The organism is Neisseria oralis (genome assembly GCF_045062685.1).
Taxonomy (GTDB): Bacteria; Pseudomonadota; Gammaproteobacteria; order Burkholderiales; family Neisseriaceae; genus Neisseria; species Neisseria oralis.
Window position 1 is genome coordinate 1 of sequence record NZ_JBJGEB010000011.1, and the last position, 55,562, is coordinate 55,562.

At 51.6% G+C, this 55,562-nt stretch carries 52 protein-coding genes and 4 tRNA genes; 21 read left to right on the plus strand and 35 right to left on the minus strand.

The genetic code is table 11. The features are described 5' to 3' along the window. The 8 genes from ACI43T_RS09885 to ACI43T_RS09920 form a co-directional block, all read right to left on the minus strand. The coding region (locus tag ACI43T_RS09885) for a Rossmann-fold NAD(P)-binding domain-containing protein (RefSeq protein WP_405386810.1) at window positions 1-650 on the minus strand (650 nt) is incomplete at its 3' end. A gap of 98 nt (window positions 651-748) precedes the next feature. Then, complete coding sequence (locus ACI43T_RS09890; protein ID WP_009173687.1) at window positions 749-1,405, minus strand: TetR/AcrR family transcriptional regulator; 657 nt, start codon at window positions 1,403-1,405, stop codon at window positions 749-751. A gap of 55 nt (window positions 1,406-1,460) precedes the next feature. Continuing rightward, window positions 1,461-2,501 (minus strand): UDP-N-acetylmuramate dehydrogenase, encoded by a 1,041-nt coding sequence (murB, locus tag ACI43T_RS09895; RefSeq protein ID WP_405386812.1) that lies wholly within the window; start codon window positions 2,499-2,501, stop codon window positions 1,461-1,463. Window positions 2,502-2,547: 46 nt separating this feature from the next. Continuing rightward, a complete protein-coding gene (locus ACI43T_RS09900; RefSeq protein ID WP_405386814.1) occupies window positions 2,548-3,321 on the minus strand; it encodes an LEM-3-like GIY-YIG domain-containing protein in 774 nt (257 codons plus the stop codon). 66 nt (window positions 3,322-3,387) lie between these two features. Then, window positions 3,388-4,767 (minus strand): multidrug efflux MATE transporter NorM, encoded by a 1,380-nt coding sequence (gene norM / locus ACI43T_RS09905; RefSeq protein ID WP_405386816.1) that lies wholly within the window; start codon window positions 4,765-4,767, stop codon window positions 3,388-3,390. Between the two features lie 132 nt (window positions 4,768-4,899). Next, window positions 4,900-5,343 (minus strand): RpiB/LacA/LacB family sugar-phosphate isomerase, encoded by a 444-nt coding sequence (locus ACI43T_RS09910; protein WP_405386818.1) that lies wholly within the window; start codon window positions 5,341-5,343, stop codon window positions 4,900-4,902. An 81-nt stretch (window positions 5,344-5,424) separates the two neighbouring features. Continuing rightward, window positions 5,425-7,650: an NADP-dependent isocitrate dehydrogenase gene (locus tag ACI43T_RS09915; protein WP_405386820.1), complete on the minus strand. Its 2,226-nt coding sequence runs from the start codon at window positions 7,648-7,650 to the stop codon at window positions 5,425-5,427. Between the two features lie 231 nt (window positions 7,651-7,881). After that, a tRNA-Ser gene (locus tag ACI43T_RS09920) sits at window positions 7,882-7,974 on the minus strand. 130 nt (window positions 7,975-8,104) lie between these two features. Between ACI43T_RS09920 and ACI43T_RS09925 the strand changes: the two genes are divergently transcribed. Then, window positions 8,105-8,665 (plus strand): pseudouridine synthase, encoded by a 561-nt coding sequence (locus ACI43T_RS09925; RefSeq protein ID WP_297958192.1) that lies wholly within the window; start codon window positions 8,105-8,107, stop codon window positions 8,663-8,665. Window positions 8,666-8,751: 86 nt separating this feature from the next. On the opposite strand, the gene ACI43T_RS09930 is transcribed toward ACI43T_RS09925, so the two are convergent. From ACI43T_RS09930 to ACI43T_RS09960, 7 genes are all read right to left on the minus strand, one after another. Then, window positions 8,752-9,558 carry a DUF4198 domain-containing protein gene (locus tag ACI43T_RS09930; RefSeq protein WP_377079768.1) on the minus strand — a complete coding sequence of 269 codons (807 nt, stop codon included), beginning with the start codon at window positions 9,556-9,558 and terminating at the stop codon, window positions 8,752-8,754. A 120-nt stretch (window positions 9,559-9,678) separates the two neighbouring features. After that, the gene (locus ACI43T_RS09935) at window positions 9,679-10,002 is read right to left on the minus strand and encodes a DUF2322 family protein (RefSeq protein ID WP_405386823.1); all 324 of its coding nucleotides are present in this window, start codon (window positions 10,000-10,002) and stop codon (window positions 9,679-9,681) included. Window positions 10,003-10,081: 79 nt separating this feature from the next. Continuing rightward, window positions 10,082-10,708 (minus strand): uracil phosphoribosyltransferase, encoded by a 627-nt coding sequence (gene upp, locus ACI43T_RS09940; RefSeq protein ID WP_405386825.1) that lies wholly within the window; start codon window positions 10,706-10,708, stop codon window positions 10,082-10,084. A 130-nt stretch (window positions 10,709-10,838) separates the two neighbouring features. Beyond that, window positions 10,839-11,150, minus strand: a complete 312-nt coding sequence (gene grxD / locus ACI43T_RS09945; protein WP_009173677.1) for a Grx4 family monothiol glutaredoxin — start codon at window positions 11,148-11,150, stop codon at window positions 10,839-10,841. A gap of 124 nt (window positions 11,151-11,274) precedes the next feature. After that, complete coding sequence (locus tag ACI43T_RS09950; protein ID WP_405386827.1) at window positions 11,275-12,531, minus strand: RsmB/NOP family class I SAM-dependent RNA methyltransferase; 1,257 nt, start codon at window positions 12,529-12,531, stop codon at window positions 11,275-11,277. A gap of 36 nt (window positions 12,532-12,567) precedes the next feature. Continuing rightward, the gene (locus tag ACI43T_RS09955; RefSeq protein WP_405386829.1) at window positions 12,568-13,416 is read right to left on the minus strand and encodes a DUF1853 family protein; all 849 of its coding nucleotides are present in this window, start codon (window positions 13,414-13,416) and stop codon (window positions 12,568-12,570) included. Window positions 13,417-13,479: 63 nt separating this feature from the next. Then, complete coding sequence (locus ACI43T_RS09960; protein ID WP_405386831.1) at window positions 13,480-14,295, minus strand: RNA methyltransferase; 816 nt, start codon at window positions 14,293-14,295, stop codon at window positions 13,480-13,482. A 186-nt stretch (window positions 14,296-14,481) separates the two neighbouring features. Between ACI43T_RS09960 and ACI43T_RS09965 the strand changes: the two genes are divergently transcribed. The 4 genes from ACI43T_RS09965 (at window position 14,482) to ACI43T_RS09980 (ending at window position 20,476) form a co-directional block, all read left to right on the plus strand. Then, window positions 14,482-15,267 carry an inositol monophosphatase family protein gene (locus ACI43T_RS09965; RefSeq protein WP_405386833.1) on the plus strand — a complete coding sequence of 262 codons (786 nt, stop codon included), beginning with the start codon at window positions 14,482-14,484 and terminating at the stop codon, window positions 15,265-15,267. A 382-nt stretch (window positions 15,268-15,649) separates the two neighbouring features. Then, window positions 15,650-16,930: a TolC family protein gene (locus tag ACI43T_RS09970; RefSeq protein WP_405386835.1), complete on the plus strand. Its 1,281-nt coding sequence runs from the start codon at window positions 15,650-15,652 to the stop codon at window positions 16,928-16,930. Between the two features lie 36 nt (window positions 16,931-16,966). Further along, window positions 16,967-19,174, plus strand: coding sequence for a type I secretion system permease/ATPase (locus tag ACI43T_RS09975; RefSeq protein ID WP_308022990.1), 2,208 nt, complete (start codon window positions 16,967-16,969; stop codon window positions 19,172-19,174). Between the two features lie 72 nt (window positions 19,175-19,246). Beyond that, complete coding sequence (locus ACI43T_RS09980) at window positions 19,247-20,476, plus strand: HlyD family type I secretion periplasmic adaptor subunit (RefSeq protein ID WP_009173670.1); 1,230 nt, start codon at window positions 19,247-19,249, stop codon at window positions 20,474-20,476. Window positions 20,477-20,566: 90 nt separating this feature from the next. Here the strand turns inward: ACI43T_RS09980 and glnD are convergent, their stop codons facing one another. Together glnD and ACI43T_RS09990 are read right to left on the minus strand one after the other, a co-directional pair. Continuing rightward, window positions 20,567-23,134 (minus strand): [protein-PII] uridylyltransferase, encoded by a 2,568-nt coding sequence (gene glnD, locus ACI43T_RS09985; protein WP_377079777.1) that lies wholly within the window; start codon window positions 23,132-23,134, stop codon window positions 20,567-20,569. Between the two features lie 18 nt (window positions 23,135-23,152). Further along, window positions 23,153-23,440 (minus strand): helix-turn-helix domain-containing protein, encoded by a 288-nt coding sequence (locus ACI43T_RS09990; RefSeq protein WP_293277814.1) that lies wholly within the window; start codon window positions 23,438-23,440, stop codon window positions 23,153-23,155. Window positions 23,441-23,884: 444 nt separating this feature from the next. Here ACI43T_RS09990 and hda point away from each other — a divergent pair, with 444 nt between their 5' ends. The 8 genes from hda to ACI43T_RS10030 all read left to right on the plus strand — a co-directional run bounded on the left by hda (window position 23,885) and on the right by ACI43T_RS10030 (window position 28,276). Continuing rightward, window positions 23,885-24,553: a DnaA regulatory inactivator Hda gene (hda, locus tag ACI43T_RS09995; RefSeq protein ID WP_293277881.1), complete on the plus strand. Its 669-nt coding sequence runs from the start codon at window positions 23,885-23,887 to the stop codon at window positions 24,551-24,553. After that, entirely contained in the window at window positions 24,550-25,218 is a 669-nt protein-coding gene (locus ACI43T_RS10000) for a histidinol-phosphatase (protein WP_377079779.1), read from the plus strand. Before hda ends, ACI43T_RS10000 begins: the two co-directional genes overlap by 4 nt. A gap of 166 nt (window positions 25,219-25,384) precedes the next feature. Further along, window positions 25,385-25,945 (plus strand): hypothetical protein, encoded by a 561-nt coding sequence (locus ACI43T_RS10005; RefSeq protein ID WP_377079781.1) that lies wholly within the window; start codon window positions 25,385-25,387, stop codon window positions 25,943-25,945. A 9-nt stretch (window positions 25,946-25,954) separates the two neighbouring features. Next, a complete protein-coding gene (locus tag ACI43T_RS10010) occupies window positions 25,955-26,236 on the plus strand; it encodes a TonB family protein (RefSeq protein ID WP_377079783.1) in 282 nt (93 codons plus the stop codon). Window positions 26,237-26,246: 10 nt separating this feature from the next. Then, window positions 26,247-26,573, plus strand: a complete 327-nt coding sequence (gene cutA, locus ACI43T_RS10015; protein ID WP_308025351.1) for a divalent-cation tolerance protein CutA — start codon at window positions 26,247-26,249, stop codon at window positions 26,571-26,573. A 157-nt stretch (window positions 26,574-26,730) separates the two neighbouring features. Next, window positions 26,731-27,114 (plus strand): aspartate 1-decarboxylase, encoded by a 384-nt coding sequence (gene panD / locus ACI43T_RS10020; protein ID WP_405386840.1) that lies wholly within the window; start codon window positions 26,731-26,733, stop codon window positions 27,112-27,114. An 89-nt stretch (window positions 27,115-27,203) separates the two neighbouring features. Continuing rightward, on the plus strand, window positions 27,204-28,046 hold the full coding sequence (gene kdsA / locus ACI43T_RS10025; RefSeq protein ID WP_009173663.1) for a 3-deoxy-8-phosphooctulonate synthase: 843 nt from the start codon (window positions 27,204-27,206) through the stop codon (window positions 28,044-28,046). An 89-nt stretch (window positions 28,047-28,135) separates the two neighbouring features. Next, window positions 28,136-28,276, plus strand: coding sequence for a hypothetical protein (locus ACI43T_RS10030; protein ID WP_405386842.1), 141 nt, complete (start codon window positions 28,136-28,138; stop codon window positions 28,274-28,276). 89 nt (window positions 28,277-28,365) lie between these two features. Here ACI43T_RS10030 and ACI43T_RS10035 read toward each other — a convergent pair whose 3' ends face one another. From ACI43T_RS10035 to ACI43T_RS10045, 3 genes are all read right to left on the minus strand, one after another. Further along, on the minus strand, window positions 28,366-29,931 hold the full coding sequence (locus tag ACI43T_RS10035) for a YdgA family protein (protein ID WP_175271539.1): 1,566 nt from the start codon (window positions 29,929-29,931) through the stop codon (window positions 28,366-28,368). Window positions 29,932-30,086: 155 nt separating this feature from the next. Next, window positions 30,087-32,099: a DNA helicase Rep gene (gene rep / locus ACI43T_RS10040; RefSeq protein ID WP_405386845.1), complete on the minus strand. Its 2,013-nt coding sequence runs from the start codon at window positions 32,097-32,099 to the stop codon at window positions 30,087-30,089. Between the two features lie 130 nt (window positions 32,100-32,229). Next, window positions 32,230-33,402, minus strand: coding sequence for an aspartate aminotransferase family protein (locus tag ACI43T_RS10045; RefSeq protein ID WP_405386847.1), 1,173 nt, complete (start codon window positions 33,400-33,402; stop codon window positions 32,230-32,232). 120 nt (window positions 33,403-33,522) lie between these two features. On the opposite strand from ACI43T_RS10045, the gene ACI43T_RS10050 reads away from it, so the two are divergent. Further along, window positions 33,523-33,858 (plus strand): DUF4298 domain-containing protein, encoded by a 336-nt coding sequence (locus tag ACI43T_RS10050; RefSeq protein ID WP_405386849.1) that lies wholly within the window; start codon window positions 33,523-33,525, stop codon window positions 33,856-33,858. Between the two features lie 104 nt (window positions 33,859-33,962). After that, window positions 33,963-35,456, plus strand: a complete 1,494-nt coding sequence (gene cls, locus ACI43T_RS10055; RefSeq protein ID WP_405386850.1) for a cardiolipin synthase — start codon at window positions 33,963-33,965, stop codon at window positions 35,454-35,456. Window positions 35,457-35,534: 78 nt separating this feature from the next. Here the strand turns inward: cls and ACI43T_RS10060 are convergent, their stop codons facing one another. The 3 genes from ACI43T_RS10060 to ACI43T_RS10070 all read right to left on the minus strand — a co-directional run bounded on the left by ACI43T_RS10060 (window position 35,535) and on the right by ACI43T_RS10070 (window position 39,537). Next, complete coding sequence (locus ACI43T_RS10060; RefSeq protein ID WP_377081430.1) at window positions 35,535-36,860, minus strand: hemolysin family protein; 1,326 nt, start codon at window positions 36,858-36,860, stop codon at window positions 35,535-35,537. A 70-nt stretch (window positions 36,861-36,930) separates the two neighbouring features. Continuing rightward, window positions 36,931-38,484: a glycosyltransferase family 2 protein gene (locus ACI43T_RS10065; protein ID WP_405386853.1), complete on the minus strand. Its 1,554-nt coding sequence runs from the start codon at window positions 38,482-38,484 to the stop codon at window positions 36,931-36,933. A gap of 99 nt (window positions 38,485-38,583) precedes the next feature. Beyond that, window positions 38,584-39,537 carry a nucleoside hydrolase gene (locus ACI43T_RS10070; protein WP_405386870.1) on the minus strand — a complete coding sequence of 318 codons (954 nt, stop codon included), beginning with the start codon at window positions 39,535-39,537 and terminating at the stop codon, window positions 38,584-38,586. 93 nt (window positions 39,538-39,630) lie between these two features. Here ACI43T_RS10070 and ACI43T_RS10075 point away from each other — a divergent pair, with 93 nt between their 5' ends. After that, entirely contained in the window at window positions 39,631-40,599 is a 969-nt protein-coding gene (locus ACI43T_RS10075; RefSeq protein ID WP_405386855.1) for a tRNA dihydrouridine synthase, read from the plus strand. Between the two features lie 44 nt (window positions 40,600-40,643). Here ACI43T_RS10075 and dnrN read toward each other — a convergent pair whose 3' ends face one another. The 4 genes from dnrN to ACI43T_RS10095 all read right to left on the minus strand — a co-directional run bounded on the left by dnrN (window position 40,644) and on the right by ACI43T_RS10095 (window position 41,778). Continuing rightward, window positions 40,644-41,117: an iron-sulfur cluster repair protein DnrN gene (gene dnrN, locus ACI43T_RS10080; RefSeq protein WP_405386857.1), complete on the minus strand. Its 474-nt coding sequence runs from the start codon at window positions 41,115-41,117 to the stop codon at window positions 40,644-40,646. Window positions 41,118-41,371: 254 nt separating this feature from the next. Next, window positions 41,372-41,462, minus strand: a tRNA-Ser gene (locus tag ACI43T_RS10085). A gap of 106 nt (window positions 41,463-41,568) precedes the next feature. After that, a tRNA-Leu gene (locus tag ACI43T_RS10090) sits at window positions 41,569-41,655 on the minus strand. 36 nt (window positions 41,656-41,691) lie between these two features. Further along, window positions 41,692-41,778 (minus strand) — tRNA-Leu (locus tag ACI43T_RS10095). An 80-nt stretch (window positions 41,779-41,858) separates the two neighbouring features. Here ACI43T_RS10095 and rnr point away from each other — a divergent pair. Then, on the plus strand, window positions 41,859-44,321 hold the full coding sequence (gene rnr, locus ACI43T_RS10100) for a ribonuclease R (RefSeq protein ID WP_377080505.1): 2,463 nt from the start codon (window positions 41,859-41,861) through the stop codon (window positions 44,319-44,321). A 171-nt stretch (window positions 44,322-44,492) separates the two neighbouring features. Next, complete coding sequence (locus ACI43T_RS10105; RefSeq protein WP_377080507.1) at window positions 44,493-45,929, plus strand: tetratricopeptide repeat protein; 1,437 nt, start codon at window positions 44,493-44,495, stop codon at window positions 45,927-45,929. A 124-nt stretch (window positions 45,930-46,053) separates the two neighbouring features. Here ACI43T_RS10105 and ACI43T_RS10110 read toward each other — a convergent pair whose 3' ends face one another. From ACI43T_RS10110 to ACI43T_RS10145, 8 genes are all read right to left on the minus strand, one after another. Then, window positions 46,054-46,527, minus strand: a complete 474-nt coding sequence (locus ACI43T_RS10110) for a PilX family type IV pilin (protein ID WP_009173649.1) — start codon at window positions 46,525-46,527, stop codon at window positions 46,054-46,056. Window positions 46,528-46,536: 9 nt separating this feature from the next. After that, a complete protein-coding gene (locus tag ACI43T_RS10115; protein ID WP_314106955.1) occupies window positions 46,537-47,100 on the minus strand; it encodes a pilus assembly PilX family protein in 564 nt (187 codons plus the stop codon). Beyond that, on the minus strand, window positions 47,079-47,960 hold the full coding sequence (locus ACI43T_RS10120; protein WP_314106958.1) for a PilW family protein: 882 nt from the start codon (window positions 47,958-47,960) through the stop codon (window positions 47,079-47,081). Before ACI43T_RS10120 ends, ACI43T_RS10115 begins: the two co-directional genes overlap by 22 nt. 2 nt (window positions 47,961-47,962) lie before the next feature. Beyond that, entirely contained in the window at window positions 47,963-48,607 is a 645-nt protein-coding gene (pilV, locus tag ACI43T_RS10125; protein WP_377080510.1) for a type IV pilus modification protein PilV, read from the minus strand. Between the two features lie 24 nt (window positions 48,608-48,631). Next, window positions 48,632-49,300 carry a GspH/FimT family pseudopilin gene (locus tag ACI43T_RS10130; RefSeq protein ID WP_293277832.1) on the minus strand — a complete coding sequence of 223 codons (669 nt, stop codon included), beginning with the start codon at window positions 49,298-49,300 and terminating at the stop codon, window positions 48,632-48,634. Between the two features lie 149 nt (window positions 49,301-49,449). Continuing rightward, on the minus strand, window positions 49,450-50,856 hold the full coding sequence (gene dnaB / locus ACI43T_RS10135) for a replicative DNA helicase (protein ID WP_297958251.1): 1,407 nt from the start codon (window positions 50,854-50,856) through the stop codon (window positions 49,450-49,452). A gap of 145 nt (window positions 50,857-51,001) precedes the next feature. After that, the gene (locus tag ACI43T_RS10140; protein ID WP_405386861.1) at window positions 51,002-51,328 is read right to left on the minus strand and encodes an NF038104 family lipoprotein; all 327 of its coding nucleotides are present in this window, start codon (window positions 51,326-51,328) and stop codon (window positions 51,002-51,004) included. Further along, a complete protein-coding gene (locus tag ACI43T_RS10145) occupies window positions 51,328-51,666 on the minus strand; it encodes a hypothetical protein (RefSeq protein ID WP_405386863.1) in 339 nt (112 codons plus the stop codon). The genes ACI43T_RS10140 and ACI43T_RS10145 overlap by 1 nt, the downstream gene beginning before the upstream one ends. A 162-nt stretch (window positions 51,667-51,828) precedes the next feature. Here ACI43T_RS10145 and uvrB point away from each other — a divergent pair, with 162 nt between their 5' ends. The 3 genes from uvrB to ACI43T_RS10160 all read left to right on the plus strand — a co-directional run bounded on the left by uvrB (window position 51,829) and on the right by ACI43T_RS10160 (window position 55,218). After that, a complete protein-coding gene (gene uvrB, locus ACI43T_RS10150) occupies window positions 51,829-53,856 on the plus strand; it encodes an excinuclease ABC subunit UvrB (RefSeq protein WP_377082283.1) in 2,028 nt (675 codons plus the stop codon). A gap of 28 nt (window positions 53,857-53,884) precedes the next feature. Further along, a complete protein-coding gene (locus ACI43T_RS10155) occupies window positions 53,885-54,670 on the plus strand; it encodes an HNH endonuclease (RefSeq protein ID WP_405386866.1) in 786 nt (261 codons plus the stop codon). 251 nt (window positions 54,671-54,921) lie between these two features. Beyond that, window positions 54,922-55,218 carry a hypothetical protein gene (locus ACI43T_RS10160; RefSeq protein ID WP_405386868.1) on the plus strand — a complete coding sequence of 99 codons (297 nt, stop codon included), beginning with the start codon at window positions 54,922-54,924 and terminating at the stop codon, window positions 55,216-55,218. Window positions 55,219-55,562 lie beyond the last annotated feature (344 nt).

A 55,562-nucleotide genomic window follows, 5' to 3' on the forward strand; every position in this document is an offset into this window, starting at 1 on the left:
GGGTGGGAGGGTTCGACGATATTGCGGATGCGCCTGCCTTGGGGATGCAGGGCCGTCTGAAACAGGGCGGCCACGGCCGAATCTTGGTGGACGACATTGACGGGATGCCTGCCCCCGCGGATATTGTTTTTTAAAAGCAGCCGGTTGAGCGGGTGGCGGGTTGCGGAATACAGGCCACCCAGCCGCAGGATGTCGATATGAGGGATGCGGCCGGCGAGTAAGATTTTTTCTGCGGCGAGGATTTGCACGGCGGTTTCGGTTTGCGGGTCGGGCGGGGTGTTTTCGTCGCAGACGCGGACGGCGTTGCCGTAGACGCTGGTGCTGCTTGTGTAAACGATATGTTGTACGCCCATGTGTTCGGCCAGCGCCAGCCATTGCTTCAACGTATCGGCGTAGTGTGTCAGCGGCGAGGGCGGCAGCAGGCAAAACCAAGTCGGTTTGTCTGCCCAATGTTGCCAAAAGGCCGTCTGAAAAACGTCGGGGCGGTTGAGGTCGGCGGTGTCGAGTCGAATCGGCAGGTTGATGTCGTCGGAGGTGAGGCTGCGTTTGACGGCACAGACGCGGCTGCCGCGCTCGTAAAGTTTCTGTGCCAGCGGCAGGCCGAGATAACCCAGGCCGAGGATGGCGCAGTCGGGGGGAGTGGTGTTCATGTGGAATCCTTTTTCAGACGGCCTGAAGGTTGCGGACGGGTATTGTCGTGTTGTTTCGCCGAATCGGGTCTTGAGGCCGTCTGAAAAATACCTGCGGCTTAAGAATTGCCGATGTCTGCCGCCGCGCTGATTTTACGGTCGAATTCCTCTATGTATTGCGGCAGCAGATAAGGCCGCAGCAGGCTGAGGGTGCGGCGGATACCGCGTGCTTTGGAATCTTTGGTCAGCTTGGCCCTGCCGCGCAGGGAGCTGTCGAAGTCGAACCAGTATTTCGTTATCATCCACATGTTGACGGCCAAATCATTCATGGCAATCTGGTCGGCGCGGATGATGTTGAGGCCGTTGAGCTGGGAGAGCAGGTTGACCAAGAGCGGCGAGACTTTGGCTTGGGTGAAATTGTTGTGTTCGCCCAATAATTCGGAACTGCGCGCAAGCAGGGTGTTGACGTCGCTGAACAGGAAACGGTATTCCCACATGACGTCGTAAATGCCGGCCATGTAGTTGATGGAGTCTTCCACGCTGGAAGGCAGCGCGGTGTCGTTGAGGTATTCCAGCAAGGCTTCGCTGTAGCGTTTGAAGAGTTGGACGATGATTTCGTCTTTGTTGCGGAAGTGATAATAAAGATTGCCCGGGCTGATGCCCAAATGTGCCGCGATATGGTTGGTGCTGACATTGCGCTCGCCTTCTTCGTTGAAAAGGATGAGGCTGTCGTTGATGATTCGGGTGTATGTATTGATTTTAGATTCTCGTGCCACGTCGTAGCTCCTTGCGCGCATCGGCAGAATGAATAAACAGTGTCGCTGCCGCTGTTTACAGGCCGTACGAAGCAGGCAGCCAATTGGGTTCGGCGTGTAATTCTACCTGAAATCGAGTAAATACTGTATTACAGACATGCTGTGCCAGATGCCAGACGTCGTCTGAAGAAGCATTGTTTTTATTCACTAAAACCAAAGCCTGCCTGTCGTGTACCGCCGCGCCGCCGATTTGGAAGCCTTTCAGACGGCATTGGTCGATCAGCCAGCCGGCGGCAAGTTTGACCGAGCCGTCGGGCTGCGGATAGCGCGGCATATCGGGATGCTGCTGCAACAGGGAAGCGGCTTTTTCCGCGCTGACGACGGGATTTTTAAAGAAACTGCCGACATTACCAAGCACGTTAGGATTAGGCAGTTTACTGTTGCGGATTGCACACACTGCATCGGAAACATCTTTCGCCGTCGGCGCCCTGCCCGCGCTCAGTTCGGCAACGGCGGCTGCCAAATCGCCATAACCCAAATTCGGCTCGAAACGCTCTTTCAGGGCGAATACGACCGAAACAATCACATAACGCCCTTTGCCTTCCTGCTTGAACAGGCTTTCGCGGTAGGCGAAGCGGCAGTCGGCATTGGAAAGCTCGACAAAGGTTTCCGTATCCAAATCGAAGCAGCGCACGCTGTGAATCACGTCTTTCGCCTCAACGCCGTATGCGCCGATGTTCTGCACGGGCGACGCGCCGACCGTACCCGGAATCAGGCTCAGGTTTTCCAGACCGCTCAAACCCAGCGCGACAGTGTGCAGGACAAAATCGTGCCAGATTTCGCCTGCCTGCGCTTCGATGTAAACGAGGCCGTCTGAACGCGCAATCTCGCGTATGCCTTTGTTTTCCATATGTACGACCATTCCGGCGTAATCCTGCATCAAAAGGATGTTGCTGCCGCCGCCGAGCCATAAAACGGTATTGCGGTCGAACTCGGGCAGTCGGACGATGTCGCGCAACTCGTCGGCGTGTTCGAGCGCGATAAAGGCTTGGGCTTGGGCGCGAAGACCGAAAGTGTTGTAGGGGGTGAGGTCGGTTTGGTATTGGATGGGTTGCATGATGATTTGTGATTTTGTGGATTCAGGTCGTCTGAAAACTTACTATTTAACAATTACGATAGGTAATGGGGTTTTGAGGCGCTTTATAATTTTCTTGGGAAGAATAGGTCAGCTTATTCACGATTTCTTTATAAATGTCGGAGTCTTCTGGTAACGGCTTGCCTTCAAACATCCAACGGCCTTGAATAATATCGTCGGCAGAAATCCATCTTTCGATTTCATACACTGCCAATGTCCAACCGCGATAGACTGCAACTGCATATTTTGCTTTTTCGCGCCTGCTTCCAATTTTCCAATATTTCCGTGTGCGTTCATAAATTTCCTTATGCCTATCGGCTTCAGGAATATTTCCGGATCTAATGTCTTTTTTCAGTTTCTCGTATTCGTTATTAATCGTAATTAAAACAATGGGTTCACCAGTTTTTAATTCCTGAGCATCATATTGTCGCTTTAATTCCGACAAGCTCATTAATCCTACTTTTGAAGAATGCGTACCCCCTTGAATATTAGTCAGCGGCTGCTGGCTCGGCTTGACTAGGGAGAGTAGGTCTATTGCCATCGCTTCATATTCAAAAGCTTGTTTGTCTGTTTGGATGTTGTGCCGCAGAATGTAATACACGGGCTGGTGTCCGCTTTTATGTATTTCCCTAATCAAAGCAATTTTATCACTTGGCGTTTCTGTTTCTTGTAATGAACCTAGGGCATGATGGAAAACGCGATTGCCCACGCCTTTACCTACATAGAAAATATTGCCGTCTCTAGGATCAATCAAGCAATAAACATAGTAAGCAAGTTTTTCTATAATGGAAGTTGAAAACATTTTTTTTTCCCTTAAAAGTGAATAAGCCGTAAATGAAATATCAATGGAGGTCGTCTGAAAGAAATTTCAGACGGCCTTATGCGATCTGACCATCTCCCTGCTGCACAATTCCAAGCACCACACCAAGGCGATGGCTGCGATGGTGAGCGAGGCGATCAATGCCGTCCAGAAGCCGTAAATGCCCATATCGAAACGGTAGGCGAGCAGGTAGCCCGGCAGCAGGCCGCAGCCCCAGAAGGCGGCGGCGTGGATGAACATCGGCACCTTTGTGACTTTGTAGCCGCGCAGGGCGTAGGACGCGATGCATTGGGTGAAGTCTGCCGGTTGGAACAAGCCGGCGAACAGCAGGACGGTGGCGGCGATGCTTAAAACCGCCGGATCATCGTTGTACATGCTTGCCAGCGTGGAACGGAATAATACTAAGGAAAGCACGGTAATCACGGCGAGCGCCCAGCCCGACACCAGCGATACGCCCGAAATATAACGCGCCCGCGAAAATTCGCGCCGCCCCAGCGAAAAACCGATGCGCACCGTCCCTGCCGAGCCGACGCTTTGCGGAATCATATAGAGAATCCCCGACAAACTGATGCCGACCTGCTGCGCCGCCACATAATCCTCGCCGAAAGGCGCAATCAAAAACACGATAAACGAAAACGCGCTGGCTTCCAAAAAATAAGACAGCCCGATGGGTGCGCCGATTTTCCAAATCTGTTTGAACACCGCCAAATCCGGTTTGCCGAATTTTGCCGTCAGTCCGAACGGGCGGAAGAATTTTTCCTTGGCGATATAAATCCACAACGCCAGCGCGCTGAACCAGAACACCGCCATCGTCGCCAGTCCGCAGCCTGCGCCGCCCAAAGCGGGCATGCCGAATTTGCCATAAACAAAAATATAGTTCAGCGGTACGTTCAACACAAACGCCGCGAAGCTGACCAGCATAATCAGGCGCGGGCGGTTCAGGCTGGAGGCGTAGGCGTGCAGGGCGCGGTGTACCATTGCCGCCGGCATCGCCAGACTGGTGAACAGCATATACTGCGCCATCGTGCCTTCGACATAATCGCTCAAGGTCAGCCAGTTGCGGAACGGCGTAATCGCCGCCCACATCAATACCATGCCGAAAATCCCCAAAAACAGCCCGAACCAAATCCCCTGCTGCCCCGTTTCGCCCACTTCACCGGTTTTACCCGCGCCGTAAAGCTGGGCAATCAGCGGGTTCAGCGCCGCCATAATGCCCATAAACGTAATATAAACCGTGGCAAACGCACTGCTGCCCAAAGCCACCGCCGCCAAGTCCTCCTTACCCGCACCGCCCGCCATCACGGTATCGACGAAACCGATGCCCACCTGCGCGATCTGCGCCAACAGCATGGGCAGGGCAAGGGCGGTCAGCAGGCGGACTTCTTTCAGGAAGACGGAAAAGGAAAAGCGGTTGAGGTCGAGCAGCATAAAATTGGTATGTCGGGAAGAAAAAAGGCCGTCTGAAAAGAAACGGCTTGGTTGAAAACAGGGTTCCGGCCGGTGCAATGGTTGGGAAACAGAGGAGGCGTTTTAAATCGGATGCGGAGGCCGTCTGAAAATTTATGCTCCGCGCTCAAACGCATCAATCTCGCCGACTTTCGGTGCGTAGCCGCTGCTTGTGTCGTGGCGCAGGTCGAGCCAGATGTCCACCAGCGCCCAAGCGGCAGGGGCGGCGATAACGTTTTGCCCCATACACAGCACCTGCGCGTCGTAGTTTTCCACCGAGCCGCGTACCGTAACCAAATCGTGCGCGGTGGCGGCACGGATGCCGCGTACTTTGTTGGCGGCGATGGCCGTGCCTACGCCCGTACCGCAAATCAGAATCGCGCGGTCGGCCCGTCCGGCGACGACTTCTTGGGCGGCGGCAAACGAAAGCTGCGGATAAGTACCGTCGGGAACAGACAAATCAGTCAGCCTGCTGACGCGCGGGTCGGTTTGCAGGCGGGCTTTGAGGGCGTTTTTGAGTTCGGTGCCGTTAGACGGCGCAGCGATAACGATACGCATGTTTTTCCTTTCTACTGTTTCGGGAGAGGCCGTCTGAAAGAAGATATGCCGTTTTCAGACGGCCTCTCAATCCCTTTTGCCTTACAGCGCTGCCAATGCCTGATTGAACGTTGCGCTCGGGCGCATGGCCTGGGTGGCTTTTGCTGCGTCGGGAGCGTAGTAGCCGCCGATGTCGGCTGCTTTGCCTTGTGCGGCGGAGAGTTCGGCGACGATTTTGGCTTCGTTTTCCGCCAACGATTTGGCCAACGGCGCAAACGCTGCTTTCAACTCTGCGTCTTTATCCTGAGCTGCCAACTCTTGCGCCCAGTAGAGGGTGAGGTAGAAATGGCTGCCGCGGTTGTCGAGTTCGCCTGCTTTGCGTTTGGGCGATTTGTCGTTCAACAGCAGTTTTTCGGTGGCGGCATCCAGCGTGTCGGCGAGGACTTGGGCTTTGGTGTTGCCGGTTTTTTGCGCCAGATGTTCAAACGATACGGCAAGCGCGAGGAATTCGCCCAGTGAGTCCCAGCGCAGGTGGTTTTCTTCGAGGAACTGTTGGACGTGTTTCGGTGCGGAGCCGCCTGCGCCGGTTTCAAACATACCGCCGCCGTTCATGAGGGGAACGATGGACAGCATTTTCGCGCTGGTGCCGAGTTCCAAAATCGGGAACAGGTCGGTCAAATAATCGCGCAGGACGTTGCCGGTAACGGAAATGGTGTCTTCGCCGTTTTTTAGACGACCCAAGCTGAACTTGGCGGCTTCTTCAGGGGCGAGGACGCGGATGTCGAGGCCGTCGGTATCCAGTTCGGCAAGGTAGGCTTTGACTTTGGCAAGCAGGCTCTTGTCGTGCGGACGGTTTTCGTCGAGCCAGAACACGGCGGGCGTGTTGCTTAGGCGGGCGCGGTTGACGGCGAGTTGTACCCAGTCTTTGACGGGCGCGTCTTTGGTTTGGCACATACGCCAGATGTCGCCAGCTTCAACGTCGTGCTGTATCAGGACTTTGCCCGCTGCATCAATGACTTGAACTTGTCCATCGGCTTCGATTTCGAAAGTTTTATTGTGCGAACCGTATTCTTCGGCTGCCTGCGCCATCAGACCGACGTTGGGCACGGTACCCATGGTTGTCGGATCGAACGCGCCGTGTTCGCGGCAAAAGTCGATGGTTGCTTGGTAAACGCCTGCGTAGCTGCTGTCTGGAATCACGGCTTTGGTGTCTTGCGCTTTGCCGTCTTTGTCCCACATACGGCCGGAGTTACGGATCATCGCGGGCATGGAAGCATCGACGATGACATCGCTGGGGACGTGCAGGTTGGTGATGCCTTTGTCAGAATCGACCATCGCCAAATCGGGGTTGGCGGCGTAAACGGCGGCGATTTCGGCTTCGACGGCAGCGCGGGTGTCCGCATCCAGTTTGTCCAGATTGGCAAGCAGGTTGCCGAAGCCGTTGTTGACGTTGACGCCGGCGGCAGCCAGTTTGTCGCCGAATTTTTCAAAAACAGGCGCGAAGAACACTTTGACGGCGTGTCCGAAGATAATCGGGTCGGACACTTTCATCATGGTGGCTTTCATGTGCAGCGAGAACAATACACCTTTTGCTTTCGCGTCTTTTACTTGCTCGGCAAGGAAGGCGAGCAGGGCTTTTTTGCTCATTACGGTCGCGTCGATGATTTCGCCGGCTTTCAGGGCGACGGGCTCGCGCAACTCTTTTTTGTTGCCTTGTTTATCGGTGAACACGATGGATACGGAAGTTGCATCGGGTACGGTAACGGATTGTTCGTTATGGAAAAAGTCGCCGCTTTGCATGGTGGCAACGTGGGTTTTGGAGTCTTTCGTCCATGCGCCCATGCTGTGCGGATGTTTTTTCGCAAAGTTTTTTACTGCTTTAGGCGCACGACGGTCGGAGTTGCCTTCACGCAGGACAGGGTTTACCGCGCTGCCTTTGATGCGGTCGTAGCGTTCGCGTACGGCTTTTTCTTCATCGGTTTGCGGGTCGGCGGGGTAATCTGGGACGGCAAAGCCTTTTGCCTGCAATTCTTTAATCGCGGCGGTCAGTTGCGGTACGGACGCGCTGATGTTCGGCAGTTTGATCACGTTGGCGTCGGGCTGTTTCACCAGTTCGCCCAACTCGGCAAGCGCGTCGGGTACGCGCTGCGCTTCGGTCAGATATTCGGGAAACGCCGCCAGAATGCGGCCGGACAGGGAAATATCGCTGGTTTTGACTTCGATACCGGCATGGCGGGTAAATGCCTGCACAATCGGCAGCAGGGATTGGGTCGCCAGCGCGGGGGCTTCGTCGGTATGGGTGTAGATAATGGTGGATTTTTGAGTCATGGGATTATTCTCTATGTAGGTTAAGTTTTTCTTTTCGGACACGCGGCACGGTGCGGCGTGTTCGGGCTATTATGGCATATTTCGTTAAGGAGTGCGCACGCAAAGATTGTTTGGGCGGAATGTATGTAAGGCCGTCTGAAAAAACGTTTTCAGTTTTCAGACGGCCTCCGGGTTTCAGGTAGCGGAAATATAAAAAACCCATTGCGCAAACAATGGGTTTTTTATTAAAGCTGGCGGAGTAAGAGGGATTCGAACCCTCGATGCAGGTTGACCCCACATGCTTCCTTAGCAGGGAAGTGCCTTCAGCCTCTCAGCCATTACTCCATTAAGGAATGCGCACTATAACTGCCGGTAGGTTTTGTGTCAAGCGTGATTGTTTGGGCGGCTGATTAAGGGTTTGAATTGTATTTGAATTATGTCGGCAGTAAAATGAGCGGTTTTTTGAGGGGGCGATATGGACGATTTGATTGCATTCAACAAACCCTGCGGCGTGATTTGTCAGTTTTCCGAACATGAAAAGCATCCCTGCTTGAAAGACTATGTGGATAGGCCGGGTTTTTATCCGGCCGGCCGGTTGGATACCGACAGCGAGGGTTTGCTGCTGCTGACGGATAACGGCGTGCTTCAGGCGCAGATTGCCGACCCGAAGTTCAAGCGGGAAAAGACTTATTGGGCGCAGGTGGAAGGTTCTCCTGATGAGGAAAAATTGGATTTGTTGCGCAACGGGATGGATTTGGGCGGTTTCGTTACCCGTCCGGCCAAAGTAAGATTGTTGGAAGCGGGGGAGGCGGATATTTTATGGCCGCGCAACCCGCCAGTTCGTATGCGCAAGACCGTACCGGATTTCTGGCTGGAAATCCGAATCACTGAAGGTAAAAACCGCCAAGTGCGGCGCATGACGGCTAAGGCGGGTTATCCGTGCCTGCGGCTGGTACGCGTGGCGGTAGGCCGTCTGAATGTGTTTGATTTGGGCTTGGGTTTGGGCGAATGGCGGTTTGCGCCGTTTAGGCCGTAGCGGATTTGTTCCGACAGTTTTTTGATGCGAGAGGGGCCGTCTGAAAACGGGTTTGCTGTTTTCAGACGGCCTCTGTCTTATGTGGCTTAATGATGGGAATGGCCGATTTGGAAAGTCAGGGTCGTGTAGTTTGCTTGTTTTTGGCAGATTTTTTGGTCGGGATAATCGGTTTTGTGTTCGACGCTGGCTTTCCAGAAACCTTGCCGCAGCGGGATGATGTTGACGGTGCCGTCGGCGGCCGTGGTGTCTGAGAAGGCTTGGGCTTCGGTTTTGTGCGTTTTGCTGCGGTCGCTGGTGTCGAATCCGTCGAAAGTGGCGGTTACGGTGGCGTTCGGCAGCGGTTCGCCGTTGAACAATACTTTCACTTTAAACGGTTCGCCGACATTGACGTTGGCGGGATTGTTCAGCGGTACGATTTCCAGCGCCTGGCCGATTTGGCGGGTAATGACTTTCGTATCGGCGCTTTCGTGGCCGACGTTGACGATGTTTTTGCCGTACATGCGGGTTTGTTCGCAATATGTGGCGTCGGGCATTTTGGTCATGTCGGCCTGTTTCCAGCCGTCTTTGTTTTTGGACCAGAATGTCGGGCGGTATTCGGCAATAACGAGGTAGCTGCCGTCTTTAACCGGTTTGTTGCTTTGGTATTGGTAATTGTAACTGCCTTTGCGGACGAGGTTTTCTTTGCCTTTTTCGGTGATAAGCTGCATCGGTTTGCTGAAAATGTGCAGGCGGTCTTCGGCAATCGGTTCCAATTCGGGAAACTCGCCGTAGCCCAGTTCGGCCTTCAGATATTCGCCGCCGTGCGTATGGGCGGTTTCAACCCAGACGCGGTGGGCGTGGGCGGCGGTGGAGCAAAGGAGGGTGCAGGCAAGCAGCAGGGCTGTTTTGTTCATGGTGTTTTCTCAATGCAGTTGGAAAACTGTTATATTATAACATATTTCATTCAGTGCAAAGCATTTTGAAAACAGGCCGTCTGAAAATGGGTTTTCAGACGGCCTGTTAAATAATGAAGGTCAAGATCGGGCTTCGACAGGGCGCAGTTGCAATACCAGATTTTGCGTTTTGACCTTGAACAGCAGGTCGATGTTCGGATGTTTGCCCGGATTGGCCCGCGCATCGGCGGTATGCTCGGCAAACAGGGACAGGCCGCGTTCGGCGGCGGCGGAGTCGAGGCGGTTGTCGAATTCCTGCGCCAGTACGTTGTAGAGCTTGAGCGAACCCAGTTTGCCTTGTACGGCGGGGATATGGTGCAGCACCTTGCCTTGTGCGTCGAGGATGTCGAGGCCGCTCAGGTGGGAAATATCGGGCATGGCCGAGAGGTTGTCTTGGAAGTTCATGGTTTTCCTTTGCAGGGTCGGGCCGTCTGAAAAAAACGTACCGGTTGGTTTCAAGCCGGTACGGTTCGGGATTGGGGGGTTAGCGTGTGCCGAAGATTTTGTCGCCGGCATCGCCGAGGCCGGGGATGATGTAGCCGTTTTCATTCAGGTGGCTGTCGAGCGCGGCGGTGTAGATGGTAACGTCGGGATGCGCTTCGTTGACGGTTTTCACGCCTTCGGGGGCGGCGACCAGCACCAGCGCTTTGATGTGGCGGCAGCCTTTGGCTTTGAGCAGGTCGATGGTGGCGACCATGGAGCCGCCGGTCGCCAGCATCGGGTCGATAATCAGTGCGGGGCGTTTTTCCATGCTGTCGACGAATTTTTCAAAGTAGGAAACGGGTTTGAGGGTTTCTTCGTTGCGTTGCAGGCCGACCACGCTGATTTTGGCGGTGGGAATCAGGTCGAGCACGCCGTCGAGCATACCTAGGCCCGCACGCAGAATCGGTACGACGGTCAGGGTTTTGCCTTTGATGCGGTCGCCTTCAATCTGCCCGCACCAACCGTCGATGATGTATTTTTCGGTGCCGAAGTCGCGGCTGGCTTCATAGGCCATCAGACGCGCGAGTTCGGTGGTCAGGGTGCGGAATTTGTAGGTGCTGCAATCAGCTTCGCGCATCAGGGTTAGTTTGTGTTTGACCAGCGGATGGTCGATGATGGTTACGTTCATTGCTGTCTCGGTGTGGCGTGGAAAGATGCGGCGATTATACGTTTTTTTGTGTTAAGCGCAAAGGCGCGGAAGATACGCTGAAGGCCGTCTGAAAACGGTTTCGGACGGCCTTCGGTCGGTTAAGCCTGAATCAGGCTTTGAGCAGCTCTTGCAATTCGCCTGCTTCGTACATTTCCATCATGATGTCTGCGCCGCCGACGAATTCGCCGTTGACGTAGAGCTGGGGGATGGTCGGCCAGTCGCTGTATTCCTTGATGCCCTGGCGGACGGCGTCATTTTCCAAGACGTTGACGGTAACGTAGTTTTCGCAGCCGACGGCTTTCAGGATTTGCACGGCGCGGGATGAGAAACCGCATTGGGGAAACTGCTTGGTGCCTTTCATAAACAGTACGATGGGGTGTGTGGTAACGACTTCTTTGATTTGGTCATGAATGGTGGTCATGTTTGTTCCTTAAAAATGAACGGATTGTGCGGTTGCATCAAAATTCCCGCCATTATACGCGCTTTGCCGGAATTTTGAATGGTTCTTTCGGCGGACGGGCATGGAACCGAGGCCGTCTGAAACTTTATCTGCGCCGCATGACGGCGGCGAAGAATCCGTCGGTTTGGTGTTTCGCCGAATCGAGGCGCAGGTATTTGCCGGTGTTTAAATCGATTTTCAAACCGGCGAGCAGGCCGGCGCAGTCGAGCAGTTCGTATTCCGGGTGTTCTTCCAAAAAGCGTTCGACCTGCATTTCGTTTTCTTCGGGCAACACGCTGCAAGTGGCGTAAACCAGCCTGCCTTGCGGTTTGACCAGTTTGGCGGCGGCATCGAGGATGCTGTGTTGCTGTTCCAAAAGTTTGGCGACGGTTTCGGGCGACTGGCGGTATTTGAGGTCGGGATTGCGGCGCAGCGTGCCTAAGCCGGAGCAGGGGGCATCGACCAAAACGCGGTCGGCTTTGCCGCTCAGGCGGGCGATGCGGCTGTCGTGTTCGCTGCTGATGCGTTCGGGGTGAATGTTGGTCAGTCCTGCGCGGGTCATGCGGGGCTTGAGGTTGGCAAGGCGTTTTTCGGCGATGTCGAAGGCGTAGATTCTGCCTTTATTTGCCATTTGCGCGCCGACGGCGAGGGTTTTGCCGCCCGCGCCGGCGCAGAAATCGACGATGATTTCGCCGCGTTTGGCACCCACGAGCAGCGCGAGGAGCTGGCTGCCTTCGTCTTGGACTTCAAGCGTGCCGTCTAAAAACAATTCGTGTTTGTTGAGGGCGATTTTGTTTTTCAAGCGGATGCCCCAAGGGGAATAGGGCGTGGCTTCTGCATCGGGGCTTTCGGCTTGAAGCAGGGGCAGCACTTTGTCGCGTCTGCCTTTGAGCGTGTTGACGCGGATGTCGAGCGGCGCGGCTTGGTTGATGCTGCGGCCGAAGGCGAGGATTTCTTCCTTACTGAAATGTTTTTGCAGTTGCTCCACCAGCCATTGCGGCAATTCGGCGGCGGTATGGAGGTCGTCTGAAAATTCGGTTTTGCGCGCTTTGAGACTGCTGAGGAACTCGGTTTCTTCTTCGTCGAGCAGGTCTTTGATTTGGCTGATGTTGGTGCTTCTGCCGAGGACGAGTGCAGCAAGTGCGGCTTTGCGCGGCTGGGCATGCGGGCGGCGCAGGACGGCACTGATTTTTTGATAATGGCGCAGGGCGGCGAAGGCGGTTTCGGCGATTTCGTGGCGGTCTTGTCTGCCGAGTTTTTTGTGTTCGCGGAAGTAGCCGGACAGAACGGCATCGGCAGGCTGTTTGAAAGTCAGCATTTCAGCCAGAACTTTGGCGGTATGGTCGAGTTGTGCGGCGTTCATAATCAATGGGTTCTCTTGAGTAAATATAGATGGTTTTCAGACGGCCTTCATGATGCGTTCGGCCTCATGCCAAAAGCCGTCGGGGCGCAATTCCAAAACAGCAATCAAACCATTGTCGATGCGGCGGATTTCGGTTTCGTTCAAAGTATCGGTTTCGGCGACCCGCGCCGGAGCGAGGTAGGCCATACGGTCGAGCAGGTGATAACGCGCTTCGGTACGCTCAAACCGATATTCCGCCCAGTTTCGAATATACACGCCGCGCCAGCCATATGGGTTGAGTGGCGGCGCGAAGGCATCGAAGCCGTGTGGAAAAAAGCCGATGCCGCGCATGACGGACACGGAAACGGGACTGTCCGGCAAAGCTTGCGTTGTCAGGGTTTCCCTGCCTTGCGGCGTGCGCAGCAGGTTTAGTTGTTGAACCAGTTTGGCGACTTTGCCTGCCAGCGTATCTTTGGGATTGAGGCCACGCAAGTCCTGCACTTGGCTGCCGCCGTAGTATTTGCACGCCAGCTCAATATGGTAAACCTGTCGGTTGAGGGAAACGACAAAATCCGCCGCCCCCGAGGTTTGGCCGTCTGAAAAAACGGGCAGGTTGCGTGCGTGCAGTTTGGCGTGCGGTGCGTGGGCAAACCAAAATGCCAGCAGCTCTTCGGCGTAAATGCCGAGCCGGTGTCCGAACGGGGCGCGTTGGGTGAGGTGTTCCGTCAGCGGCGCAGGATCGGCATCCAAAGCCAAAAGGTAGCGGAAACCCTGTTCGCCCAGCAATTCGCGCACGCTTAGTTCACAACCGCTATGCCACAAAGGCGGCGCGGTCAGCAGCGAAGCGAGATTGCGGACGGAAGGGGCGGTGAGTTTCCACCATAATGCGTCTAGGGCGTAGTTCATGTTTGCTCGAATGTCGGGTCATGCCGTCTGAAAAGCTTGAAACGTGTTTCAGACGGCCTTTAATCAGTCTTTTTTGTTCAAACGATGGCTGACGGTATTGAAAAAACCGCGCAGGATGTCGATGTCTTCGGTTTGCGTGTTGGCGCGGCCGAACAGGCTTTGCATTCGGCGCATCAGGCGTTCGCTGTTGCGGCGGTTGAAGAAACCGATGTCGTCCATAACGCTTTCCATGTGGGCGACCATGCCTTTGATTTGCTCGTGGGTGGCGGCGTGGTCTTCCTGTTGCAGGTGGGTCATGGGCATATCGGTTTGGCTGAAGATTTCGTAACACACGACCTGCACCGCCTGGGCGAGGTTGAGCGAGAAATAGTCGGGATTGCCGTTGATGGTCATCAGGCGGTTGCAGGCCTGCACTTCTTCGATGCTCAAGCCGAAGGTTTCGTTGCCGAAGACAAGGGCAACCTGTTCGCCGCGCCGAGCCGCCTGCAATAATTCGGGAACCAGTTCGCGCGGGGTTTGCAGCGGGGCGGTGATTTCGCGGCGGCGGCTGGTAAGGGCGCAACTGATGGTGGTGTCGGCTAGTGCGTCGTCCAACGTGGCCGTGATGCGGGCATTGTGCAATACGTCCGCCGCACCGGATGCAAGAGTGAAACTTTCTTCCGGCAGTTTAAAATCCTGAGGGGTCTGCGGGTCGAATACGGGCGGGACGGCCGTCATCGGCGTGGACATCAGGTTCGGTGCGACAAGCACCAAATCGTTCAATCCCATGGTTTTCATGGCGCGGGCGGCGGAACCGATGTTGGCGGGATGGCTGGTACGGGTCAGCACGATGCGGATATTGTTCAGGAAATCGGGCAGGGCGGGTTTTAACTGGTTCATTTTATTTCGGAAGCGACAGGGTATTTGGAGTATAATGCAGCCCGTTCCCATACTGTTTCAGACGGCCTTGAGGCCGTCTGAAAGCTCTTTAACAACATTGGAAACGTCTGTTTCAAAGTCTGTATGCTGCGGCGCAGGTATGGCAGCCTGTGCCGCGCGTTATTGTACCTGATTAGGAAGAAAGCCATGAACCCGATTTTAAATACCGTATTTAAAGCCGCCCGCCGAGCCGGGCAGATGATGATTCGCGCCTCAGGAAATCTGGAGGCGGTAAAAATCGACAGCAAAGCCTTTAACGATTTTGTTTCCAATGTTGACCGCGAGTCCGAAATGATTTTGGTCGACGCGCTCAAAGAAGCCTATCCCCATCACAAAATCACTTGTGAGGAAAGCGGTTCTCACGGCAAGTCCGACGCCGAATACGAATGGATTATCGACCCGCTCGACGGCACGACCAATTTCCTCCACGGCCACCCCCAATATGCCATCTCTATGGCGTTGCTGCACAAAGGCGTGTTGCAGGAAGCACTGGTTTATGCACCTGAACGCAATGATTTATATATGGCGTCGCGCGGACAGGGTGCCTTGTTGAACGACCGCCGCATCCGCGTTTCCAACCGCGTCGAGCTGAACCGCTGTCTGATTGGTACGGGTTTCCCCGTAGTCGACCAAAGCATGATGGACAGATACCTCGCCATCCTGAAAGATTTTCTGTCTAAAACCGCAGGCGGCCGCCGCGAAGGTTCTGCTGCCTTGGATTTGTGTTCGGTAGCGGTGGGCAGGCTGGACGGTTTTTTCGAATTTAACCTGAAACCCTGGGATGTTGCCGCTGGCGCGTTAATCGTGAAAGAAGCCGGCGGTATCGTAACCGACATGCAGGGCAACGATACTTGGCTGCAAACCGGCAATATCGTTGCAGGCAACCCGAAAGTGCTGGCGCAAATGCTCCAGATTATCGGTGTCCACAACTGATGACGGAAATAAAAAGCAGGCCGTCTGAAAATTTTCAGACGGCCTGCTTTTTATTTGTAAGTATGCAACACCGCAAAACCCTTACAGCTTATGTTATAAGCAAACGTAAATGTAATCAGGATAACCATAGAATCAATAAATGTATGTATATCAAAGGTTATGGTGAGAATGTCCGGATAAACAATCATCCGCGTAATATAAATAATGACAGCATACTTTAAGTGCGTGTATTTACCTTTTGTCGCAAAATGATGAGAAATGTTAAATAAAGTGATATGCTTCCCAAATCATCAGCATATCAGACGGTTTTCTTCTGTATTTTAAGACCGTTTTAGAGGCTGGTTATTGTGCACATATATGGATAACACTCGTTGTGAACCTTATGCAAAATTCTGATTTCAATAAAAAAACGCTGCTACATACAGGCAGATGGCTTATCAAAATTTCCGTTTTGCCCATGTTTTGCCTGTTGTCCATGCAAACCGCGGCCGCGATAGAGTTGAGGGACATCCTTAAAGCATCTTTGCTGAACGACCCTTCAGTATTGGAAGCCAAAGCAACGGAAGATTCGGCGAAGAGTACGACCAAGGCGACCCGCGCCCGCCATTATCCGGTGTTGACGCTGACGGGCGTCCAAGTATTGAAGCAGGATAACAAATATTCCAGTAACGACCGCGAAAACGGAATAGGCGTGCGCGGTTCGATGAACCTCTATTCCTGGGGCGGCATCCAAGCCGCCGTGCGCCGCGATAAGAGCAAGGAAGAATATTTCAAATACAAATATTTTGAAACACAGGAACAATTGGGCAGCGAAATAGGCAAGTTATATTTGAATGCACTGCGCGCCAAAGAAATGCTGCTCATCAACCGTAAAAGCTTAGTGCGCCACAATAATCTGCTTAAGGATTTGAATGTTATCGTGAAATACGATGGCGGGCGCCGTTCCGAGCTGATAGAAGCCCGTGCCCGCCAACTTCAGGTCGAAACAGCCATATCCCAACAGCAGCGCACAATGGAGTTGGCCCTCAGCCGGTTGTCGCGCTATACGGGTAGAAAATTGGATCCTTCCGATTTACAGGATCCGTTCAAAAGCGAAACCGCTTCATCTCTGATTAAAAGTTACAAATCATCCGACGGTAAACTGAGTCCCTCCTATCTGGCACAAAGAGCCGAGCAGGAAAGTGTAAAAGGAGAGTTGGCCGTATCCAAATCGGAACGTCTGCCGGCCATCAATCTGGAAGGCGTGGCGGGCAAAGAAAGCAAACAGCTCTATGTCAATATGGCGTGGAACGTGTTGGATATTGCGGCGCGCCACAATGTTCAAAAAAATGCACATGCTTTAGTCGCTGCAGAAGCCAAGTCCGAACAAATATTGCGTGATTCAAGTGAAAAGGCACAGACGGCCGAAATAGACATGATGCAGAGCGAACAGCGTGCCGACATTACTGCACAACATATCGAAGCCCAAAAAGACGTAGTCAAAACTTACGAACTACAATTCAAAATCGCCCGCCGTACATTAACGGACGTCCTTGGCGCCTATAACGAATTGTCGAGTATCGAACAGGAAAACGTTACTGCGCACAACGATTTTAGGGACGCTGCACTGGATTATCTGGTAGCGCAATCCCAAATGGCCGTTTGGGCAGGGATAAAGAAATAAGTCATAAATCCATAATCATTACGCGAAATAATTATCATGAAAGCCATAATTGAACATGTTGCGTTAGTCACCCGTCTGCTGGGTGCGCCTGTGTCCGAAGCGGCACTGTCGGCAGAGGTGGTTCGGGATAAGAAGCTCAATGTCAACTATCACTCTTTGACCGAAGTACTGCGCAGTCACGGTTTTGAGAATACTTTGTCCAAACGTAGTCTGGAAGATATTCCGTCTTTGGCCGTACCGGTGCTGGCAATCCTTCATAATGAAGAGGCTGCGGTCATTACAAAAATCGAAGGTGCGGGTAAGGATAGAAAATACCATATCAGACAGGTAGACGGTTTGGAACAGGAGCTTGATCATGCCCAGTTGTCCGTTCTCTATTTAGGTTATTGCTGGTTTATCAAGCCTAAAATGGTTTCGGACAACCGTTCGGAGCTGCCGGAATATCACCTGCCGAAAGCATGGTTTTGGAAAGTCATTTGGCGTTTCCGCGGTTACTATTATCAAGTCATTCTGGCAACTATCATCATCAACTTTCTCGCATTAGTAAGCTCGCTGTATGTGATGAATGTATATGACCGCGTTATTCCGAACCAAGCTTATGAAACATTGTGGGTTTTGAGTATCGGTGTCGTATTGGCGATTTTATTCGAATTTGCCGCAAAAATGATTCGAGGCCACTTGACGGATATTGCAGGTAAAAAAGCGGATTTGATTATCAGTTCTGCACTGTTCCGTCGAGTCATGGCGTTACGTTTGGCTGACCGTCCCGCATCCTCTGGTTCTTATGCAAACAATTTGCGCGAATTTGAATCGGTACGTGATTTTATGACCAGTGCCAGTTTGCTGACCTTGGTAGATTTGCCGTTTCTGCTTTTATTCATTACCGTCATCGGTATTGTCGGTGGTAAATTGGCTTTAGTTCCTCTTATTATTATTCCTATTGTGGTAATTGTGGGGTTATTGGTACAGCGCCCATTGTCCCGTTATATCAATGAATCAATGAAGGAAAGCTCGCAGCGTTCCGGTTTGGCAGTCGAAGCCATTGAAGGTATTGAGACCCTGAAAACCAACAATGCGACTTCTTGGGCACAACAACGTTGGGACGAATACACGGCAAAAACCTCCGCCTCGTCCATTAAAGTCAAAGATACCAGTAACTTGATGGTTAACTTTGCCGTTGCCATGCAACAGTTGAATACAGTGTTTCTGGTATTGGTTGGCACTTATCTGATTCATGCCGAAAATACGGCGGAGCGCATTACGATGGGTGCATTGATTGCTTCAGTGATTTTGTCTGGACGAGCATTGGCTCCGTTGGCACAAATTGCCGGTCTGGCGACTCGTTTCCAGCAAGCCAAACTGGCTTTGCAGGGAGTGAATGATATCGTATCCCGCCCCATTGAACGTAGTCCGGAACGTAAATATATTACATTGGATAATGTTCAGGGTGCGATTACATTTGAGAATGTTTCGTTCAAGTACCAGCAGGATTCTAGTTCCGCCGTCAGCGATTTGCGGATTACCATCAGGCCGGGTGAAAAAGTCGGTATTTTGGGACGCATTGGCAGCGGTAAAAGTACCATGCTGAAACTAGCAAGCGGCCTGTATGACACTGAAAAAGGTAATGTTACTTTGGATGGTGTCGATATGCGGCAGTTGGATCCGAATTTCCTACGTAATCAAGTCGTTCTGTTGAGTCAGGCTCCCCGTTTGTTTTTAGGCACGTTGCGTGAGAACATGGATTTGGCGCGTACTGACGGCTATTCGACTGATCAGGATTTGCTAGTGGCTTTAAAACGTTTCGGTTTGGACAAAATCATCCGCAACCATCCGCGTGGGTTGGATATGCCGTTGGGTGAGGACGGTTTGGGTTTGTCTGGAGGGCAGAAACAGATTATTGCTTTGGCGCGTATGACTTTGCGTGATCCGCGCGTGGTATTACTGGATGAACCTACGACCAGCCTTGACCAAGCAACCGAACGTATCGCACTGAATGCCATCGCCCAATGGGGCAGAGACCGCACGATGTTGTTGGTTACCCACCGCCCGCAGGTTTTACAGATTGTCAATCGAATTATCGTTATGGACAACGGTAAAGTTGTGATGGATGGCCCGCGTGATTTGGTATTGCAGAATCTGATGCAAAGTGAACAACAAAATAGGGCAAAACAGCAGGCTAACCATCCTGCCGTACAGCAAAATACGCAGGCTCAGCCTGCAAAAGCGGCGTCGGCCAACAGTTAGATTTGCCTATTCATAATAAAAGGCCGTTTCAGACGGCCTCCAATAAAATAACCCATCATAAGGTTTATCATTATGAGCAGTGAAAACAACGTCAAATCTAAGGATTTGCATTTAATTAACGACTTGAATGCCGCTTTGCAGAAGGAAAAGCACAGCGGTCAGTTTTGGGTCATTATCCTGTTTTTCATTTTTTTAGTCGTGTTCGTGATTTGGGCGTACAACAGTCCGATTGAAGAAGTAACGCGTGGACAGGGGAACGTTATTCCGAGCAGTCGGGAACAGGTCGTGCAGAGCCTTGATCCGGGCATTATCACTGAGATACTGGTCAAAGAAGGCGATATTGTCGAAAAAGGTCAAGTATTGTTGAAACTTGATGATACCCGTAGTTCGGCAGTATTGCGTGAGAGTGAAGCCAAAGTCCAAAACCTTGAGGCCATGATTGCCCGTTTGAAAGCAGAGGCTTATGGTAAAGAGTTGAGTTTTCCGAAAAATGTCAGCAACGAGTTGCGTCAGCGTGAACATGCAGCTTATGTTGCACGCCGTCGTGCCGTTACCGATGCGGTCAGCAGTCTGACTGCAAGCAAGGCCGCGCTGGATAAGGAAATTGAAATTACTGCGCCGATGGTGGCTCAAGGGGTAGTATCGGAAGTAGAATTATTGCGTATGCGCCGCCAATCCAGCGAGCTTACTTTGCAGATTACAGAGCGACGGAACCGCTATATGGCTGATGCCAATAATGAATTGGTACAGGCAGAATCTGAATTGGCGCAGGCTAAAGAAAACATGGCTATGCGGGCCGACCCTGTTGATCGTTCCCAAATCCGTGCACCAATGCGCGGCATCGTAAAAGATATTCAGATTAATACGGTAGGTGGCGTAGTGAATGTCGGCCAGGATATTATGCAGATTGTACCTTTGGACGACAAACTGCTGGTTGAGGCATATATCCGGCCCCAAGATGTTGCATTTATCCGCCCGGGTTTGCCTGCCGTGGTAAAAGTCAGTGCGTATGATTATTCGATATATGGTGGTTTGAATGGAAAGGTAACTTTAATCAGTCCCGATACAGTTAGCAATTCAATGCAGAATCGGGCTAATGATTTGAAATTAGATCCGAATCAAGTTTATTACCGTATTTTGGTGCAGACTACGTCTAACAGTTTGAAAGACAAAAACGGTAAGGAAATGCCGATTATTCCGGGTATGGTGGCAACGGTTGATGTGAAGACCGGTGAAAAAACTGTATTCCAATACCTTATCAAGCCGATTACCCGCATGAAACAGGCGTTGAGCGAACGCTGATTTTGATAGATTGAAGATAGAGGCCGTCTGAAAAACACTTTCAGACGGCCTCTAATCTATATTGGCTCCAGTGCAAAAAATTTGAAAGATTTAGACATTGAGTTGTTCCAACAAAGCTTGTTTGAGTGCTGACTGATTTCTTGGATTTTCCAAGTCAGGGCTATAAATGATGAAATTATCTTCAACCCGTTCACCCATTGTGGCAATTTTTGCGTAACGCAGGCTGACGTTTTTTGCGAAGAATACTTCGGCAAGATCGGCTAGTAGAAATGTCCGGTTTACTGCCGTAATTTCAACGGTATACCAGTCAGAATAATCTTCGTCTCGGGTAATAGTAACACTTGGGGTAATCGGCATATACCGGCCACGGCGGCTCAGTCGGTGGTTAGGTGCGGGTGGTTCTGTTGCAACGGTATATCCGTGGATAAAACTGTTTAACTCGGCTTCAAGGGCACTTTGGATATTGGGGTAGTCGCTTGGATGGTGGCAGGACGGTATTTGTACGATGAACGTATCTAATATGTAGTTGTGTTCAGTGATGAAAGCCCGTGCTGCCAGAATATCGAAACCGTGTCGGCTGAAAATACGGCATAGGCGTGCAAACAGCCGCGGGCCGTTTGGCATGAAAATCATGACTTGGAAAGTATCACTCTCAGGCAAAATACGGCTGCGGATAAGCGGTGTTTCTATATCATGAACTAGATTGGCGGTATGCCATAATATTTCGCGCGTTTGATGCCGGACGAAATAAGCGGAACCCAGTACATGCCACAGTTTTTTCTGTTGGGCTTCGGGGGCACCAGTACGGCTGAGTAAATCTGCTGCTTCATGTTGGCGGCGGCTGAACACGGCATTCAAACTGCTTGCCCCACCATTAAGATTGCGGGCGGCAGTATGAAACAGGGTTTCCAGCAAACTGGCTCGCCAGTTGTTCCAAAGTTTGGGATTCGTACCGCGTATATCGGCAATGGTCAGTAGATAAAGGGCGGTCAGACGTTTCTGCGTGCCGATTCGGCTACAGAAATTACTGATTACATCAGGGTCTTGTATGTCTTCTTTTTGGGCAACGGTAGACATTAAAAGATGATTTTCCACCAACCAGGCCAATAAATCGCTTTCTTCTTGGGAAAGGAAATGGTCGGCGGCGAATTTTCTGGCATCGGCTACGCCCTGTAAGGAATGATTGCCGCCGCGACCTTTGGCTATATCATGAAAAATGGCTGCCAAGTAGAGGATGTGTTGTTGCGGAAAAGACTGCATCAACGATGAGGCAAACGGATTTTCGTGACTACGTGCTTCTATGGCAAAACGCCGGATATTATGCAGCACAGTCAGGATATGGTCGTCTACCGGATAGATATGGAACAGGTCATGTTGTAGCAGGCCTGTAATTTTTTCCCATGCAGGCAGATACCGTCCCAATACGCCGTAGAGATTTAAAAAGCGCATGATATGGGTCAGACCCTCTCCGTGTTGGAAGAAACTGATGAACTGCCTGCGGTTGTCCGGGTTGTTATAGAAATCGGGGCGGATATTACGGGTGGCCGACCACCATGCACGCAGAGTTTGCGGTTCGATGGAGGTAATGTCATTACGGCGTTGTAGAATTTGGATGATTTTGAAAATCTGAACCGGTTGGTTGCAAAAGATACGGATATCTTTTGCTGCGACTTGATTGTTGATTTGGTAGTAATCGTCATCGATCGGGTGAGTGACGTGTTTAGGCTTGGGATGAATCCGGTTTTGCAGCATCGGCAGCAGGATGCCGTTGAGTTGTTTAACGGATTTGGTGGCGCGGTAAAAAATCCGCATTAGTTTTTCGCTCCGCTTCTGCGGTGTATCGTCATGCCTGACTATATGTTTGGCTACTTGATCCTGAAGGTCGAATACCAGCTTATCTTCGGCACGCTTGGCGTTGATATGTAGAGTGATACGGATAGCGGCGAGTGTTTTGTAACTGTGCGCCAATGTCGCCGCTTCGGCGCAAGTCAGGACATTCTGTCTGATAAGCGAAGAAATTTTGGTATCCAGCTCCTGCGCTTTAGCAATCCACAACATAGTATGTATGTCGCGCAGCCCGCCCGGGCAGCTTTTGATATTCGGTTCCAACGCAGCTCCCGAGCCTTGGGATTTACTATGGCGCAGCTGCATTTCGACCAGCTTCGCTTCAACAAAGGCGGCAATATCACGTTGTTTGTCGACACGGGTAAATGTTTCTTCTGCCAGTTTGCGATTGCCGCAAAGAAAGCGGGCTTCTAGAAAAGCCGTGTCGCCGCTAATATCTTCCCGAATACTGGCGCATAGTTCGTCGCAACTGCCGCTTTTTACAGACGGCATCAATTTGATGTCCCACAAAGTTTGGATAAATCCGGCGATTTTTTCCTGTTCGTTTTCCGAGATCGTGTCGGGTGCGACAATAGCCAAATCAATATCCGAGTAAGGATAAAGTTCTTTGCGTCCGAATCCGCCGGTTGCCAACAGGCAAAGTCGGTCGGTATCGAAGATTTCCAGCCATAATTCGGTCAGCAAAGTTTCCACCGCATTACCATATTCTTTGAAAAATACGACAGGATTGTTTTTTTCTTGGTAGCGTGCGACTGTTTTTTGCCTTTGGTTGGAGAAATTTTCCAATATGTGCCGGATTCTTGCGGATACCATAAATTATTCTCAAACGGTTCAGACGGCCTGTTCGGACATTTGCCGTAATAATTGCTGCGGAGGCAGCAGCAATTGATACGGGGCAATTTGCAGTGCTATTGCAATTTTTTCGATATTGGAAAGCGCGACATTCCAGCGTTTGCGTTCGACAGCGGAAATATAAGTCCTATCCAGACCGCATTGTCTGGCAAGTTCTTCCTGCGACCAGCCTTTTCCCACGCGGAAAACGCGCATATTATAGGCCAGCACCGCACGCAGGTCGTGTTCGTCAGGCAGAGTGTCTGGCAAGGTCAGTTTGCTGCTCATGATTAATCCTAATGTATTTGCTATTACGGATTTTAATTCACGTTTGAATAAAATAAAAGGGTAAAAAAAAAGGGGTGGCCGAACAGCCACACCCAAACACACACACATCAAGAGGAAAGAGATAAGTAATGAAAGCTACTTCACAATCAATACAACATAAACAATATTGCTGCAACAGACTAATGGCAAAACACCTAGCAGGGCAGCAATGTCTGAAACTCAATGACGGCAATTATAAATGAAAATCGCTCTTGAGCTTTGATACAGGTCAACTTCCCTATTATTTGTAAAATAAATTTATATAATAAAAAAAACAAATAAAGATGGTTTTGTAGAAAATGTGACGAAAGGCCGTCTGAAAATGGAAAAGCCTTGTTTTACTTGAGTCTGCCGCAAAATTCAACGTACAATGGAAACATCGTATTTTTCAGCCTGTTGACCTCCGTGAACCAGCTTATTTTCGATTTCGCTACCCGCGACTATCCGGGTTTTGATAAATTCCTCGGGACATCGAATGCCGAACTGGTTTATGTCCTGCAAAACCGGCACGGGCAATTTATTTATGTGTGGGGCGAACAGGGGGCAGGGAAAAGTCATCTGCTTCAGGCCTGGGTCGCTCAGGCGCTGGGAATGGGGAAGAATGCGGTTTATATAGATGCCGCCACTTCCCCGTTGACGGAATCAGTCCTTGAAGCCGATTACCTCGCCATCGACCAAATCGAAAAACTGGGCAACGAAGAACAAGCCCTCCTGTTTGCCGTATTCAACCGCTTCCGCAACAGCGGCAAAGGCTTTCTGCTGTTAAGTTCCGAACACACGCCCCAACAGCTCGTCATCCGCGAAGACTTGCGCACCCGCATGGCGTACTGTCTCGTTTACGAAGTCAAACCCTTGACCGACCAAGAAAAAATCGACGCGCTCGTCAGCATGGCCGCGGCACGCCAAGTAACCATAGATCCCGAAATCTTCGAATACCTGCTTAACCACTGGCGGCGCGACATGGACAGCCTGATGCAGATGCTCGACACGCTGGACAACTACGCCGTCACCATGGGCAAACGCATCACTCTGCCGCTTCTGCGCCAGCTTCTGAAACAACAGGAAACCCAATGAAAAACCTCGCTATCTTCGACCTCGACAACACCCTCATCAACACCGATTCCGACCACTCTTGGCCGCAATACCTCATCAAAAAAGGGCTGGTTGACGCTGCCGAAACCGAAGCGCAAAACGAAAAATTCTACCGCGACTACCAAAACGGCTGCCTCGACATCGACGCCTTCCTCAAATTCCACCTCGCCCCGCTCGCCCGTTACAGCAAAGAAGAGCTGGCGGAATTTCACCGCGAATTTATGGCGGAGTTCATCACGCCCCACATCTCGCCCATGCAGCGTATGCTGGTGCAGAGCCACCAAATGGCGGGCGACGAAACCCTCGTCATCTCATCGACCAACGAGTTCATCATCACCCCCATCTGCCACCTTTTCGGCATTACCAACATCATCGGCACCCAACTCGAAACCGGTGCCGACGGCCGCTACACCGGCAACTACATCGGCACGCCCAGCCTCAAAGAAGGCAAAATTACCCGCCTGAACCAATGGCTCGCCGAACGCGGCGAAACGCTTGAAAGCTACGGCAAAACCTATTTTTACAGCGACTCCAAAAACGACCTGCCGCTACTGCGCCTCGTCAACGAACCCGTTGCCGTCAATCCTGATGCCGAGCTGGAAAAAGAAGCCAAAGCAAAAAGTTGGCCGATATTGAACTTCAAATAAGTAAAACCTCGCCCGCCGCTCAAACGGGCGCAACCTCGTAGCGTGGGCTTCGCCCACGAAAACAAAAGGTCGTCTGAAAATGGAAAACAACAAAGAGCAAAATAATGCTCTACATAAACTGAATGAAATAAATCAAGACATAGCAAAAACTAAACTTTTATAGGCTTTGGTTGAGGGAACTGCTAAAGCAGCTTATGAACATTTTGAGAGTTTTAATCTATGGTTACTTACCGTATCAGGAATTATTCTTTCGTTTGAAATATTGAATTCAGATAAAATTATCGGGTATCTGCAATTAAGTGGTTTCCTTTGGTGTAATGTTTGCCTCATATTTTCCATTATATGTGGATTATTCTGTAAGTACCTAATAACAAGAATAAAATCATTAATCTATATTATTCAATACATAAAGGAAGCATTAAATCCGATTTTTCAAGATTATTCTGCTAACGAGGAATCGGTACAGCAATACGCAACACAGTCAAATATTAAAATTTATACTGATTTAGATTTTGATGAAATTAATAGAGATTTTATAGAGTTATTCCCCAAATTTGGGCAATGGCTTCTTTTACGAAGTTTAAAAAAGAACAAAAACAACAATGTATTGTTAATGAAACTAGCGCATAATCAAGGGATTTTTGTTTTTCTTCAAACTGTTGCTTTCTTCCTTTCGTTAATTTCAGGGATCGTTTTCATTATTTGTAATGTTTCCCAACAAACATAAGAGAAATTCATGACCATCCGAGCCATCATTCTCGCCTTGCTGCTTGCCCTTACCCTCCCTGCGGCCGCGCAAAACGACAATCCGGTAAAACAAGCCTCCGCCCCCGAAAATTCCGTCAAACTCGCCGTCATCGTTTCTCCCGAAGGCGAAGCCAAGGAGATTAACATCATCGAATCCGGTGGTTACAGCAAATTCGACAAAGTAGCCGTGGCCGCTGCCCAAAAAGGCAACTACAACGCCACAGGACGATGGATGAAATATCTCGCAACCGTTAAATTCAAACCCCAATAGGCCGTCTGAAATGCCCGCGTTCAAACCCGTCATCGTTACCACCACCGCCCCGACCCGCGAAGAAGCCGAAAAAATCGGCGGTTTGCTTCTGGAAAAACACCTCGCCGCCTGCGTGCAATACGAAACCATCACCAGCCAATACCTTTGGAACGGCGAAATCTGCCGCGACGATGAAATCCGCATCACCATCAAAACCTCGCGCCACTGCTACCGCGAAATCCAAAAAAACATCATCGCCAACCACAGCTACGACTGCCCGCAAATCCTGATGCAAAATGTTTCGCGCGGGTTTGCCCCGTATCTGCGCTGGCTGAAGCAATGTTTAGGTTTAAAATAGCCGTGCGGCCCGATGCCGTCTGAAAACCGGCGAAGCATCGTTATGAATTTACAGGGAAGTCCACTATAATAACGGCTTTTGATTTTCAGACGGCCTCACTTTCCCATACGTGGCAGGCCGTTTGTAACCGACCAGCATTTGATTTAAAAGGAAACCCATGTTCCGCACTCTGCTCGGCGGCAAGATACACCGCGCCACCGTTACCGAAGCCGACCTCAACTACGTCGGCAGCATTACCATAGATGAAGACCTGCTTGATGCCGCGGGTATCTGCGTCAACGAAAAAGTCGCCATCGTCAACAATAATAACGGAGAACGTTTTGAGACCTATACCATTGCAGGCAAACGCGGCAGCGGGGTAGTGTGTTTGAACGGCGCGGCGGCGCGGCTGGTGCAGAAAGGCGATATTGTGATTATCATGTCGTATGTGATGTTGTCCGGACCTGAGATTCAGACGCATCAGCCAAAAGTGGTACTGGTGGACGGGGAGAATAAAATCCGCGATGTTATCTCTTACGAGCCGCCGCACACGGTTTTGTGATTCGAAAGCCGTCTGAAACAGCAAATCCGGTTTCAGACGGCCTTGGCGTATATTTGGAATTTCTTGTCAGTCAACACGAAAGGGTGGTTATGGATATTCAAATCAACAACATTACGGTCGGCAACGACAAACCGTTTGTTTTGTTCGGCGGCGTCAATGTATTGGAAGACCTCGATTCTACGCTCAAGGCATGCGAGCAATATGTGAAGGTAACGGATAAACTCGGTATCCCGTATGTGTTCAAAGCTTCCTTCGATAAAGCCAACCGCTCGTCCGTTCATTCTTTCCGCGGCGTGGGTTTGGAAGAAGGGATGAAGATTTTTCAGGCGGTAAAGAAAGAGTTTGACGTGCCGGTGATTACCGATGTGCACGAGCCGTACCAGTGCCGGCCCGTTGCCGATGTGTGCGACGTTATCCAGCTTCCCGCTTTTTTGGCGCGCCAGACTGATTTGGTGGTGGCGATGGCGAAAACGGGTAATGTCATCAACATTAAAAAACCGCAGTTTTTGAGTCCGTCGCAGATGAAGAATATTGTGGAAAAATTTAAAGAGGCGGGCAACGACAAACTGATTTTATGCGAACGCGGCTCGAATTTCGGCTACGACAATCTGGTGGTGGACATGCTCGGCTTCGGTGTGATGAAGAAAACTTGCGACGGCGTGCCCGTAATTTTTGACGTTACCCACTCGTTGCAGACGCGCGAATCGGGTTCCGCCGCATCAGGAGGACGCCGCTCGCAAGCGTTGGAGCTTGCGTTGGCCGGTATGGCGACACGGTTGGCGGGGCTGTTTCTCGAATCCCACGCCAACCCAGATCAGGCCAAATGCGACGGCCCCAGCGCGTTGCCGCTGTCGCAGCTTGAGGATTTCTTGGTACGCGTGAAAGCGGTGGACGAAACGGTTAAATCCTTCGCGCCGCTGGAAATCAAATAACCGAGTCAGGCAGACGGTCTTTTATAACGGTGAGGCCGTCTGAAAGTTATCCTGGCGTTTTTTCATACCGTTGGAAAAAGGATATTGCAGTGAGCGAAGAAAATAAAATCAAGGTAAACGATTTGCCCGATGAAAAAACTCAGGAAGAAGTCGAATTGCCCGTTATCAACGAAGACAACAACTGCGGCGGGCATAGCGAGGGAGGTTGCTGCGGCGCCTGCGGCGGCTAAACGTTGCAAATCCCGCCGGATGAAATGAAGTAAAAGGAAAGGCCGTCTGAAATTCTGTTTTCAGACGGCCTTTTGGTTGCCTTTTGATTTCAGTGGGCGGCATCGCTCATCATATCGCCTTCGTCGAAATCCGGCTCGGGTTCGTTTTCGAGCACTTTGCCGTTGAGTTTCAACGCGCTGTTTTGCAGGGTAATGTGCGTTTTCAAATTGCCTTCTTTGACGGTCAGGTACTCTTCGGCGGCCATAGATTTGATGGTGCTGTCTACCATCAGGCGCAGGGTTTCGTTGATGTCGTCGATGCTGGTGCGGCCTGCGGCCTCGTCTTCGCTGTTGACGCTGAAGATGTTGCGCGCCTGGTTGACGGCAAGATCTTCAATCAGTTTCTGAGGAACCTGGAGGTTGAAGTCGGCATCGGTTTTTTTCAGCATGTCGCCCAAATTGTCCATGTCTTTGGCTGTCAGCCCTTTAAAGGCAAGTTTGCCGCTGACGTCCACCAAGCCTTGCGGCATGGTGAATTTGAATGCTTTGACGTTGAGCACGGGATTTTGGGTAAACAGGCTCGATGCTTTGGTTTTGGCCGTCTGAATCAATTCGTTCTGAATTTGCTCGTCGTCCATTTTTTTATCGGCAACTTCGGCCAGCTTGGCTTTGAGCGCGAGCAGGCCTTGGGCGTCGAGGTGTTCGGCGGCGATGTTGATGTCGAGCGGACCGTATTTGTCGTTGCCGTAGGTCAGCGTGTCAAACTGGAAGCGTCCTTCGCTGTTGATGAATTTGCCCGATTCGGTGGTTTGGGTATCGAAGCGCAGTTTGCCGACTTCGATGGTGGACGGGGCAATCGTGCCGGTCGGATTGATGAATGCGCCGATTTGCAGGTCGGTAACGAGGTTGATCAATTCGTTCAGTTTGACGTTGTAGTCTATGCCTTCCTTCCATTCGAGCAGGAATTTGTCGAGGGTGACGCTGCTTTTTCCCAACGACAGTTTGTTTTGCCCGTCGGAAGTTTCGGTTTGCAGGTGCAGGTTTTCCAGTCCCACGCTGCCTTTGTCGGCCAGTTTGACTTGTAACGACGGGGCGGTGTAGTCGTGCGTGTAGCTTTGGAAGCCGGCTTGATAGCCGGTTTTGCCGCTCAGGCCTTTCCAGTTGAGTTTGATGCCCGAAAGCTCTTCGTAATCGAAGGCGGGAACTTTGACGTCCATTTCGCCGCTGCCGTTAAGGTAAACGGTGTTGGTCATGGAGAGCGGGGTTTGGCTGCCGAAGAAGCGCGCCAATACTTTGGTCGTTTCGGGGTGGTATTTGAATTCGGTTTCGATGTGGGCGCGGACGGGAGTAAAGCCGCCGGCAAACGGGCCGTGTTCGATGTGGTTGACGATGGTAACCGGTTCCTGCAATACGGTTTTCAGGTTGTCGGGCAGGAATTTTTCGGTATTTTGCAGCAGGGTCGGTTTCAGTCGGATGACGGTGGTTTCCGTGGCACTGAACCAGCCGCGCTCGTAGGTGTGGGATTCGACGGTCAGAAAACCGGATTCCTTCAGCAATTTTTGTTGCTCGGCCAGCGATTCTTCTGTTTTGATGCCCAGATAGTAGGGGGCGGCCGACATGCCTGCAATGAATACGGCTATGGCAGGGATGAGGAATTTTGTCAGTGACTTGGTCATTGCTTTGGATTTCGATGGGTTTGATGAAAGGGGCAGCATAGCATTTTTTAGGGCATTTGTCTTGGATAAAAAACCGAATGAAACCTGCCTTGGACAAAGGGTTTGCGACGGTTCGGCCTATGTAGCGGAACTGTTTGAAATTGCATATGAAAGTGTCAATCTGGCTGTTTTTGCCCGCTTTTACCGCCCAGCATGTCCAGCAAGCCTGCCAGATTGTTTCTGCCCTCTTCCTTGCTCACAATCGGTTCGCCGCCTTTGCGCCCTAAAATCTTGATGTCTTCCTGCGGCATTTCGTCTATGAAGCGGCTGGGTTCGGGGAACTGCCATGTGCCTTGTTTTTTGCGTTTGACGCAGTGGGTTAGCGTAAGCTGGCGTTTGGCGCGGGTGATGCCGACGTACATCAGGCGGCGTTCTTCTTCAACATTGTCTTCTTCGATGCTGTCGTTGTGCGGCAGGATGCCCTCTTCGCAGCCGACGAGGAAGACGTAGGGGTATTCCAAGCCTTTGGAGGCGTGCAGGGTTGAGAGTTTGACGGCATCGACTTCTTCTTCGCTTTTGCCTTCCAAGAGCGTCATTAGGGCAACGGTTTGGGCGAGTTCGATGATGTTTTTGCCGTCTTGCTCGCCTTTGCGCTCTAGCCAGCCGGTCAGGTCGCTGACGTTGCGCCATTTGATTTCCCCTGCTTTGCCTTCTTCGCTGGCAAGCAGGTGGTTTTCGTAGTCGATTTCTTTGAGCAGGCTGTTGATGAGTTCGCCCGCTTCACTAGTTTCGGCTTTGGCGCGGTAGCTGCCGAACATATCCATAAAGGCTTGCAGGTGTTGGCGGTTGGTATTGTTCAGCAAGGCAAGGGCTTCTTCGGTTTGCGCGGCTTCATACAGGCTGCATTCGTGTTCGTGCGCGTAGGTGTTGAGCTTGCCCAGCGTTACATCGCCGATGCCGCGTTTGGGCGTGGTAACGGCGCGCAGGAAGGCGGGATCGTCGTTGGGATTGGCAAGCAGGCGCAAATAGGACAAAACGTCTTTGATTTCGGCTTTGTCGAAAAAACTCTGCCCGCCGGAGAGTTGGTAGGGAACGCGCGCGCTGCGCAAGGCTTCTTCAAAAATCCGCGCCTGATGGTTGCCGCGGTATAACACGGCGAAATCGGCGTATTGGGTTTTGTCGCCGCCGACCAGCTTCTGCTTGACGATTTGGCTGACGACCCAGTCGGCTTCGTGTTGCTCGTTTTGGCAGGCAACGACTTTGACGATTTCGCCTTCGCCGAACTGCGACCAAAGTTTTTTGGTAAAGAGTTTGGGGTTGTTTTCGATGACTTTGTTGGCGATTTTGAGAATCCGCGCGGTGGAGCGGTAGTTTTGCTCCAATTTGATGACTTTCATCTGCGGATAGTCTTCCTGCATTTTGCGCAGGTTTTCCATGTTCGCGCCGCGCCATGCGTAGATGGACTGGTCGTCGTCGCCGACGGCGGTAAACATGCCTTCCGCGCCGGTCAAGAGTTTCATCAGGGTAAATTGGCAGGTGTTGGTGTCCTGACATTCGTCAACCAACAGATAACGCAGCCGCCGCTGCCATTTGTTGCGCACTTCGCTGTTTTGCTGCAACAACACGGCGGGCAGGCGGATTAAGTCGTCGAAGTCCACCGCCTGATAGCTTTGCAGGGTTTCCTGATAGCTTGCATACACGCGCGCGATTTGTTCTTCCCAAGCGTTGGAGGTCGTCTGAAGCACGTCTTCGGGCGTTTTCAAATCGTTTTTCCACAGGGAAATTTGATGCTGCGCTTTGAATAAGGCTTCTTTTCCTGTGCCGCCCAAAAGTTCGCCGATGATTTTCGCGCTGTCGGTGGAATCGAGGATGGAGAAGTTTTTTTTGTAACCGATATGGTTCGCCTCTTCGCGCAGAATCTTCATGCCCAAAGAGTGGAACGTGCAAATCGTCAGCCCGCGCGTTTGCGATTTGGGCAGCATTTTGGCGACGCGCTCCTGCATTTCCGTAGCGGCTTTGTTGGTAAAGGTAATCGCGGCGACGGTATGCGGCAGATAGCCGACGTTGACAATCAAATGCTTGATTTTTTGCGTAATCACGCCGGTTTTGCCGCTGCCGGCGCCGGCAAGCACGAGCAGAGGCCCGCCGAGGTATTTGACGGCGGCTTGCTGTTGGGGGTTGAGTTTCATGGGGGGAGGGGATAAGGAAAAGGATGTGGATTATAGCAGTCGGGCGGTGGCGCAGGCATGTTTTCAGTCTGTTGAGGCCGTCTGAAAACATGCGTTTATTTTTCAGACGGCCTCAAGCATCCTAATCCGCCTATTCTTTCAACGCAGCTTCCAAGCGTTTCAGACCTTCCGCCATGTCCTCATCGTTTAACAGCAGGCTGGGGGCGAAGCGCACGACGTCGGCTCCGGCAACCAATACCATCAGGCCGTGTTTCAGCGCGGCGGCGGTGATTTCCGAAGCGCGGCCTTGGTATTTGTTTGCCAGCACGCAGCCGATGAGCAGACCCATACCGCGTACTTCTTTGAACGCACCGGTTTTTTCGCCTAATTCCCGCAAGGCCGTCTGAAGTTTTTGTCCTTGTTTTTCCACATGCGCCAAGGTTTCTGGCGCGTTGATGATGTCGAACGCGCGGCTGCCGACGGCGCACGCCATCGGATTGCCGCCGAAAGTCGAACCGTGCGTTCCCGGCCCGAAGGTCGGGGCGATTTTATCGGTGGTCAGAATCGCGCCGATAGGGAAGCCGCCGCCCAATGCTTTGGCGGAACTGAGAATATCGGGTGTAATGCCGTAATGCTCGTAGGCAAACAGTTTGCCCGTATGCCCCATACCGGTTTGCACTTCGTCCAAAATCAGCAATGCGCCGTGTTCGTCGCACAAACGGCGCGCAGCTTGCAGATATTCCTGGGTGGCGGGCAGGATGCCGCTTTCGCCTTGAATCGGCTCGATAATCACCGCGCAGGTGTTTTCACTGATGGCAGCTTCTAATGCGGCAATATCGTTGAACGGAACGTGGGTGATGCCTTGCGGCAGCGGCGCGTAGTCTTTGCTGTATTTGGGCTGGCCGCCGACTGAGACGGTAAACAGCGTACGGCCGTGGAAGCTGTTGAGGCAGGAGATGATTTCGGTTTTGTGTCCGCCAAAATGATCGCGACCGTATTTGCGCGCCAGTTTCAGCGCGGCTTCATTGGCTTCCGCGCCGGAATTGCAAAAGAATACTTTGTCGGCGAAGGTATGCTCTACCAGCTTTTGCGCCAATTCCTGCGCGGGCTTGGTGGTGTAGATATTGGAAATGTGCCACAATTTTTGCGACTGCTCCGCCAGCGCGGCAATCAAATCGGGATGGCAGTGTCCCAGCGAATTGACCGCGATACCGCCCGACAAGTCGATGTATTCACGGCCTTCGGTATCCCAGACGCGGCTGCCGAGGGCGCGTTCGGGAATCATGGGGGCGAATGAAAAATTGGGGGTCAGGTAGTTTTGCATGACGGGGTTCCTTCCGGCCTTGATGGGTACAGACGACCGATTATGCGCTGATTGCCAACGGCTTTCAATATCGGGCGGACAGGCCGTCTGAAAGCCGGTTTTATATTTGAGGACCAAGAGATGATTGATATTGAAGAGGCGCAACGCCGTATAGACGAAATCCAGTCGCTTTACCGTGAATGGCTGCGGCTGCTGCCCCAGTTGGAAGCGGCGCAGGACGAATGGCGCAAGGCTGCGGAAATTGTCCGTAAGCTCGACGGATTTTACAGCGGGGAATACAACCACTATTACACCGAAATCGAAAACGGATTGCCCGTTTCACTGGAAACCGAAGGCGAATACAGCATCATGAGCCAAGACGCACTGTACGACGCGTTCGGTGACCACTACCGGATGTCGTGGGAATGGATGCGGCTGGCGGTGGCGTCGCTCGATCCGGACAAACGGTCGGGCTGAGTGGGCTTCACCGCCGGATTCACCGTTTTCAGACGGCCTTGATTGTTGTTCCGCGCGGGGCGGTTTCACTATAATGGCCTTGTCTATCTTTGTGAACGGACGTTATGACCTTTTTGAAAAACATCACTTGGGCGGAAATTTTCCTGTTTGCCCATACCTGCGCCGCGCTCACCTGTATGGTGCGGGTACTCTACAAACAGCGCAACGTCGGTACGGCGTTTGCATGGCTGATTATCCTGTTCCTGTTTCCCGTGTTCGGCACGATAGGCTACCTGCTGGTCGGCGAACCGTGGCTGGGTTCGGCGCGCACGAAGCGCATGGGCGAAATGAACCGTTTTTACAGCGGGTTTGCCGAGAAATATCTGAAAGAAATGTATTTCGACATCGGCGACAAAGTGAAACCGCATTATCACGGCATCAGCCGGGTGGCGGCGCGCAGCACGGGTTTGGGCGCGACGCAGGGCAACGGGATGACGCTGCTGGCAACCACCGACGACATCATCGACACCATGCTGGCGGACATCGAAGCGGCCGAACATTCCTGTCTGCTGGCGTTTTACATTATCGAGCCGCAGGGGCGTATTGAAGAGCTGCTGGATGCGGTATTGCGTGCGGCCGGACGCGGAGTGGACTGCGCCATTCTGGCCGATGCGGTCGGCAGCAGCGGTTTTCTGGGCAGCGCTTGGGCGGAGGAACTGCGCGATGCGGGCGTGGAAGTGCATTCCGCACTGCCGGTGGGGCCGTTGCGGACGCTGTTTACCCGCAGCGATTTGCGCAACCACCGCAAAATTATGGTGATAGACGGAAAAATCGGTTATACCGGCAGCTATAACCTCGTCGATCCGCACTTTTTCAAAAAAGGTTCCGGCGTGGGCGAGTGGGTGGACGTGATGATGCGCTGCACCGGACCGCTGGTGCTGGAAATGTCGGCGGTGTTTTTCGCCGATTTGGCGGTGGAAACCGACGAAAACCTGCAAGGCATCCAGCAATACCTGACTGAACACGAAGACCGTATCCCCGAACTGCTGCCGGAAAACATTAATCGGGGCAGCGTGGTGGCGCAAGTCATCCCGTCCGCGCCGGAGCAGGGCGATCGGGTGATTTACGAAACCATCATCAGCGCCATCCATTCCGCCACCAAGCGCATCATCATCACCACGCCGTATTTCGTGCCCGACGAACCGCTGCTGACCGCACTGACCACCGCCGCCAAGCGCGGGGTGGAGGTTACGCTGATTCTGCCGGCAAAAGTCGATTCGCTGCTGGTGCGCTACGCGTCCCGCGCTTATTATCCGCTGCTGCTTTCGGCAGGCGTGAAGCTCGCCATGTTCGAAGGCGGGCTGTTGCACGCGAAAACCATGACCATCGACGAAGATTACGCACTGTTCGGTACGGTCAATATGGATATGCGCAGCTTCTTCCTGAACTTGGAAATCAGTTTGGCGATTTACGACAAACATATGACCAACCGGATTTACGATTTGCAGCGCGGCTATCTGGCCGACAGCCGCTATATTTCGGTCAGGGCGTGGCAGCAGCGGGCGAAATGGTGGGGGCTAGTCGAGAATACGGTCCGGCTGATGAGTCCGCTGTTGTAGCGGATATGGAAAACGTTAAGAGGCCGTCTGAAAATGTTTTCAGACGGCCTCTTTAGTCGTACAGGGTTGCCGAAACTGTCATGCCCGCGCGGGCAGGCCGGAACCGTCGGTTCGGGAACCGTTATCCTGTCTCGTAACCAAAAGCTGGTCGATTTTCAGATTTTCGGTGTCGATGATTTCAAATTTATAGCCCGCGTAAACTAAAAAATCGGTGCGTTTCGGGATTTTGCGCAGGGAATACATCATAAAGCCGGCGATGGTTTCGTAGTTTTCCGAATTGGGAAATTCCTCAATGTCCAACGCGCGCATGACGTCGGCGAGCGGGGTCGCGCCGTCCACCAGCCAGGTGTCTTCGGTGCGGCGGATGATTTGCGGCTCTTCTTCGGTATTGACCAGCTCGCCCATGACGATGCTCATCACGTCTTTCAGCGTTACCACGCCGACCACCAGCGCGTATTCGTTCACCACCACGGCAAAGTCTTCGCCGGAAGTTTTGAAGGTTTCCAAGACATCGTAAAGCGACAGCGTATCAGGGATGAACAAGGCTTTGCGCAACACGCGCTTGTCGGTCAGGCGGACGTCTTTTTCTTTTAAAAACAAGGTCAATAGCGTGTGCGATTCGATGTAGCCGATGACGCGTTCCAAATCGCCGTCGCACACCAAGAATTTGTTGTGCGGTTTTTCCGACATCATTTCCAACACGGTATCGCTGCCGTCGTTTTTATCGAAATAGGCGATGTATTCGCGCGTGCTCATGGTGGAAGTCACCGTGCGCGCCTGCATGTCGAAAATATTTTCAATCAGGTAGTGTTCCTGCTGCTTCAACACGCCAGCCTGCGCGCCCGCATCGACGACGGCGTAAATGTCTTCCGAAGTCAGTTGCTCTTGGCGGACAGTGGAAATTTTGAAGAGTTTGAATATCGCGTTCGCCAGCCCGTCAAATGTCCAAACGAAAGGTTTTAAGATGAAAATCAAGAACATCATCGGACGCACGATGCGCACCGCCACCGCTTCGGGATGGGTCATCGCTATGCGTTTGGGCATCAGGTCGGCAATCAGGATGAAGCTGCCCGTTACCAGCGCGAACGTCAGCAGCGACGCGGCCGTACTGCCCCAACTGCCCGCGTTTGCCAACAAACTGCCGAAATAAGGGCGCACCGCCGCTTCGCCGACGATACCGGCGAGAATGGCGACGGCGTTCAAACCGATTTGGACGACGGTGATGAAGCTGCCCGGCTGCTGCTGCATATTGAGCACATCCAGCGCGCGCGTGTCGCCGCCGTCTTTTGCCATCACTTGCAATTTGATTTTGCGCGCCGAGGCGAGCGCGAGTTCGGAGCAGGAAACGAATGCGCTGATGACGATCAGCAGGACCAATAACAATAAGGCTTCGAGAATATTCATGAAAAACTGCGGTTAATGCGGACAAAAACATTTTAACATCAAAGGCAGGGGCCGTCTGAAAGTGCCGCCGCTACTTTAAAAATGCGTCGATTCCGTCTTCGCAGCGAATTTTTCCTTCAAACAAAGTCTGTTGGAGCAGGGCATCGTTTTGCGGCAGGGAGCCGCGTTCGGCCTCGTGGTGCCAAAGATGGTAGGCGACGCCCGCAAATTTAAGGTTGTGGCGCTTCATACCGACATGGTAGCAGCGGGCGACAAATTCGCTGTCTTCGCGTCCCCAGCCGACAAATTCGTTGTTAAAGCCGTTGACCGCCAACGCGTCGTCGCGGAAAAAACCCATATTGCAGGTTTTGATGCCTTTGTGTTTGCGGTTGCCGTGGCTGCCGACGATTTTCGCCGGCAGGCGCAGACGCAGGGCGGAAGCCCTTTTCCTGATGCCTGTACTGAAGCACGACAGGGCGGGCAGGCTGCCGTTTTCGAGTAGGGCGGCGGTACGCTCTTCGGTCAGGATGACGCGCGAACCCTGTATCAGACGGCCTTTGCGAGCGAGTTTGAGGTGGTCGGTGATAAATGAAGGGTCGAGCAGCATGTCGCCGTCTATCAGGATGATGTAGTCGGACGAGGCGGCCGCGATGGCGCGGTTGCGTGATTCGGCGGCGCGGAAGCCGTCGTCGGGACGCCAGGAATGCTTCACCGGAACCGGACTGATGCGTTTGAACGCATCGACGACTTCGGCGGTATCCTGTGCCGAACCGTCGTCGGCAACGATGATTTCGTCGGGCAGGCGGGTTTGCGCCAGCGCGGATTTGAGCACCAGTTCCAACGCGTCCGGACGGTTGTAGGTGGTGATGACCAGCGCGGCAGTGATGTGGCGGTTGCGTTCGTAGAGTTTGACGTATTTGTAATACGAACCCTGCGCGTTGGCGGCGGAGATGATGAGGCCGTCCGAGCCGTAGACGAAGCCGCGTTTGAGGAAATAGTTTTTCACGAACGACACGCCGCCGTGCAGCAGTGCTTTGGCCGGAGAGGCTGGTTTTTTATAGCGGTTTTCTTCGGCGTAAAGCGTACTGTACTGCTGCATTTTCCGAATCAGTCCTTCGGCGTTTTCAAACGAATAATGTTTCAGACGGCCTGCCAGCATCTGCGTCTCGGTATTTTCCGGCAGCTTCAGCGATTCATGCACCTGACGGTCGGAAAATTGGGTGAAGCGGCGGTGGTAGAGGCGCGGGATAATGTCGGGATACCAGCCGCAGGCTTTTATCAGGCGGCCGTCGTAATGGTTGAGGCGCGACAGGGAAAACACTTTCTGCATACGGTTTTCCGCCACCGCGGCGCGTATGCTTTCCATTAGTTCGGCATCGGCCACTTCGTCGCTGTCGATATTGAAAATCCAGTCGTTGCGGGCAAGGCGGGCGGCGAGGTTCTTCATCGGGCCGAATCCGATAAATTCGTGTTTGCGGATGCTGGTGTTTTTGAACCCTGCGGCGATTTCCAGCGTGCGGTCGGTCGAGCCGTTGTCCAGCAGCAGGATTTCGTCGAAACCGTCGAGAGCGGTCAGGACTTCGGATAGATAGCGTTCGGAATTTTTTACCAGCATGGTGGCTGTGGCGGGGATTTTGGAGGTCATGACTCTGAGGCCGTCTGAAAGAGGTTGGAGTGAATGATACAATAATATCAGGCCGTCTTGGGCGGTTTCAGACGGCCTTTTTGCAGCGTTCCGGTTGGGTCAGGGCAGGAAAGAAACCGATTCGGCCAGTTCGCGGAACAGGCCGTCCGAATCGACTTCCGTTACCCAAAAAGCGTTTGCGGGCTTACCCGTCGTGCCACGCCAGTCGACCGAACACGCGCCCAGCGACAGTTCGCTTTGCGTATCCACATCGACGCGGCAGGCTTTGCCGCGGAAAAGTTCGGGGAATACGGCGAAGGCGACCGCGCAGGGGTCGTGCAGCGGGCCGCCTTCCAGTCCGAACGCCTGAATGTCGTACCGTTCGTAACTTTGCAGGATGTCCGCCAGCCGCGGGCCGTTGACGTTGCCGAGCCTGCGCAGCATATCCATGCGCGGCGTGGTGATTTGCGCCTTGTGGGTAACGTCCAGCGGCAGTATCGTAATCGGCGCGCCGCTTTGCAATACAATCTGCGCCGCATGCGGATCGACGTAGAAATTGAATTCTGCGCAGGGAGTGATGTTCCCCGCCTCAAAGTAGCAGCCGCCCATCAATACGATATTTTTCACCGCGTCCGCAATATCCGGTGCGAGGCTGAACGCCAGGGCGATGTTGGTCAGCGGTCCGATGGGGCAGAGCGTGATGCTGCCGCGTTCCGCGCCGCGAAGCGTGCGAATCAGGTAATCGACGGCATGAACGCTTTGCAACGGACATTCTGGATCGTGCAGCGCGACGCCGTCCAAGCCCGTCTTGCCGTGTACCTCTTCCGCCGTTACCAAATCGCGCAATAACGGCTTGCCCACGCCCGCATACACCGGAAAATCTTTCCGGCCCGCCCAGTCGCAGATAATCCGCGCGTTGGCCGACGTATGGTTCAGCCCGACATTCCCCGCCACCGCGGTAAGGGCCATGAAGTCAATCAGTCCGCGCTTTGCCAGGCCGTGTGCCATCAGAATGGCGGCGGCGTCGTCCTGCCCGGGGTCGGTGTCGATAATCAGGCGGATTTCCCCGTCCATCATGTTCTCCTTGAATAGGCTGCAAGAGGTGTATTCTAACCGATATGGGGCTACAATACGCCGTTTCAGTTTTTTTCAGACGGCCTCATTGACATGAAATTGGTTCTGGCTCCGATGCAGGGTTTGGTGGACGATGTAATGCGCGACCTGCTCACGCGTATAGGCGGTTTCGACGAATGCGTGAGCGAGTTCGTACGGATTACGCATACCGTGCATTCGCGGCAGACATGGCTCAAATACGTCCCCGAAATCGCCAACGGCAACAAAACTTTCGCCGGAACGCCCTGCACCGTGCAGCTTCTCGGCAGCGATGCGGACAATATGGCCGTCAACGCGCTGGAAGCCGTGCGCTTCGGTGCGGATAAAATCGATCTGAATTTCGGTTGCCCCGCACCGACGGTCAACAAGCACAAAGGCGGCGCGGTGCTGCTTAAGGAACCGGAACTTATTTACCGCATCGTCAGGACCCTGCGCCGCCGCCTGCCGCCACACATCCCGCTTACCGCCAAAATGCGCCTCGGTTACGAAGACAAAAGTCCCGCATTGGAATGTGCCGCCGCCATTGCCGCCGCAGGCGCCTGCGCCCTAACCGTACACGCCCGTACCAAAAATGAAGGTTACGAACCGCCCGCACACTGGGAATGGATACGTAAAATCCGCGACAGTGTCGACATCCCCGTAACCGCCAACGGCGATGTTTTCACACTTGAAGATTATTTGGAAATCAAAGCAGTCAGCGGTTGCGACAGCGTCATGCTCGGTCGCGGTGCCGTTATCCGTCCCTATCTTGCACGGCAAATCAAACAATACGAAGGCGGACGTGAAGCCCGCGATGCGGATTTCGCTGAAATATCAGGCTGGATAAACCTTTTTTTTGATTTGTGTACCATGAAAGAAGCCAACGGCAAATATCCCGTCGCCCGTTTGAAACAGTGGCTCGGCATGATGAAAAAAGAATTTGCGGAGGCACAGGAATTGTTTGATGCGGTAAGGGCGGTTAAGGATGCGGGCGAGGTGAAGCGGATTTTGTCTGCCTTCGAGGAGAAAATGAGTGCGGGATGATGGAAAGGCCATCTGAAAAATTTTCAGACGGCCTTTTGGGGTTTTTAAGAAGCCAATACGCGCGGGAAAAGAATTTCGTTTTCCAAATGGATGTGGTCGGTCAAATCGTCCACCAATTCGCGTGCCAGCGTGTACAGCCGCGTCCAACTGCCACAGGCGTTTTCGGGAACGGTCAGATTGTTGGTCAGTGCCAGCAGTCTGGCTACGGCCTGGTCGTGTTCCTCATGCTCGTGCATCATCACGCTAATCGGCATCGCCGCCCCGCGCCCGACGCCTTGTTTGATCATGGGAAACAGCATGCGCTCTTCCTTCATCATGTGCATCAGCAGTTCGTTTTGCATATAAGCCAGCAATTCCGGCACTTCCGCCGGAAAACTGTCGGCATGTACCTCCGCAACTTTTTGCGCCAACGGAACCAGTTCTTCAAATTGCGCACGGTGTATGTTGTGGTAGCGTTGCAGGATATGGTCGATGGTTGCACCAAACGGCGCGGTTTCCCATACGGTAAAATCAGTCATGGCAGTGTCCTTGGATTTATATCCGGCCGGTATTTTTCAGACGGCCTTTGGAAAGATATATTTTTGATGAATGTATACGGCGGTTGAAGGATACACCTGAGGGATTAATTTGTATAGATGAAGGCAGGGTGTATAACAGATTGAGAATGAAAGTAATTTATTTTTGTGTGAGGAGGAAAGGTTGGGGCCGGCTTGCACCTTAATCGAGAGTGATAAAAATAGCCCGTCTTTATTAAGACGGGCTATTCAGAATCTGGCAGAGAGGAAGGGATTCGAACCCTCGATACGCTATTCACGTATACACGCTTTCCAGGCGTGCGACTTAAACCACTCATCCACCTCTCTAATGATGGGACTATTATAGTAGGAATGCAGACGGTTAGCAATTATTCCAACTAATACAAACCAATAAAAAATCCGGCGGAAACCGGAACATTTTATATTTTATGTATGGTGCCCAGGAGAAGACTCGAACTTCCACACCCGTGAGGATACTAGCACCTGAAGCTAGCGCGTCTACCAATTCCGCCACCTGGGCAATCATCCGTATTTTTAAAGCAAAGCAGTAAACTTTTGGTGCCCAGGAGAAGACTCGAACTTCCACGCCCGCGAGGACACTAGCACCTGAAGCTAGCGCGTCTACCAATTCCGCCACCTGGGCTTTGCTTTATTAACCGTTTTGGGGTAGAGTATCCACCGCTTCGCCAAAACGAAGACGTCATTATATATTTGTGTGAAAGAATGTCAATCTTAAAAATGAAGAAAAATATTAAATTGTTAAATTTACGAGAAAAAGACCCTTACTTAGAACGCGAGGGGCAGCGCTATGACCATCCGTTGCCAAGCCGCGAGTGGATTATCAAGTTGTTGGAACAAAAAGGTGTGCCGGCGAAAATGGAGGCTTTGGCGCACGAGTTGTCGATTACAGATGCCGAATATGAGTTTTTCGAACGCCGTCTGAAAGCGATGGCACGCGACGGGCAGGTTTTGATTAACCGCCGCGGTGCAGTGTGTGTTGCAAATAAAATCGATTTGGTGAAATGCCGTGTCGAGGCGCATAAAGACGGTTTTGGATTCGCCGTACCGTTGCAGCCGACGGGGGACGGCGATTTTATTCTGTACGAGCGGCAGATGCGCGGCGTGATGCACGGCGACATTGTAACCGTCCGTCCTGCGGGGGTAGACCGCAGGGGGCGGCGTGAAGGTACGGTGCTGGATATTGTTGAACGCGCGCAGAAGCAAGTGGTCGGCCGTTTTTATGTAGAGCGCGGTATCGCCATTTTGGAAGCGGAGGATAAACGGCTGACGCAGAGTATAGTTTTGGAGCCTGACAGCGTGGCCGGCTTCAAGCCCGAATCGGGCCAGGTCATCGTGGCCGAAATCGAAACTTATCCCGAACTGAACCGCCCCGCCGTAGCGAAAATCATCGAGGTATTAGGCGATTATGCCGACAGCGGTATGGAAATCGAAATCGCCGTCCGCAAACACCATCTGCCGCACCAATTTAGCGATGCTTGCCGGAAAGCCGCGGAAAAAATCCCTGATCATGTGCGCAAAAGCGATTTGAAAGGTAGGGTGGACTTGCGCAATCTGCCGTTGGTAACGATAGACGGCGAAACGGCACGCGATTTTGACGATGCTGTGTTTGCCGAAAAAATCGGCAGAAATTACCGGCTGGTGGTGGCGATTGCCGACGTCAGCCATTATGTCCGTCCGAATGATGCTATTGATAACGATGCGCTGGAACGCGCTACCAGCGTGTATTTCCCGCGCCGCGTCATTCCGATGCTGCCTGAAAACCTGTCCAACGGTATTTGTTCGCTGAATCCCGATGTCGAACGGTTGTGTATGGTGTGCGACATGATGGTTACTTATGCGGGCAATATTAAAGAATATAAGTTTTATCCGGCGGTAATGCGTTCTCATGCGCGGTTGACTTACAACCAGGTTTGGAGTTGGCTTTCAGACGGCCTGGAACATCCGTATAAAGAACAAATCGATACGCTTTACCGCTTGTTTAAAATTTTGCAGAAAAAACGTTCCAGCCGAGGTGCAGTTGAATTTGAAAGCGTTGAGACGCAGATGGTTTTCGACGACAACGGCAAAATTGAGAAAATCGTTCCTGTTGTGCGCAACGATGCGCACAAACTGATTGAAGAGTGTATGTTGGCGGCGAATGTGTGCGCGGCAGAGTTTTTGCTGAAAAACAAACATACCGCCTTATTCCGCAACCATTTGGGTCCGACTCCGGAAAAACTGGCCACATTGCGCGAACAGCTTGCGCTGACAGGATTGAGTTTGGGCGGAAGGGACAATCCTACGCCGAAAGATTATGCGGTTTTGGCCGAGCAATTCAAAGGGCGGCCGGATGCCGAATTGTTGCAGGTTATGATGCTGCGTTCGATGCAGCAGGCAGTTTACGAGCCGAACTGCGACGGACATTTCGGTTTGGCCTATGACGCTTATGCACATTTCACTTCGCCTATCCGACGTTACCCTGATTTGACCGTACATCGGGCAATCAAAGCTGTATTGGCCGGTGAAAAATACAATCCCGGCAAATCGTGGCAGGAGTTGGGTGTGCATACTTCGTTCTGCGAGCGCCGCGCCGACGATGCTTCGCGCGACGTTGAGAATTGGCTGAAAACCTATTATATGCGGGACAAAGTCGGCGAAGTGTTTGGCGGTAAAATTTCCGGCATGACGAGCTTCGGCATTTTCGTAACTTTGGACGACATTCATATCGACGGTTTGGTGCATATCAGCGATTTGGGCGAAGATTATTTCAATTACCGTCCTGAAATTATGGCCATCGAAGGCGAACGCAGCGGCGTGCGTTTCAGTATGGGTGATCGTGTCAGTGTGAAAGTGGCACGTGCGGACTTGGATACCAGTAAAATCGATTTGTTGCTGATTAGCGGTGGTACTGCCGGTAAAAAGCGCGGTAAGAAAGCGGTGTCTGCGTCAAAAAGCCCTTCTGAATCGGCTGCGAAAAAAGGTGCGGTAAAGGCTGCTAGAGGCCGGAAATCCCGATTGGACATCAAAGAAGCCGATACTTTGAAGAAAGAAACCGGAAAATCTGATTTACGCAAAAAATCTGCTTCCGGTAAAGCCAAGACCGGCAAGAAGCGGAAAAGCGTTAAAGTGGTAGTGGGAAGCAGGGCCAAAGCCAAAGGCAAACCGAGAGCCGGAAGCAAGTCGTAATAGAGTTTGACTGTTGAACAGGCCGTCTGAAACGGGATGATGAAGAACGTTTCAGACGGCCTTTATATTTCTATCAACTACACGGGAGAGGAAACGGTCGGTTCAGTTTGGACGCCTCATGTCCTTACGGCTTACAATAACGGCTGACAATAACCAAACAACCGGAACATCATGGAAAATACGCAATCCGTTTCATTTTTCGAGCGCGCTCGACAGTTTCTCAACCAAACTCCGCCGGATTATGCCGTTGCCGTGCCATTGCTCAGGCAGGCGGTGCAGGAAGGGGATACGGAGGCAGTGTTTCAGTTGTCCGGCTGCCTGATGAACGGTTTGGGTGTGCGGAAGAATGCCGAGGAAGGTATTGCTTTGTTGGAGCAGGCTGCCTCGGCCGGACATCCGTATGCGCGCTATAACCTGTTGCAACTTAAGGAAGCTGGCGGCACGCCGGTTGCTTTGTTATTAGGTGTATATGGTGATTTGGCCGAACAAGGTATGGTTCAGGCGCAGATGAGGCTGCTTAAATATTTCAATGAAACCGGTAAAACCGATAAAGCATTGTATTGGGCAAAAAAAGCGGCTGCCGCCAACCATCCGCAGGCGCAATATTATTTGGCGCAGTATTATCAAAATGCCGCCGAACCGGATATGGAGGCGGCTTACCGGTTATACAGACAGGCCGCAGAGCAGGGATTGGTGGCGGCGCATTGGCAGCTCGGTTTGCAGTATCTTTACGGGCAAGGTGTGCCGCAGAACCACGAACAGGCCGCACGTTATCTGCGGATTGCCGCAGAGCAAGGTATTGCGGCGGCACAGACCGCACTGGCGGAAATTTTACTGCCGGAAAATAGTAAGGAGGCATTAGTCTGGTTTCAGACGGCCTCCGAGCAGGGAGACAACAATGCACATGCAGCTTTGGCGGAACTTTACCTGCTTGGCCGTTACGTTGAGAGAAATCCTGAAGCAGCGCGTTCCCATGCGGAAGCAGCCGCACAGTTTCGGCATCCCGAAGCATTGCGTTTGCTGGGAGATATTTACAGTTACGGTTTGGGAGTGGATGCCGATTCTGATACTGCCCGCGGGTATTATCGGCAGGCGGCAGAAGCAGGCAGCATGGCTGCGTATCAGAAACTGGTGTCTGACAGTGCTTTGCACGACCGGCAGAATTACGAGCGAATCAAAGAAACCGCTTTGCAACACCAAAAGCTCGAACAGCTTTACCAACAGGCATTCGCCAGTTATCACGGGTTGAACCAGATGCAGGATTATTCGGAAGCCTTTGAATTTTACCTGCAAGCGGCAAAGCTCGGACACCGCAGGGCGCAGACGGATTTGGGCATGATGTATTACAGCGGGAAAGGGGTGGAGGAGGATACGGCTCAAGCGGCGTATTGGTTCGGATGTGCGGCGGAAAGCAATGATGCCACCGCCCAATATAGTTTGGCCTGCCTGTATTTTAACGGTGAAGGCATTGAAAGGAATATTGCCAAAGCCTGTGCATTACTGGAGGCGGCCATCTGCAACGGGCATCCTCATAAAGATGCTTTAATACCGTTGCTGAACCAATGGCGGGAGATGATGAGTAGTTTGGAGAGGCCGTCTGAAAAATAATAGTATGAAAGTTATGAATGGTGGATTTGGAAACTCAAGATGCCGTCTGAAAATTCTTTCAGACGGCATCTTGAGTTTTGATGAAAGTTATGAATGGTAGATGCGGAGAAGATTGCTAAATCAATCAGATTCCTGTTTTACCTATCCGTTCGCAACCTTTGCCATCGGTTTGACTTGTAGAAAAGGCTTTTGCCGAAGCTGCATCCGTACATTTGTAAGCCTCGCCCAAGCTGTCCGTCCACAAGGCTTGTGTATAACCCGTATCCGCCTTCGGTGTCGCGGAAAGCAGGTAACGGCGGCTTTTGTCATCAGGAACAGAACCTGCAAAATCGTATCGTTCGGCTATTTCGGCGGTTGTTGACTTGGAAATAATGTTTTTTAATTTATCCGAATCAATCTTTGTTCCCGGATTTTTAACAATATAGGTTCTGACATTGCTGTTAATACTGACCAAGTCGGCGTAGGCCTGGGACAGATAACCCCGTTCGATATACCGGTTGTAAGAAGGCATGGCAATGGTTGCCAAAATACCGATGATAGCGACCGTAATCAGCATTTCAACAAGGGTGAAACCGTAAAATCTGCTTGCTTTTACCATAGCGTTTTCCTATTCGTTGCTGACATAGGATTGAACCATGACTGTAGTATTGTCATTTTTTCCCCATGCTTTTGCCGTTACGCGGTAAATATTGGCTCCCGTCGAACTGTTACTGACATATTCGATGATATAGCGCGGCTTTTTGCTTACGCCGTTCGGTAAAGATACTTTGGCATCTTTGGGATATTCTTTACCTTTAGTGTCAATGCAGAGTTTGTCACCGCATTTTCTCAGCCATGCTTCAATATTGGAAGTGCCGGTTATTTGGGGGGAACCGGTTGGTCTTTCGGCTGTATTCGCAGCACGACATAGACCGTTGTCGCACTCGTCGTTGAATTTAGGTGAATCGGGCAGATTCAAAATAGCGTTCTCACCTTCCCGTAAGGCCGATTCGGCCAATGAAAACGCCAGTTTCCGGTCGGCATCGTTGGTGCTGATGCGTTGTTCGGTATTGTAAGACTGCATGGCGGCAACCACCAGTAGGGCGATGGCAACCATCATCATCAATACGATAAAGAGGGCAAATCCCTGCTGGTTGCTTTTGGACTGAATCAAAGAGTGCGGTCTGCGCATTGGTTTCCTCCGCGTACTGCTGCGTCAATGTTATAAATTTGGATGTTGTTATCGTTTCCGGCGTTGATTGAATCATTGAAGGTCAGTTGGATAAGTGCCGGGGCTTTATCGGTTTTGATAGTGTCTGTCTTGTCAAAGGTTTTGCAAGAATCGTCGGTGTTATAGATGAAATTCATTTTCATGGTAGAAATACCGCGAACCAATAATTGGGGGTTTCCCCAAGTTTTACCGTCATATTGGAAACGGTATAGCCCGGATTGGCCATTCGTAGGCGTACCGACTACATAGGCATTGACGACATATTTCAAAACAGAAACACTGCCGATTTGCGCATTTGCATTGAGGGAGTCGGCTGCGGCTTTATTTGTTTTGGCGGTATCATCTCTTTTGATGGCTGAACAGGAACTGATAACGATGGGGGCGGTGGGTGTGTCTTCTACGGCACCGTATTTAAATATAAGTGCCTTATTTTGCGTTGTAAATCCGCTTATTTTGAGGGTTTCGGTTGATACCGGTACCAAAGCGGAATTAGCGGCCGTTGCCAGTTTGAAGATTGAATTTTGATTATTATCGTCGGTTTTTACATCACCTGCTTTGTGGGCAGACATGTTGAAGCAGCCAAAACTGCCGGCCATGCGTGCATCTCGCACAATCATATTGGATGCATTGCGCAGGTCTTGTTGTACGGTTAGGCGCGACGTGGCGGTGTTGTTCAGATTGCGGGCAGTAAAATATGTGGAACTGACTGCCATCAGTACAATCATGCTCAGGGCTGCGGCCACCAAAAATTCAATCAGGCTGAAGCCTTTGATGCCGCTTCGGTAAGAGTAGAGCGAGAGATGTTTTTTATTTTTCTGCATAATCAGTTATCCGCAATTTGTGCTTGAAAGGTATAGACAATTTTATTACCGTCTTTAGTCAGTCCGTTGGAGGATTTATCATCGGATGCTGTTTCCGCATCTTCGCTCCAAGCGGCTTTGATATAGGTTACATTCCCTTGTTCGTCGCAGTTTCCGTCAAATTTTCCATCTTTGAGGGTCGGTACTGTACCTTTTGAATCAAGGCAGATAATGAATTGCAAGTCGGTATTCGAACCCAGTGCGTTTCGGATACTGTTTTTGAACTGGCAGATTTGGTTTTCTCTTAGTTGAGCCGTCGTTAATACCGTATCGGTATGAGGAGGAGAACATGATGCGGCAGTTGATGGTTGTGCCATGGTGTAGTTAGTGTAGGATTTTTTGGTCCAACCGGTAGCTGAGTCCGATGACAAGGTCGGATTGATGACCATGCCTTCGATTAGATTTTGGGCGATTTGGGAGACGATGGTCTGGCTTTCGGCCTCGCGAACTCCGGACACGGCACGCAGTTGTACGGCCAGTAGCGCCAATACACCTAAAGCCAATACGAACATGGCAACCAATACTTCTATCAGGGTCATACCGGATTGTTTGGTTTTCAGACGGCCTTTGCCGGCAAAAAGATATTTGTAGGACGTTTTATTATTCATCGGAAACACCGTTTCAGCTTTATATTATTTGTTGGAATCGGGATACTTGCAGATTTCGCGGGAATCTGGACGCGCGCAGATTTCCACGCGGCCGCTATTGTCAATCAGGACGACGCTTGCACGGGCACGTTTGGTTGCGATGTCTTTGGCGGAGGCATCGGTCAGTGCGATTTTTACGGAACCATCTGCTACGGATGATGAGTTGATATTACTCAAACTATCGGAGTGAGCAAACATGCCGTTGGGGAAGAATACCCAAAATTGGTTGCCTTTGCTTTCCTTACCTTGGGCGGAAATATTTTTGAAACTGTGTTCTACCTGTCCGGATTGTTGGTTACCGTTCAGAATGATAGTACGTAATGAAATATCGGTTGTATCGTTGGTGTATTTTTTGTCGTTGTTTTTATCGGCGAAGGCGAGCATACCTTGTCCGGAATAGGCGGATTTGCAATCGCCGTTGCTTTTTCCGTCGCTTTTGATTTGGACGGGGCAGACATAAACGGGGAGATTGAGGCGTACAGCTTCGCTGCGGGCGAAGCGCAGAAGGTTGGCGATTTGCTCGGCCTGACTGGCGGCGCGGCGGGAGGCAATCCATTGACTGAGGTTGGGAAAGGCGATGGTGGCCATGATTGCGGCAATGGCGATGACGACCAGCAATTCGATTAAGGTGAAACCTTTTTGTTTGGAATACATGAGTAACCGTGCTTCGTATTGTTGTAAGTAACGTGTGGATTGTGTTTTTATTTCCGCCGCATTTTATGCGTTTGATTTATTTTAAACGATATTACCGTTGATTGCCTAACAAAATCTGAAATCAGACAAATGCGTTGCAGAAATATGTATCAATCTTCCATCATTGCCGCTTCGGGAACATAGGCGGCGTTTTCAAATTTGGTGAATTGGCCGAAGAAGGTCAGAAAAACCTTGCCGGTAGGTCCGTTGCGGTGTTTGCCGATGATACATTCGGCTAGTCCTTTAAACTGGGTTTCGGCGTTGTAGTATTCGTCGCGGTACATGAACATAATCAGGTCGGCATCCTGTTCGATGGCGCCGGATTCGCGCAGGTCGGACATCATCGGGCGTTTGTCGGTACGCTGTTCCACCGTGCGGCTCAGTTGCGACAGGGCGATGACGGGAACTTGCAGCTCTTTGGCCAAGGCTTTGAGCGAACGGGAGATTTCGCCCAATTCGGAGGCGCGGTTGTCGGAGCGGCCGGAACCCGCCATCAGTTGCAGGTAGTCGATGACAATCAGCCCGAGTTTGCCTCCGAACTGTCTGGCCAGCCGGCGCGCCCGCGCCCGAAGTTCGAGCGCGGTCAGGCCGGGGGTTTCGTCGATAAACATCGGAGCGTCGGACAGCTTGACCACCGCTTCGTTCAGACGGCCCCAATGTTCGTCTTGCAGACGCCCTGTTTTCAAAACGTGCTGATCGAGCCTGCCGACCGAGCCGAGCATACGCATGACCAACTGTGCGCCGCCCATCTCCATTGAGAATACGGCAACGGGCAATTTGCTTTCTACGGCAACATATTCTGCAATATTGATGGAAAACGCGGTTTTGCCCATAGACGGGCGGCCTGCGACGATGATTAAATCCCCGGGCTGCAGGCCGGAGGTTTTTTTGTCGAGATCGATGAAACCGGTGGCGATGCCGGTAACTTCGTCGGGGTTGTCGCGTGAATAGAGCATGTCGATGCGTTCGACCACTTCTTTCAACAGTGCGGGCATTTCGAGGAAGCCTTGTTTGGATTTCGCCGTGCTTTCGGCAATCTGGAAGACTTTGTTTTCGGCTTCGTCCAAAAGCTGGCCTGCGTCGCGCCCCTGCGGATTGTAGGCGCTGCGGGCGATTTCGGTACCGACTTCGGCAAGTTGGCGCATGATCGAGCGTTCGCGCACGATTTCTGCATAGCGGCGGATATTGGCGGCGGAAGGGGTGTTTTGCGCCAGTGAAATCAGGTAGTTGAACCCGCCTGCGGCTTCCAGCTCTTCATTGCGTTCCAAGGCTTCTTGAACGGTGATGACATCAGCCGGACGGCTTTCGTTAATCAGGGTTGCGATAACGCGGAAAATCAGGCGGTGCTCGTGGCGGTAGAAATCTTCCCCGTTGACGATGTCGGCGATTCTGTCCCATGCCGCATTTTCAAGCAGCAAACCGCCCAACACGGACTGCTCGGCCTCCATCGAGTGCGGCGGCAGCGATAGGGCGCTGACTTCGCGGTCTTCAGACGGCATATCGTTATAGTCGGTCATGGGAGTGTGTCCTGAACGGTGAGAAACGGTTTGTTATTATAGCGCAGAGGATGCAGGATAGGGACTGGGTATGCGGCGACAAAAAAGGCCGTCTGAAAATTTTTCAGACGGCCTTTCCGGTATCTGCGAACCTTTGATTTTCCAATTACGGCGCATCCCGTTCTTCGACGACGTTGCTGTCGGCGTCAACCGTGATGTAGCGGGTATGGGCGGGGGCGGTTTGTGTGGGGGCATACGGCGGAGGCGGTACCTGTTGCGTTTCGGGTTGCTGCGCTTTTTTCTGTTTTTTCTTGTCTTTTTTCTTTTTGTCGTCGCCGTCGGGGATGGCGGCGTTAATCACGGCACCAGTGCCTTTTACGGCCAGTTTGCCGGCGGTAACGACCGTGGTTGCGGCTAAATCAACTGCGGCACCGACGACGCAGCCGCTCAGAATGAGGCAGGCGGCTAAGGGGGTAAGGTTTTTCAGCTTCATCAGTGGCCGCATCCGCAATGACCGTCGTGTCCGTGTCCGCTGCAACTTGCGGCGGCTTCATGCCATGAATCGTCGCTGCCGTCAAATTCTTCCACTTCGTCGAACCCGCCGTTTTCTACCAATGCAACCAGTTCCGCTAGATTTTGCGCGCCTTCGACCCAGAAACAAGGGGTGTCGGGCGGGGTGTCTGGAGCGAGCAGGGCGGCGATACCGTCGTGCCATGCGAGCCAGTAACCGTTGGCGGTTTGCACAAACGCGGAATCGCGATGGATAGATTCACCGTCGGTGCCGGCCAGCATCCGTTCGGCGATTTCGGGTTGGAAGGGAAGGGTTTGCATGATGGATTCCTTAGATAGAGTCAGGCGACATTGTAATAGGCCGTCTGAAAATCAGGAACATCATTTTATCAGAACAGGCCGTCTGAAAACCCTGCCGTGCCGTGTTTCAGACGGCCTTTTGCTATAATCTTCCTTTTCCCCGAACCGAAAACAGGCGGCAATATGGAAGTCATCCAATACCCCGATTCCCCCTTCAAACTCCACCAACCCTTCCCACCCGCCGGCGACCAGCCCACCGCCATTGCCGGTCTGCTCGAAGGGCTTTCAGACGGCCTGGCCTATCAAACCCTGCTCGGCGTAACCGGTTCAGGCAAAACCTACACCATGGCGAACGTCATCGCCCAAAGCGGCCGCCCCGCCATTATCATGGCGCACAACAAAACCCTTGCCGCCCAGCTTTATGCCGAAATGCGCGAGTTTTTCCCCGAAAACGCGGTGGAATATTTCGTTTCCTACTACGACTATTACCAACCCGAAGCCTATGTGCCCAGCCGTGATTTGTTCATCGAAAAAGACAGCGCGATCAACGAACACATCGAGCAAATGCGCCTTTCCGCCACCAAAAACCTGATGACGCGCGACGACGTGATTATCGTTGCCACCGTGTCCGCCATTTACGGTATCGGCGACCCGACCGAATATCAACAAATGGTGTTGTCCGTCAAAGAGGGCGACACCATCGAGCAGCGCGACATCATCGCCACGCTCGTTTCCATGCAGTACGAACGCGGCGATTTGGACTTCAAACGCGGCAGCTTCCGCGTACGCGGCGACGTGATTGACGTGTACCCCGCTGAAAGCTCCGAAAATGCCTTGCGCATCAGCCTGTTCGACGACGAAATCGACCGCCTCGATATGTTCGACCCGCTTTCAGGCAGCCTGCACCAACGCGTCGGCCGCTACACCGTCTTCCCGTCCAGCCACTACGTTACCCCGCGAGACACCGTCTTGCGCGCCTGCGAATCCATCAAAGAAGAACTGCGGGAACGCATCGAATTTTTCGCCCGCGAACAACGCCCCGTCGAACAACAACGCATCGAACAGCGCACCCGCTTCGACCTCGAAATGCTCTACGAAATGGGCTTCTGCAAAGGCATCGAAAACTACTCCCGCCACTTCTCCGGCAAAAAAGAAGGCGAACCGCCGCCCACGCTGATGGACTACCTGCCAAGCAACGCCATCATGTTCATCGACGAAAGCCACGTTACCGTTACCCAAATCGGCGGCATGTACAAAGGCGACGCATCGCGCAAGCAAAACCTCGTCGACTACGGCTTCCGTCTGCCTTCCGCCCGCGACAACCGCCCGCTCAAATTCCACGAATTTGAAAAAGTCATGCCGCAAACCGTCTTCGTTTCCGCCACCCCCGCCAAATACGAAGAAGAACACGCCGGCCAAGTGGTCGAACAAGTCGTCCGCCCCACAGGGCTGGTCGACCCACGAATCATCATCCGCCCCGTTGCCACCCAAGTCGATGATTTAATGAGCGAAATCAACGACCGCATCCAAAAAGGCGAACGCGTACTCGTTACCACCCTCACCAAACGCATGGCGGAGCAACTCACCGACTATTACAGCGAACTCGGCATCAAAGTGCGCTACCTGCACAGCGACATCGACACCGTCGAGCGAGTTGAAATCATTAGAGATTTGCGGCTCGGATTGTTTGACGTACTCGTCGGCATCAACCTCTTACGCGAAGGCCTCGACATCCCCGAAGTCTCCCTCGTCGCCATCCTCGACGCCGACAAAGAAGGTTTCCTGCGCTCCCACCGCAGCCTGATTCAAACCATAGGCCGCGCCGCGCGCAACGTGAACGGCGTCGCCATCCTGTACGCCGACAAAATCACCGACTCCATGAAAGCCGCCATCGACGAAACCGAACGCCGCCGCGAAAAACAGATGAAATTCAACGAAGAACACGGCATCGTGCCGCAGCAGATTAAAAAACAGGTCAAAGACATCATCGACGGCGTGTACCACGAAGAAGACGGCGGCAAAGGTCGTCTGAAAGGCAAAAACAAAGTTAAAGTCGGCGAAATCCACAACGAAGAAGACGCAATTAAAGAAATCGCCAAACTCGAAAAAGCCATGCAGCAGGCGGCTAGGGATTTGCAGTTTGAAGAAGCGGCGGTGTTAAGGGATAGGATTCGGGGGATTAAGGAAGGGTTGTTGTTTGGGGCGGAGTGAATTTTTTAATAAGGAAATAGGAAATAAAATGAATAGCAAAAAATATAGTGAGCCAAGAAAGTCAATTCCTGAGAGTATTAAAACGCAAATTAGGATAGAAGCTAAGCATTGTTGTTCAATTTGTGGAGCTAGTTCTCCATTAGAATTTCACCATATAGATGAAAATAGAGAAAATAACTCTTTAGAAAATATAATCTTGTTATGCTGTAATCATCATCGAGAGTTTCATAAGGGGAATATAAAAAGGAAAGAATTAGAATTATATAAAAGAAAGCTTTCAACAATTACTAGTAGAAATAATGAATTAGACTTTTATCTTAGAAAAATTGGTTGGGTAACAGATAATTTATTTTTGAATCAATGGTCAAGTATTAATGAAATGATTGGTGAAGAGCATTATATATCAGAATTAATTAGAGATAAATTTATAATGGTGGCTAGCAATATAACTCAAACCAATTTCCCAGATGGTATATATAGTCAGCTTAATAAAATTCTTAATAATTTAGCTAATAGCCTTAATTTGATAGTTTTAGCATTCGCACAAAATCCCCATGTTGAATATGATGCTAGAAGTAAAAAATATTATTTAAGCAGGAGATGGAAAGGGATGTGCTGGTACTCTCCGGAAGAATATAATCGATTACATCAAATTGATGTTGATTTTGAAGAAAATTTATGTGACTCATACGAAAATCTCTGCTTAAATATTCTTAATCTTCAAAAATATATTTGGGAAGAACTAGATTTTGATTATTTAGATAGAGTTCGAATCAAAGCTACATTCTGTAGATATTATTCTCAGCAAGCGTAAATTGGGTCAAGCCCGTAGCAAGCCGTAGCCTGCATGACCAACCACCGCGTGCCACATCCTACCTGTGGGCGGCACAAGCTTTAAAACCAACGTGTAGCGTGTGTGCGGTACGCACACACGCGTTTTTGCCATTCAAACCATTGTTTCAAATTTTCAGACGACCTTTGTTTCATTTCAGGCAACGAATATAATAACGCATAGCAAGCGTAGATTAAATATTTTATTTAACACAGCAACTTTGGAGATAATAAATGAACATTGAATATTTATTAAATATTTTAAAAGATAGGGGATATATCAGCATTCAAGATGATAGAAACTTACATGGAAGAGCATCCAGTGATCATTTATTGAGTGAGTTACGGAAGAATGATAAATCAGGCATGGAATTAAAAAAATATGGTATGTATCGTCCAACAGAATTAGTAGACATTTATTGGATTCAAAATGATACCCATGAGGATATTCATGATGGTGTGTTAGATATGAAAAATATTATGGAAGATATTTATTTGGAAGAACTTCACAAATTACAACAAGACATGTAGCAAGCCGTAGCCTGTATCCCTCCTACCGCGTGCGTGGCTACGCCACACACCCTACCTGTAGCGGTACAAACTTTAAAACCAACGTGTAGGGTGTGTGTGCGGTACGCACACACGCAGTGTTTGAATTAACCGATAATCTATACATAAACAAATCTGTACAGCCCACTAAAACAACAAAATCCCATAGGTACGGCTCACCGCCTCAAGCGGCGTAATCGTACGCATGTTAAAGGCCGTCTGAAAGCACAGTTTCAACGAAGCTAAAACTGCTTTTCAGACGGCCTTGTTTCTTTCATTTTCTCAAATCCCCTAATCCGTCATTCCCGCGCAGGCGGGAATCCGGG

Bases quoted from the DNA above. Each gene is read 5' to 3' on its own strand.
- ACI43T_RS09915 (WP_405386820.1), bottom strand. From the start codon at position 7,650: ATGACTCAAAAATCCACCATTATCTACACCCATACCGACGAAGCCCCC.
- ACI43T_RS09900 (WP_405386814.1), bottom strand. From the start codon at position 3,321: ATGTTTTCAACTTCCATTATAGAAAAACTTGCTTACTATGTTTATTGC.
- uvrB (WP_377082283.1), top strand. From the start codon at position 51,829: ATGGAAGTCATCCAATACCCCGATTCCCCCTTCAAACTCCACCAACCC.
- ACI43T_RS10045 (WP_405386847.1), bottom strand. From the start codon at position 33,402: ATGCAAAACTACCTGACCCCCAATTTTTCATTCGCCCCCATGATTCCC.
- ACI43T_RS09980 (WP_009173670.1), top strand. From the start codon at position 19,247: ATGAGCAGTGAAAACAACGTCAAATCTAAGGATTTGCATTTAATTAAC.
- ACI43T_RS10160 (WP_405386868.1), top strand. From the start codon at position 54,922: ATGAACATTGAATATTTATTAAATATTTTAAAAGATAGGGGATATATC.
- cutA (WP_308025351.1), top strand. From the start codon at position 26,247: ATGCCCGCGTTCAAACCCGTCATCGTTACCACCACCGCCCCGACCCGC.
- ACI43T_RS09930 (WP_377079768.1), bottom strand. From the start codon at position 9,558: ATGAACAAAACAGCCCTGCTGCTTGCCTGCACCCTCCTTTGCTCCACC.
- ACI43T_RS10070 (WP_405386870.1), bottom strand. From the start codon at position 39,537: ATGGACGGGGAAATCCGCCTGATTATCGACACCGACCCCGGGCAGGAC.
- dnaB (WP_297958251.1), bottom strand. From the start codon at position 50,856: ATGACCGACTATAACGATATGCCGTCTGAAGACCGCGAAGTCAGCGCC.
- ACI43T_RS09975 (WP_308022990.1), top strand. From the start codon at position 16,967: ATGAAAGCCATAATTGAACATGTTGCGTTAGTCACCCGTCTGCTGGGT.
- pilV (WP_377080510.1), bottom strand. From the start codon at position 48,607: ATGAATAATAAAACGTCCTACAAATATCTTTTTGCCGGCAAAGGCCGT.
- ACI43T_RS10120 (WP_314106958.1), bottom strand. From the start codon at position 47,960: ATGCAGAAAAATAAAAAACATCTCTCGCTCTACTCTTACCGAAGCGGC.
- glnD (WP_377079777.1), bottom strand. From the start codon at position 23,134: ATGGTATCCGCAAGAATCCGGCACATATTGGAAAATTTCTCCAACCAA.
- ACI43T_RS10010 (WP_377079783.1), top strand. From the start codon at position 25,955: ATGACCATCCGAGCCATCATTCTCGCCTTGCTGCTTGCCCTTACCCTC.
- rnr (WP_377080505.1), top strand. From the start codon at position 41,859: ATGTCAATCTTAAAAATGAAGAAAAATATTAAATTGTTAAATTTACGA.
- ACI43T_RS10035 (WP_175271539.1), bottom strand. From the start codon at position 29,931: ATGACCAAGTCACTGACAAAATTCCTCATCCCTGCCATAGCCGTATTC.
- panD (WP_405386840.1), top strand. From the start codon at position 26,731: ATGTTCCGCACTCTGCTCGGCGGCAAGATACACCGCGCCACCGTTACC.
- ACI43T_RS10060 (WP_377081430.1), bottom strand. From the start codon at position 36,860: ATGAATATTCTCGAAGCCTTATTGTTATTGGTCCTGCTGATCGTCATC.
- ACI43T_RS10140 (WP_405386861.1), bottom strand. From the start codon at position 51,328: ATGAAGCTGAAAAACCTTACCCCCTTAGCCGCCTGCCTCATTCTGAGC.
- ACI43T_RS09990 (WP_293277814.1), bottom strand. From the start codon at position 23,440: ATGAGCAGCAAACTGACCTTGCCAGACACTCTGCCTGACGAACACGAC.
- grxD (WP_009173677.1), bottom strand. From the start codon at position 11,150: ATGACCACCATTCATGACCAAATCAAAGAAGTCGTTACCACACACCCC.
- ACI43T_RS10000 (WP_377079779.1), top strand. From the start codon at position 24,550: ATGAAAAACCTCGCTATCTTCGACCTCGACAACACCCTCATCAACACC.
- cls (WP_405386850.1), top strand. From the start codon at position 33,963: ATGACCTTTTTGAAAAACATCACTTGGGCGGAAATTTTCCTGTTTGCC.
- ACI43T_RS09950 (WP_405386827.1), bottom strand. From the start codon at position 12,531: ATGAACGCCGCACAACTCGACCATACCGCCAAAGTTCTGGCTGAAATG.
- ACI43T_RS10110 (WP_009173649.1), bottom strand. From the start codon at position 46,527: ATGGTAAAAGCAAGCAGATTTTACGGTTTCACCCTTGTTGAAATGCTG.
- dnrN (WP_405386857.1), bottom strand. From the start codon at position 41,117: ATGACTGATTTTACCGTATGGGAAACCGCGCCGTTTGGTGCAACCATC.
- ACI43T_RS10145 (WP_405386863.1), bottom strand. From the start codon at position 51,666: ATGCAAACCCTTCCCTTCCAACCCGAAATCGCCGAACGGATGCTGGCC.
- ACI43T_RS09960 (WP_405386831.1), bottom strand. From the start codon at position 14,295: ATGAACCAGTTAAAACCCGCCCTGCCCGATTTCCTGAACAATATCCGC.
- ACI43T_RS09965 (WP_405386833.1), top strand. From the start codon at position 14,482: ATGAACCCGATTTTAAATACCGTATTTAAAGCCGCCCGCCGAGCCGGG.
- ACI43T_RS10130 (WP_293277832.1), bottom strand. From the start codon at position 49,300: ATGTATTCCAAACAAAAAGGTTTCACCTTAATCGAATTGCTGGTCGTC.
- ACI43T_RS09970 (WP_405386835.1), top strand. From the start codon at position 15,650: ATGCAAAATTCTGATTTCAATAAAAAAACGCTGCTACATACAGGCAGA.
- upp (WP_405386825.1), bottom strand. From the start codon at position 10,708: ATGAACGTAACCATCATCGACCATCCGCTGGTCAAACACAAACTAACC.
- ACI43T_RS10065 (WP_405386853.1), bottom strand. From the start codon at position 38,484: ATGACCTCCAAAATCCCCGCCACAGCCACCATGCTGGTAAAAAATTCC.
- murB (WP_405386812.1), bottom strand. From the start codon at position 2,501: ATGCAACCCATCCAATACCAAACCGACCTCACCCCCTACAACACTTTC.
- ACI43T_RS10050 (WP_405386849.1), top strand. From the start codon at position 33,523: ATGATTGATATTGAAGAGGCGCAACGCCGTATAGACGAAATCCAGTCG.
- ACI43T_RS09955 (WP_405386829.1), bottom strand. From the start codon at position 13,416: ATGAACTACGCCCTAGACGCATTATGGTGGAAACTCACCGCCCCTTCC.
- ACI43T_RS09935 (WP_405386823.1), bottom strand. From the start codon at position 10,002: ATGAACTTCCAAGACAACCTCTCGGCCATGCCCGATATTTCCCACCTG.
- norM (WP_405386816.1), bottom strand. From the start codon at position 4,767: ATGCTGCTCGACCTCAACCGCTTTTCCTTTTCCGTCTTCCTGAAAGAA.
- ACI43T_RS10105 (WP_377080507.1), top strand. From the start codon at position 44,493: ATGGAAAATACGCAATCCGTTTCATTTTTCGAGCGCGCTCGACAGTTT.
- ACI43T_RS09910 (WP_405386818.1), bottom strand. From the start codon at position 5,343: ATGCGTATCGTTATCGCTGCGCCGTCTAACGGCACCGAACTCAAAAAC.
- rep (WP_405386845.1), bottom strand. From the start codon at position 32,099: ATGAAACTCAACCCCCAACAGCAAGCCGCCGTCAAATACCTCGGCGGG.
- kdsA (WP_009173663.1), top strand. From the start codon at position 27,204: ATGGATATTCAAATCAACAACATTACGGTCGGCAACGACAAACCGTTT.
- ACI43T_RS10115 (WP_314106955.1), bottom strand. From the start codon at position 47,100: ATGCGCAGACCGCACTCTTTGATTCAGTCCAAAAGCAACCAGCAGGGA.
- ACI43T_RS10075 (WP_405386855.1), top strand. From the start codon at position 39,631: ATGAAATTGGTTCTGGCTCCGATGCAGGGTTTGGTGGACGATGTAATG.
- ACI43T_RS09925 (WP_297958192.1), top strand. From the start codon at position 8,105: ATGGACGATTTGATTGCATTCAACAAACCCTGCGGCGTGATTTGTCAG.
- ACI43T_RS10155 (WP_405386866.1), top strand. From the start codon at position 53,885: ATGAATAGCAAAAAATATAGTGAGCCAAGAAAGTCAATTCCTGAGAGT.